The sequence below is a fragment of the Carboxylicivirga longa genome (assembly GCF_050589825.1).
In the GTDB taxonomy this organism is placed as follows: Bacteria; Bacteroidota; Bacteroidia; order Bacteroidales; family Marinilabiliaceae; genus Carboxylicivirga; species Carboxylicivirga longa.
The window spans coordinates 1-57671 of record NZ_JBNGOZ010000002.1; the positions used below are offsets into that span (position 1 = coordinate 1).

38 protein-coding genes (1 of these 38 running past the window's edge) are annotated in these 57671 nt (G+C 44.6%); 4 read left to right on the plus strand and 34 right to left on the minus strand.

Annotation, left to right across the window (positions count from 1 at the left end):
* Positions 1 to 39: 39 nt before the first annotated feature.
* From ACRD7A_RS01810 to ACRD7A_RS01930, 25 genes are all read right to left on the minus strand, one after another.
* Positions 40 to 3735 carry a response regulator gene (locus tag ACRD7A_RS01810; protein ID WP_430809631.1) on the minus strand — a complete coding sequence of 1232 codons (3696 nt, stop codon included), beginning with the start codon at positions 3733 to 3735 and terminating at the stop codon, positions 40 to 42.
* 116 nt (positions 3736 to 3851) lie between these two features.
* Positions 3852 to 6161: a glycoside hydrolase family 20 protein gene (locus ACRD7A_RS01815; protein WP_430809632.1), complete on the minus strand. Its 2310-nt coding sequence runs from the start codon at positions 6159 to 6161 to the stop codon at positions 3852 to 3854.
* 284 nt (positions 6162 to 6445) lie between these two features.
* Positions 6446 to 8368, minus strand: a complete 1923-nt coding sequence (locus ACRD7A_RS01820; protein WP_430809633.1) for a RagB/SusD family nutrient uptake outer membrane protein — start codon at positions 8366 to 8368, stop codon at positions 6446 to 6448.
* A gap of 24 nt (positions 8369 to 8392) precedes the next feature.
* Positions 8393 to 11587 carry a SusC/RagA family TonB-linked outer membrane protein gene (locus tag ACRD7A_RS01825; RefSeq protein WP_430809634.1) on the minus strand — a complete coding sequence of 1065 codons (3195 nt, stop codon included), beginning with the start codon at positions 11585 to 11587 and terminating at the stop codon, positions 8393 to 8395.
* A gap of 17 nt (positions 11588 to 11604) precedes the next feature.
* On the minus strand, positions 11605 to 12210 hold the full coding sequence (locus ACRD7A_RS01830) for a hypothetical protein (RefSeq protein ID WP_430809635.1): 606 nt from the start codon (positions 12208 to 12210) through the stop codon (positions 11605 to 11607).
* A gap of 10 nt (positions 12211 to 12220) precedes the next feature.
* A complete protein-coding gene (locus ACRD7A_RS01835) occupies positions 12221 to 14740 on the minus strand; it encodes a LamG-like jellyroll fold domain-containing protein (protein ID WP_430809636.1) in 2520 nt (839 codons plus the stop codon).
* A 267-nt stretch (positions 14741 to 15007) separates the two neighbouring features.
* Complete coding sequence (locus tag ACRD7A_RS01840; RefSeq protein WP_430809637.1) at positions 15008 to 16105, minus strand: T9SS type A sorting domain-containing protein; 1098 nt, start codon at positions 16103 to 16105, stop codon at positions 15008 to 15010.
* 538 nt (positions 16106 to 16643) lie between these two features.
* Positions 16644 to 17396, minus strand: coding sequence for a PRC-barrel domain-containing protein (locus tag ACRD7A_RS01845; protein WP_430809638.1), 753 nt, complete (start codon positions 17394 to 17396; stop codon positions 16644 to 16646).
* Between the two features lie 250 nt (positions 17397 to 17646).
* Positions 17647 to 20082: a glycoside hydrolase family 2 TIM barrel-domain containing protein gene (locus ACRD7A_RS01850; protein ID WP_430809639.1), complete on the minus strand. Its 2436-nt coding sequence runs from the start codon at positions 20080 to 20082 to the stop codon at positions 17647 to 17649.
* Between the two features lie 233 nt (positions 20083 to 20315).
* Positions 20316 to 20726, minus strand: a complete 411-nt coding sequence (locus ACRD7A_RS01855; RefSeq protein WP_430809640.1) for a GreA/GreB family elongation factor — start codon at positions 20724 to 20726, stop codon at positions 20316 to 20318.
* 444 nt (positions 20727 to 21170) lie between these two features.
* Entirely contained in the window at positions 21171 to 22391 is a 1221-nt protein-coding gene (locus ACRD7A_RS01860) for a redoxin domain-containing protein (protein ID WP_430809641.1), read from the minus strand.
* Entirely contained in the window at positions 22384 to 23757 is a 1374-nt protein-coding gene (locus ACRD7A_RS01865; RefSeq protein ID WP_430809642.1) for a RagB/SusD family nutrient uptake outer membrane protein, read from the minus strand. The genes ACRD7A_RS01860 and ACRD7A_RS01865 overlap by 8 nt, the downstream gene beginning before the upstream one ends.
* Positions 23758 to 23769: 12 nt before the next feature.
* Positions 23770 to 27288 (minus strand): TonB-dependent receptor, encoded by a 3519-nt coding sequence (locus ACRD7A_RS01870; RefSeq protein WP_430809643.1) that lies wholly within the window; start codon positions 27286 to 27288, stop codon positions 23770 to 23772.
* Positions 27289 to 27373: 85 nt separating this feature from the next.
* A complete protein-coding gene (locus ACRD7A_RS01875) occupies positions 27374 to 28570 on the minus strand; it encodes a FecR family protein (RefSeq protein ID WP_430809644.1) in 1197 nt (398 codons plus the stop codon).
* Between the two features lie 83 nt (positions 28571 to 28653).
* Positions 28654 to 29205: an RNA polymerase sigma-70 factor gene (locus ACRD7A_RS01880; RefSeq protein ID WP_430809645.1), complete on the minus strand. Its 552-nt coding sequence runs from the start codon at positions 29203 to 29205 to the stop codon at positions 28654 to 28656.
* A gap of 260 nt (positions 29206 to 29465) precedes the next feature.
* Positions 29466 to 31436: a glycoside hydrolase family 20 protein gene (locus ACRD7A_RS01885; protein ID WP_430809646.1), complete on the minus strand. Its 1971-nt coding sequence runs from the start codon at positions 31434 to 31436 to the stop codon at positions 29466 to 29468.
* Positions 31437 to 31494: 58 nt separating this feature from the next.
* Complete coding sequence (locus tag ACRD7A_RS01890; protein WP_430809647.1) at positions 31495 to 32667, minus strand: n-acyl-d-glucosamine 2-epimerase; 1173 nt, start codon at positions 32665 to 32667, stop codon at positions 31495 to 31497.
* A gap of 11 nt (positions 32668 to 32678) precedes the next feature.
* The gene (locus ACRD7A_RS01895) at positions 32679 to 35318 is read right to left on the minus strand and encodes a sodium:solute symporter family protein (protein WP_430809648.1); all 2640 of its coding nucleotides are present in this window, start codon (positions 35316 to 35318) and stop codon (positions 32679 to 32681) included.
* Between the two features lie 7 nt (positions 35319 to 35325).
* Positions 35326 to 36249: a dihydrodipicolinate synthase family protein gene (locus ACRD7A_RS01900; protein WP_430809649.1), complete on the minus strand. Its 924-nt coding sequence runs from the start codon at positions 36247 to 36249 to the stop codon at positions 35326 to 35328.
* A 49-nt stretch (positions 36250 to 36298) separates the two neighbouring features.
* The gene (locus ACRD7A_RS01905) at positions 36299 to 36973 is read right to left on the minus strand and encodes a GDSL-type esterase/lipase family protein (RefSeq protein ID WP_430809650.1); all 675 of its coding nucleotides are present in this window, start codon (positions 36971 to 36973) and stop codon (positions 36299 to 36301) included.
* The gene (locus tag ACRD7A_RS01910) at positions 36966 to 39065 is read right to left on the minus strand and encodes a GDSL-type esterase/lipase family protein (RefSeq protein ID WP_430817921.1); all 2100 of its coding nucleotides are present in this window, start codon (positions 39063 to 39065) and stop codon (positions 36966 to 36968) included. Before ACRD7A_RS01910 ends, ACRD7A_RS01905 begins: the two co-directional genes overlap by 8 nt.
* 41 nt (positions 39066 to 39106) lie before the next feature.
* Positions 39107 to 41122, minus strand: a complete 2016-nt coding sequence (locus ACRD7A_RS01915) for a family 20 glycosylhydrolase (RefSeq protein ID WP_430809652.1) — start codon at positions 41120 to 41122, stop codon at positions 39107 to 39109.
* A 6-nt stretch (positions 41123 to 41128) separates the two neighbouring features.
* The gene (locus ACRD7A_RS01920; protein ID WP_430809653.1) at positions 41129 to 42253 is read right to left on the minus strand and encodes a sialidase family protein; all 1125 of its coding nucleotides are present in this window, start codon (positions 42251 to 42253) and stop codon (positions 41129 to 41131) included.
* Between the two features lie 247 nt (positions 42254 to 42500).
* Positions 42501 to 43988 carry a RagB/SusD family nutrient uptake outer membrane protein gene (locus ACRD7A_RS01925; RefSeq protein ID WP_430809654.1) on the minus strand — a complete coding sequence of 496 codons (1488 nt, stop codon included), beginning with the start codon at positions 43986 to 43988 and terminating at the stop codon, positions 42501 to 42503.
* Positions 43989 to 44006: 18 nt separating this feature from the next.
* Positions 44007 to 47267, minus strand: a complete 3261-nt coding sequence (locus ACRD7A_RS01930; RefSeq protein WP_430809655.1) for a SusC/RagA family TonB-linked outer membrane protein — start codon at positions 47265 to 47267, stop codon at positions 44007 to 44009.
* Positions 47268 to 47530: 263 nt separating this feature from the next.
* Here ACRD7A_RS01930 and ACRD7A_RS01935 point away from each other — a divergent pair, with 263 nt between their 5' ends.
* A complete protein-coding gene (locus ACRD7A_RS01935; RefSeq protein ID WP_430809656.1) occupies positions 47531 to 48259 on the plus strand; it encodes a FadR/GntR family transcriptional regulator in 729 nt (242 codons plus the stop codon).
* A 228-nt stretch (positions 48260 to 48487) separates the two neighbouring features.
* Here ACRD7A_RS01935 and ACRD7A_RS01940 read toward each other — a convergent pair whose 3' ends face one another.
* The 9 genes from ACRD7A_RS01940 to ACRD7A_RS01980 all read right to left on the minus strand — a co-directional run bounded on the left by ACRD7A_RS01940 (position 48488) and on the right by ACRD7A_RS01980 (position 55695).
* Positions 48488 to 49105 carry a MarC family protein gene (locus tag ACRD7A_RS01940; RefSeq protein WP_430809657.1) on the minus strand — a complete coding sequence of 206 codons (618 nt, stop codon included), beginning with the start codon at positions 49103 to 49105 and terminating at the stop codon, positions 48488 to 48490.
* Positions 49105 to 50178, minus strand: coding sequence for an alanine racemase (locus tag ACRD7A_RS01945; protein ID WP_430809658.1), 1074 nt, complete (start codon positions 50176 to 50178; stop codon positions 49105 to 49107). Before ACRD7A_RS01945 ends, ACRD7A_RS01940 begins: the two co-directional genes overlap by 1 nt.
* 14 nt (positions 50179 to 50192) lie before the next feature.
* Positions 50193 to 50642: a GNAT family N-acetyltransferase gene (locus tag ACRD7A_RS01950; RefSeq protein ID WP_430809659.1), complete on the minus strand. Its 450-nt coding sequence runs from the start codon at positions 50640 to 50642 to the stop codon at positions 50193 to 50195.
* A gap of 30 nt (positions 50643 to 50672) precedes the next feature.
* Entirely contained in the window at positions 50673 to 52103 is a 1431-nt protein-coding gene (locus ACRD7A_RS01955; protein WP_430809660.1) for a sodium:solute symporter family protein, read from the minus strand.
* Between the two features lie 170 nt (positions 52104 to 52273).
* The gene (locus ACRD7A_RS01960; RefSeq protein ID WP_430809661.1) at positions 52274 to 52501 is read right to left on the minus strand and encodes a hypothetical protein; all 228 of its coding nucleotides are present in this window, start codon (positions 52499 to 52501) and stop codon (positions 52274 to 52276) included.
* 5 nt (positions 52502 to 52506) lie between these two features.
* Positions 52507 to 52674 (minus strand): hypothetical protein, encoded by a 168-nt coding sequence (locus ACRD7A_RS01965; protein WP_430809662.1) that lies wholly within the window; start codon positions 52672 to 52674, stop codon positions 52507 to 52509.
* Between the two features lie 11 nt (positions 52675 to 52685).
* Positions 52686 to 53546 (minus strand): putative beta-lysine N-acetyltransferase, encoded by an 861-nt coding sequence (gene ablB, locus ACRD7A_RS01970; RefSeq protein WP_430809663.1) that lies wholly within the window; start codon positions 53544 to 53546, stop codon positions 52686 to 52688.
* Positions 53512 to 54825 (minus strand): lysine 2,3-aminomutase, encoded by a 1314-nt coding sequence (gene kamA, locus ACRD7A_RS01975; RefSeq protein ID WP_430809664.1) that lies wholly within the window; start codon positions 54823 to 54825, stop codon positions 53512 to 53514. The genes ablB and kamA overlap by 35 nt, the downstream gene beginning before the upstream one ends.
* A 381-nt stretch (positions 54826 to 55206) precedes the next feature.
* Positions 55207 to 55695, minus strand: coding sequence for a MarR family winged helix-turn-helix transcriptional regulator (locus ACRD7A_RS01980; protein ID WP_430817922.1), 489 nt, complete (start codon positions 55693 to 55695; stop codon positions 55207 to 55209).
* A 277-nt stretch (positions 55696 to 55972) separates the two neighbouring features.
* Here ACRD7A_RS01980 and ACRD7A_RS01985 point away from each other — a divergent pair, with 277 nt between their 5' ends.
* The 3 genes from ACRD7A_RS01985 to ACRD7A_RS01995 all read left to right on the plus strand — a co-directional run.
* On the plus strand, positions 55973 to 56431 hold the full coding sequence (locus ACRD7A_RS01985) for a protein-disulfide reductase DsbD domain-containing protein (protein WP_430809666.1): 459 nt from the start codon (positions 55973 to 55975) through the stop codon (positions 56429 to 56431).
* Between the two features lie 406 nt (positions 56432 to 56837).
* Complete coding sequence (locus tag ACRD7A_RS01990) at positions 56838 to 57398, plus strand: RNA polymerase sigma factor (RefSeq protein ID WP_430809667.1); 561 nt, start codon at positions 56838 to 56840, stop codon at positions 57396 to 57398.
* Positions 57399 to 57487: 89 nt separating this feature from the next.
* Positions 57488 to 57671, plus strand: the start of a protein-coding gene (locus ACRD7A_RS01995) for a FecR family protein (RefSeq protein ID WP_430809668.1). Its footprint extends 1028 nt past the window's final position; only the first 184 of its 1212 coding nucleotides appear in the window; it begins with the start codon at positions 57488 to 57490; its stop codon lies beyond the right edge, outside the window.

Below are 57671 nucleotides of genomic sequence, written 5' to 3' on the forward strand. Positions count from 1 at the left end.
AAGGAAAGGTTTTTGAAAATAGACCTATGTTATCAACAACTAATCGGTTTTACAACGCATTATTAAACTATAGCCAATATTATTAATAAATTCCTCGTCAGCATTACTGATCACCAGCTTCTGATCCATGGGTTTATGTGGCTGTTGAGTCTGATACTTTTCCTTTAAAAGCTGACGACGTTTCAGCAAGTTGTAAACCACATCCATGAGCATATCATTACTAAAGGGCTTGGTAAGATAACGGTCTGCACCCATTTTATAGCCCTTATTAACAGCCCCTTCCTCATCGCGGGCAGTAAGCAATACAACCGGAATATGACTTATGGAGGTGGTGGTTTTCACACGACGGCATAGTTCAATTCCATCCATCACAGGCATCATCACATCTGATACAATCATATCGGGCTGACGCTCCTCTGTGATTCTCAAGGCTTCCTGTCCATTACCAGCCAGATATATCTTTTTAAAATAAGGGGCAAAAATACTCTTTAAGTAACGTGTCATCTCAGCATTATCATCCACTACCAGAAGCGTCAGTGGTGACAATACGGCTTTAATATTTTCTGATGCCTTGCTATTTGCCACCAACACATCAGTGCTGTTGGTTTGCATTATTGTACCCTCCGGGCTGTTACAATAAGTCAAAGGTAGCGTAAAGTAAAAACGTGCCCCCCCTTCGGGTCGATTATTAGCACCCATGACACCGCCCTGCATCTCTATCAAAGCGCGGGCATAGGACAGGCCAATGCCATAGCCTTCGTTGTGAGCATCACCTTGCCGATAACGCTCAAATACTCGGGTATCATCACCCGGCTGAAGTCCCATACCTTCGTCGCCAATCGCGATCTCAACCACTTCCTCATCAAGCTTACGGGTTGACCACGACAGAGTGGCTGATGCGCCGGCATACTTAAAAGCGTTAACCATAAGATTGTGTACTACCTTTTTACAGGCTGTCTCATCCATCATCACATTCTCAACGCGATCATCCAGCTGCCATGCTATCTGCATATTCCGCTTTTCCAGCTCAAAAACGAATTCATTTACAACCGTCTTTAGCCAGGAATTAAGCGAAACAGCCTTCTTGGACAGCTTTTCATCGCCCTGCTCCATCTTACCCAGGCTAAGCGCCTGACCTGTTAAAGCCTTCAGGTGTTGCACCTGACGATTTATGAGTGTGAGCAAATTAAGGGCTGAGGCAGATAGGTTGTCTGATTTCAGCAGCTGTTCAACAGGACCGGCAATAAGGGTTAGTGGAGTGCGCAGCTCATGAGAGATATTCACCAGAAAATTGAGCTTTTGATGATTAACGGCACGATCCTTCTGCACCAGGGCCAGCTGTACTTTTCTTTTTCGGCGCTGTTCAGAAAAAAACAGCATTGCTGCCGACACAAGCGCCATTATTAGTACTACAGCCCAAATAAACCAGGCTCGCTGCCAAAAAGGAGGCATAACTGTAAATAGCAGCAGCTCCTGAGGCGCAGACCAATCACCATTGGAAAGTTGGGTTTGCACACTCACCGGATAAGTTCCCGGAGGAAGAAAGGAAAGATCGAACTCAGTATCGTATGACTCGACATAAGGCCTCGCTTTGTTGCCCACCTTGTATCGGAAACGCTTATCGCTGAAGAAGTCGTGACTCTTAATTAATAGCGAAAAACGAAAACTTGTATAGTGCCAGGGCACATCTATCTTTTTTGTAGCCATCAGGTCGGCATAGCGCTTGGCAGATAAGGCTTGTCCATTTTGTTCAACTTGTGTAAGATGCAGCTCCACCGGACTTTCGGATTTTTGATAATAGCCCTTACGAATATGCACCAAGCCATTAACCCCGCCAAGATACACATCCCCATTCCGCGTGGTAAGCACCGATTTAACCAGGTATTCATTCTGAAAAACTCCTTCGGAGGCACCATAACGCATGCTTGTATGAAGGGTGGTATTATAAAGTATCAGGTCGCCATTTAGCCCCATCCACAACTGATCATTAACCGGACCTGACAGGCTGTTGATGGGCCGATCGGTGTCCGACAGTAGTACCTCACATTGCCTGGTATTCATATCATAAGCGCACAGGGTGCCGGAGCTGGCCACCCATACGGTATCCATATTATGACATACTGCCGCCTGTATATCGTCTGTACCGGCCCACTTATGAAGCAGGTCTATACGACGAGCCTCTGCATCGTAGTTATAAATTCCTTTTTTACTGAAGAAAATACTTGCATCCTGAAAAGTACCCGCAGGCTTCAGTTCGCCATCGCCTTGCAGTTGGGTGGTGCGAGGCAACAACTCAAACCTTCTCTTTTGAGTATCGAGACGATAAACTTCATTTTCGAGCAGAAGAATAGTACCATTGGAATCTTTCAAAAGGCTCACCCCAAGGTAACGCTGACCAGGCATCGACAAAGTGTCTGCAATACTCACCGAATAGTTACTGAGCTTGCCCGAATGAATATCAAAATGTTTCAATCCTTCTAAATAGCAATTAAGCAACAAGCTACCTTGATCAAGCGACACAATTGCATTTACTTTTTTGCCTTTTGTAGAGGCATAATGCTGAAAACGCCCGGTTTGTGAATCATAACGGTTTAAGCCTCCCCCATCGGTGCCCACCCACACCTGCCCGGCTTCATCTTCGTACAAGCTAAGTACAGCAGGACTGCTTAAGCCCAAAGGACTATTAAATGGTGCATTGGTATGAGCCGATATGGACACTTGCTTAATGGCAAACAAACCACTATTAACCGTCCCGAGCCACAAGCCACCGTAGGTATCACAATAAATATGCGATACAGTATTTAATCGCAAACGATGAAAAAAAGGAGCGATATTACCGATGTTACTGAAACGATTTGTTAGCAGATCGTAAACCTGCACACCATGTCCATCAGTGCCCATCCACAGCTGATTATCCACCTGTGTAATATCAAGGATAACATCATTTTGCAGTGCACTATTGGTCTTTGTAAAATGCCGAAGACATTGGCCTTGCTTATCAAAAACCTTAACCCCCTTCTTGTAACCACTGATCCAAAGATGATCACGGTTATCAATACAGGCAGCCATAATCTCGTCTTCTGCAATAAAAGGCACCCGACTTAACTGACCACTATTTAAATCACAAAAATAAGCACCCTTCCATCTCGAAATAATCAAGACAGTATTTCCCTGCCACGGAAAAATCTGATAAAAAAGTGGCAAGCCGGTATTTAATCCTTTAAAATCCAATAACTCAAAGCTTCGGCTTACCATATCATATAAAGCCAGGTGACGACCAGCTCCAAATATCAGCTTTGAATTGTGCACCAGCACGTTACTATAAACCGTGTCGCGCTGGGCACGGCCTGTCACAACCTGATGAAAAGTATCGTTATGCCGTGAATAGGTAGCCATTCCCTTGTCGGTTCCCACCCAAATATCACCCTTATCGTCTTCAGTTATAAAATAAATATAATTGCCCGGCAGGCCATCGGGGGCAGTCTCACGAGCATGATAACATTTCATGCGTGTTCCATCATAACGGTTTAATCCATTACGGGTACCTATCCACAGCATCCCCACTGCATCGCGTAATATTGTTCGAACAGAGTTTTGCGACAAACCCTGTTCGATGGCTATTTGTTCTGTATAAAATTGCTTGCTAAGCGGCTTGCCAAAGGCACTCTGAAAATTTCCCCAAAAAAAGAGCCCTATGCCAAATAATACTAACAATGTATGCTTCGAAAAATTCATAAAAACAAGACCTTAGAATCCCAACTTTCCTCTGCAAAACTACGCATTTTATTGAGAAAGCCCCTGCCAAATTAAATTGACAGGGGCTTTCTGAAACCTTACTAAGCGGATAGTTCTTAATTGATGATGACTTCATCTACCGCCATACGAGAGAACTGACCTGCCCTAACGTGGGAAGGTGGGCAAATACCCGGCTTGGTCAACTTCACTTTTACGAAACGAGCCTTGCACTGAGGCACATTCAGTTCAATCATCTTTTTTGCTACACCGGCTTCGAAACGAACAGCCGGAATAAGGCTTTTGCGCTGCACCGACTGAAAGCTTTTATTATCATCCGATACCAGCACTTCTATTTCTGCCGGCAGATGTGCGGCTGCTCCACTATTGTTCAGAAAGCTACATACCACGTTATCAAACTCCATAACCTTCAATAAATCAATGGTAAATTCACCATCCTGATTGTATAAATCCAGGTATTCTCCATCTGTATTTTTAGCAGTACCCATCAAACCATTACTCACAGTATAAGCCTGCGCATAACGCGCAATAACGGGCTTGCCTGTTGCCTTGTTAAAGCGACAATTCAGATTGAGAATAGCACCCATGCGTTGTCCATCCTTAAAGGCAGCTGCGCGCATTTTACCGGCTTGCTTGATCGTAACCGTTCCTTCGTATGGTTGGGATGTGTTCTTGGGTTCGCTACCATCCAGCGTATAATATATGCTTACATCAGGACGAATACAACTGAGGCTCACCTCAAGATGTCCCTCGACCGGCTGTACCTCATGAAAAAGGTTATTTACTGAGTTGGCATAATTGAGACCCTCCTTTTTATAAATAGTCATAAGGCGATCGTTGCGCCCAATAAAATCGGCCCAGTCTTTATTTTGTACTTCAGTCCAGGCATTTTCAGCAAAGGCACTCATGCGAGGGAAGATCATATATTCGGCCTCCTGGGGCGTAGTTACAAACTCTGTCCATAGACAAGCCTGTATGCCTTTTAGCAATTTCTCTTGCTCTGCTGACAGCAGTTCAGTGGCTTGGTATTTATAAACATCTTCAAGAGTATTGTTACCAAAATAGGTATAGGGCTCGAACCACTGAGGGCCCTGATAACGTATGAAATACAAAGCCTTGGCAGGTGTCATAATGATAGGGTTGCCTTGTTCGGCAGCTTTTACAGCGGCAAAGCCATTACCGCGCCACCCCATAACAGTGGTCCCCTCAGGCACTTCTGCATTGGTGAGCTCATCCCAGCCCATCACTTTTTTGCCCTTGCCATTAATATAAGCTGCCATGCGCTTAATAAAATAACCCTGCAGATCTTCCGAGCAAGTCAGGCCTTCTTCTTTGATGCGCGCCTGACACAAAGGGCACTGATTCCAATGCGTTTTATTGGCCTCATCGCCACCCAGGTGGATATACTCCGACGGGAATAGTTCACATACTTCATCAATCATATCCTCAAGGAAAGCATACACCGAATCGTTGCCGGCACAATAGATAACTTTAGAGAACTCACCACCCATGCCCGGCACAACCTTAATGGGTTTGGGCGTTGTTGGACATGCCAGATTTGGGTAAGCCGCCAAGGATGACAGGGTGTGTGCGGGCATCTCTATTTCCGGAATAATCTCAACACTACGCGCCTGTGCATAAGCAACCATCTCACGAATATCGTTCTGAGTGTAATACCCCCCCATTTGCTCGGGCTCACCATCTACGGGGTTAGGGCGCAATGAGAAGAAAGTGTTACGCTCGGCCCGCCAGGCTCCCTCATCGGTAAGTGCAGGATATTTTTTTATCTCTAAACGCCAGCCATTATCATCTACCAGGTGGAAATGCAAATAATTAACCTTGTGCATGGCTAGCTGGTCAATCAAGCGTAGTACAAATTCCTTCGGCAAAAAATGACGCGACACGTCCAGCATAAAGCCCCTGTAAGCAAAGCGCGGAGCATCCTGAATCCGTAGGCCGGGAACCGTCCATGCCTGATCTTTCTGCCAGCTGTCCTCAAAAATGGCCAGGGGCAGTAACTGTCGTAATGTTTGTACCGCATAAAAGAATCCATTGTAAGTAGCGGCTTCAATCACCACACCATCCTTATTGGTTTCGAGGGTATAAGCCTCCTTGCCTAATGCAGCATTGGTTTTCAGCGTTACAGCATTGCGCTTTTGTCTTGTACTCAGCTCAGCTTTATAACTATAGTTAGCAGCCACCCTAAACTGTTCAAGCAGAGCATTTAAAGCACTTATATTAGCAGGACTATCGACCAACCAGCGAGTATTTTCGTTAAACTCAAAACCTTGTCCTTTAGCAATGCAATGGTTCGGTTTGGGTATTACATCCACCGAGGCCTGCACAACAGAAAGCCCACAAATCAGCAGCACAAAAAGCGCACAAAGTCTTAATTTATTCATCATCATAAATAAGTATTTATTATAATATTTATTTTTACCAAAAAAATACCTCTTAGATTATTCATTTAGTTAATTAATTATAATTTTTATCAAAACAAATAATGAGCCTGCCCACTGCTTAGCAGGTCAGGCTCATCGGAGATGTATTAAGCTGATTTTTTTGCGAGTCGTCTATTGACATACTATCAGCAACGATTAAGTCATATTAACTTAAAACCGTTTGTGAAATAAACTCTTTTTGAGCTTACGCAAATTACTTAATAAAAACTATAAAGCACTATGTCTTAATATTAATCCAGATCCACAGCATAGTCTGCAATTCCTGCCACTTTACTGGGCCATCCGGGGTTTTGATAAATGGTGGAACTATTAACATCACCATTGGGCGAAGTCATAATGATCTCACTCACAGGTATAGGCTCCAGATAGTGCGCCTTGGGGAAAGTGTATCCACCATAAGACGGAGAGGAAGCATTGAGTCGCAAGGGCTGTACATAGTTACCCATGCCACTTTGCGATACTACGCCGGCCTGTATATCCTTAGGATCGTAGTATTGATACATGTCTTCCCACAGGTTAATACCTTCGATGTTATAGTTAACCATATGATCGAGGGCACGCCAGCGCTTCAGGTCATTATAACGAAACCCTTCGGCCACAAACTCACAACGACGCTCGCGGCGAATATTGTAAAGCGTAGGTGAAACGTAAGTACCTGCCGACTTGGTAGCCAGATCCGTTTCCTGCTCTAAAATGGTGGCGGCAATGGTTGCGTTGTAATCCTCATCAACACCAGCACGATTGCGCAAGGCTCTCCAATAAGTGTCGCAGTTACCACCCAATGCACCATGACGCTCGTAATACGCCTCAAGATAAATCAAGTAGGCTTCAGCTGCACGGAAAACAGGCACATCAGTAGTTCCGGCTCCAGCCTCATCCTGTCCATCTTCGGTACTCATCCACTTCTTAATCTCATAACCGGTAGCCGTACCCTGGTTACCCACAACATGGATATTCGGCAGGTAATCCACCACGGTATCATTTACGAGCTCTCCATTTTGTTCAATCTGACGCATTACAAAACCGGCATCCTTAACTGAAGATACTAATCGATTATCGCGGTTCTTTAGTACATCGTGCACCATCAAATCCCCCTGATACAAACCTTCCGAATCAGCATATAAAGGCATACCGTTGCTCAACAGGAAGTTTTCGACGAAGGCCTTTGTAAGTCCTGTACCTGCACCTGTCCGCGACAAGTAATGCGTGGCACTGTGCGATACAACTCCCTCCTCGTAGTAAAGGGCAAGGATCACTTCGGGAATGCTTTCAAGACCTTTTATACGGTTAAACATCTCCTGATAATCATCGTGCAGCGGACGCGCCTGCGCCACCGCATCAGCGGCTTCGTAAGCCTGCTCGAAGAACCAGTTGTATTCGGCCTCGATGCCACCGGCCAGAAACTGAAAATCGGGGTACATGGCATGTCCGGGCCATTTGGCATTACCCGGAGCCAGGGCAGTGCCCTGATGATACTTTAACCAGGTAGCTTCATACAAGGCCACTCGCCCTTTCATCAGACGTGCTGCATCCTTGCACAAACGTCCTGTTTCAGGCGCTTCATCCAGCATCAGCTCAATGGCTTTGTCCAGGTCAGACAGTATGAAACGAGCAACCTCATTGCGGGGTGCTCTTTTACTAGCCTGCACAAGTCCCTCAAAGTCGTTGGAGAGCATCTCCGTAAGAATGGGAACATCACCAATGGTTGAAAGCAAACGAAAGTAATCATAGGCTCTAAAGAAATACGCTTCTCCCACATAGTGATCCAACAGTATTTCGGTTCCCATGATTTTACCGGCAGCACGCTTTTCGGCAATCTTGGCCAAAAAGTAGTTAATATCACGGATAACCTCAAACTTCCATTCGCTCTGTTTTACTAAAGGCGTCTGCTTATCACCCTTATAAAAATTAATATTAGGCGTATGTGACGACTGGTTATCGCTATTGTTATCGGCATTATACAAGCCCCCATACCAGTTACTCATACCCGGCAGTTGCTTATAAAAGGTGGTAGTGAACATCGCCAAATCTTCCACCCTATTAAAGTAAGCCTCATCGGATCCAAAATCCAGGGGATCGCGCTCCAGAAAGTCTTCGCAGCTCCAAAAAGCCGGTATCAGTACTAAACTTAAAATATATAATATTTTCTTCATTGTCGTTCTTTTTACTACTGCACATTAAAATGTTACCGATAAACCTACTGAATAGGTCGAATACATCGGATAAGCTTTACCAGGTCCGTACTCTGTACCCCCCACAGCCTCGGGATCAACAATCATAAGATTGGTCCAGGTCAGCAGGTTTTCTCCGGAAAAATAAAGCCGCGCTTTACTAATGTATTTCGACAAGATATGCTTGTTGGGCAGGTTAAAGCCAATCTGTACGTTTTTAAGGCGTAGATAGGAGGCATCCTGCATGTAGTAATCATTAACATGACGGTTCTCGCCCGATGTTTTCAGACGGGCATAGTATGGGTCGAGGTTAGCTCCCAGCGGATCGCCTGCCGGACGAAAGTAGTCAAGGTGATCTTTGTACAGTGAACGCTGCCATGGTGCGGCGATACCAAAAAAGGTAGCACTACCATCAAAGAAATAATCGCGCTTACCCACACCCTGCAGAAAGAGTGAGAAATCGATAAACTTATAGGCACCGCCCAATCGCAATCCGTAGGTATAACGGGGGGTGGCATTACCAATCACCTCGCGGTCACCCGGATCATAAATGGTGTTACCACCCTGGTTTACACTGCCTGATCCATCCAGATCTTTGTACATAAAATCACCGGCTCCCCAGTAAGCCCCGAGGCTCGATTGTGAGTATTTATCCTGCCACTGCTGCATCTCCAAATCACTCTTAGCAATACCTTCTACACGATAACCCCAGATATCACCCAGCTTCTTGCCTACAAAATATCCATCGATAGCGCCATCGGGGCTATCATACTTTGTGATCGTGCTTTGGTAGTCACTTAACGAAACGGTTACATCGTAGCTAAAATCTGAACCAATACGGTCGCGATAGCTAAGTTCCAATTCCCAGCCTTCTGTTTCCAGCTCGGAGTTATTGGTCCGGGGTGGCTTGGCTCCGTAAATATTGGGTAAAGCCTTAGCCGGCCCTATCATATCTTTGGTAACACGCTTATACCAATCGAGCGATCCTCGGAAACGGTTCCCCCAAAATCCAAAATCAAGACCTACTCCGGTATTTTCAATTTTCTCCCAGGTGAGTGAGCGGGTGAAGGGGGCAGGAGCCGGAAGCTTGTTAGCATTTTCACCTCCTAAAATAACACCGCTTGCACCTGGACTCATCACCTGATAGTACGGATAGAAACTGGATGTATTCTGGTTACCCAACTGACCATAAGAGGCCCGCAACTTCAACATTTCAAATCCCTGTTCAGCCAATGAAGTCCAAAATCCTTCCTGAGCAATGTTCCAACCCAATGAGAATGATGGGAAATACCCCCAGCGCTGCTCGCTCGGGAAACGTGAAGCTGCATCGGTTCGGAAGTTTACCTCCGCCATGTATTTATCGCGGAACACATAATTGAAACGCGAAAAAATACCCAGGTTAGACCACTCCCCTTTCTTTTCCGACATCAGCGGATTTGTTCCGGCCGGAGAAGGTAAAAAGGGTTTGTCATCAATTAATACATCATCGGAGGAAACACGGGTAAACTCCTTGTAATAGTATTCTGTTTGCACACCCACTAACACTTTGAAGTAATGATCACCTGCCGTTCGCTCGTAATCACTACGGAAGTTAGTGCTCAAATAATTAACATGTCCATTACCTTTTTCGTAGTATGAAGTACCAGCCGGTGGTTGACGCAGGAAGGTACCATTGGGTCGTACATCGGATTTATCGATCACCCCTTCCAGCACCTGAAAATACTCGGGCATACCATCAGGCAGTGTCATGGCCAGCTTTTTAAACTGTCGTGTCTCACGCGGGTTCTCCAGACGGCTACCCAGTTCTCCATAAAACTTCCAGTTTTTGATAGGCTCAAATGTTAATTTGGCTTGATTATAAACGATGCGGTCATTACGCGTCTGACGTCCCCCATTGGTAAGGGCCGGTATAAGCGACTCGGGCGAATACTCACCGTTGGGCAAATAAACCGGGATGGTTGGAAAGCGGCGTCCCAGGTTATGGAAAAACAGCGCATTTAATGCGCTAGGCTTATCATTCTCGGTAGTTACCAGGCGGGTGTTCCAGTTAAAAGTAAGGTTGTCCAATAAATCCACTTTAATCTTACCATTTACCGACAAACGGCTAAAAGCATCATCAGCATAAGTAAATACACCATTCTCCTTCAGGTAATTAGCTGAAAAGAAATAGGACACACCTTCTTTTCCACCGCTGAAGTTCAGGTTATGCTCATAAGAAGTCACCACATCTTTTAGGTGTACATCGTACCAATTGGTATTGCCAAAGGCCTGCTGCCCTGAGTACCAACGATTTTGCGTGGGGTGAGCTTCCGTACCATATGGCAGCTCACCGCGCTGATAGGCCAGAATTTTGGCCAACTGTGCCTGGCTGAACTGCGGACTCTGACCGGAGTTCATATAAGCATCATTAATCATCAGTGCAAAGGTGTGCGAGTCCACAGGATCGGGAATGTTAATGGGATCGGCAAAACGAAAGTTGCTCGTGTAATTAACACGGGTATCCTTATTTCCGGATTTGGTAGTAATAAGGATAACACCAAAAGGAGCACGCGAACCATAAATAGAGGATGAAGCGGCATCCTTCAGCACTGAAATATTCGCAATATCGTTAGGATTCACTGATGACAGGTCTCCTTCCATGCCGTCAATGAGAACCAGCGGACTAGAGTTAGAACCTTCATCAATGGTACCCAAACCACGAATATTAATCTTCATCTCCTGACCGGGTGCTCCCCCTAAGTCATTGCTGATATTCAAACCGGCAATGGCGCCTTGCAATCCATCGGCAACATTAGAAATGGGGCGCGAATCTAGTACTTCAGCATCGATGGTATTCACGGCGCCTGTGGCGTTGGCCCGCTTCTGCGTACCAAAACCTACAATAACCACTTCCTCCAAGTCAAGGTTACTGCTCATTGCGATGTTGAATACGCGCTTGCTGCCCACCTTAAACTCCTGGCTTTTAAAGCCCACAAAAGAAATACTAATCACACTTTCCTCACCGGGTACCTTAAGGTTAAAATTACCATCTATGTCGGTAATAACTCCAATGGTGGTACCCTTAACCACTATGGAAGCACCGGGTAAACCCATTTTGGTGTCATCCACCACTTTTCCTGAGATGCTAATATCCTGCGCCATGGCCGAAAAACCCATTAGCCAGAACAGTAACATCAACATTGTAATTGTTCTTTGTTTCATCACTCTCTTTACTTAGCTTATTCTTCTGTCATTGATTTTTGCTCAAACTGCAGCTTGTACATCACCATGCTGTCGCGAGTGGTAATGTATTGCGTTTCAATCCTCCGCCTCACGGGAATAAGGAAGTCCTCAGGAAAATACTGTTCGAGACCATACATACGGGACCCTACCTTATAGTCAATAATAGCATCGCCAATACCTGCCACCTGGTCATTCTTAATCCAATCGTGCCCTTTGGGGAAAGGAATAACCGGAGCATTCCAACGTGCATTGGATTTTACACGGATATAAAGCCGGTTTTTGTAACTGGGTAATAGCAAAACCGGTACTTCATACAATTTCGCTGTTTTACCTTCGTAATAAACCGTATCCACATTAACCTCACCCACTGAACCATCCGGATTATAAACCGTATCGCGTTGCAGGTAATGATAGATGTAGGTAGTGTCCTTTGGCTGAGGATTCACAAAATCAAAATCGTAGCCACTCACAGAATCGGTGATACTGACAATCTGAAAATCAGAGGCCAGGTTGGGATCACCAAAATCATAATTCTCGTCTTCACAGGCCATCATGCTCAAGGTGAGCACAAGGGCGATGAGCCATGCCCAATTACACTTCATGTTCTAATTTTTATTGGATGATAAACTTAGATGTATAGCTAGTGTTAGTATCTGATTCAATTTGAATAAAATAAAGTCCGGTATTCAAGGCCTGAACAGGCACTTGCACTTGGGCTTCTGCAATTTCTCTTACCACTGCTCCCCGGGTGTTAAATACTTTGCCACTGCGCAGGCGCTCTCCTGCCGGCATTTCAATATTTAAAACCGACTTCACGGGGTTAGGAAAGACACGCATCTGACCAGCAGTATTCTCAATATCTTCCATCCCAGTAGGTGTAGTGTCTACCGAAGTAATCAGGGGATCCACATTACTGTTCAAGGAAAAGCTGGCAGCTTTCGCTAAGCTGTAGGGGTGAGATGTTTTCACATCGTTACCCATGTCCCAGTACATGATACCACCCAGATCGTTATCGTGAATAAATTCACAACGGTCGATCACCTGATTGTAGCCGGTGATATAACGACGGTAACCACTGCCGTCAATCACACTATTCATATCCGGTGTATAGCCATTATCCAACAAACCATTTCGCACTCCCGTTGGCGCCACGCCCTTATTCTCAACATCGGTTACAGCATCATAACCCCTAGAGGTAGTGGTGGCATAAGACAATACGATTTTTTCTTTGGGATAGCGACCACCAGCGGTAAAACGATTGAGCGCATCCACATATGTACTATATAAAAATACATGCTTGCCCGGGCCGTAGATCTGGAAAGGAAAATAATCGACTTTATCTACATACTGCTGAGGCAAGGTATAAGCAACATAGTGTGGGGTAACCGTGAGTACTTTATCTGCCGGAAATTTAGCACGAATAGCTTCGATGACCTTACCATAGTTATCCCAGCATGTACCGTCATAACACCATTCAAAATCCAGGTCAATACCATCAAATTCGGGCGCGATGCGAGCTACCTCATCGGCAAACTTGCTGCGAAAGGCCGGATCAGCAAAACGATCTTCCCAACCGCTAAAGCCTTTGAAACCACCTCTTATCATATATCCGCGATGCCCCTCGTAATGACTGCGCATAATGGAGATAAAATGCTTATAGGAATAAGAATCATAGCCGACATTCTCAGGACGGTTATAGTCCCAATACGAGTCCATTACAAAAAGCGTCTGGGCCTCTACCTTACGTGTATCGCTAGGCATAGGCGTTTCCGTCATGGCCGCCTTCATATTATCTGAAGAACGGTAGGCATTCCACAGCACAGTCTCATCTAACTTGGCATTGAGATTGACTCCAATTAACGCTGGCGTGGATTCTAAACCACTTACCTGATAATCATGAACGCTTACTTCCATGTTAATTGCAGGATATGTTTCCCCATTAAAAGAGGCATGAAACACATTGTAATTATTAGTAGAATAAGCAGCAACTCCCAGATGCACCCACTTTTTAACTTCCATATTGTTAGGGCGTAGATAATCAACACCATTGATACGCACCACAATAGTTTTACGGGCTTCATCGCCTAAACGAATCGAAAATCCTTCCGTATCTGACTTCTCTTTTTGGAAAATAAAGGCTCCTTCAGTCCATTCTTCGAGGTATATCCAGCTTGAGAAAGCATATTTATCCTTTGGATTAAAGGCCTTGGCACCCACATTCATTTGCGCTCCCAAACCATTTAAGGCCAGTACACCCTGACGTCCCTGATATTCTGACAGGTAATTACCATTACTTACGCTCCCCTTATTATCGGCAAAGGGGATGTTCACTTCTCCGGCCGAATTAACTTCCAGACTCAGGATAATCAGATCATTGGACAGTAGGTATTTGTCAGCATCAATCTCGCGGTCGGCCCAGCGGGCAAAATCGGTATAGGCCACCGAACGACGATACTTGAAAGCCTGGTTATCAGCAACCAGGCTACGATCAGCGCTACCGGTGAAAGTACCGTGGTGCTTCATCTGGTAATCCACCACATTGGGGCACTGATCCTGATCAAACTTATAGTAGGCCACCAAATTGGCGTAGTTGGGATGATGCTTGTTCACCGTATTACGCCACATTAAAAAGAAGGGATCTGATATGGCTGTGTTCCAGAATCGCAACTCATCCAGACGACCTTCATAATTGTTGCCACCCAGGCTAAGTGATCCGAGGCTGACAGGTAAATCTAAGTTAATGGTTTCTGTTGTTTGCACAATACCATTCACATATACACTTGCCTGCCCCTTAGCATAAACTAAACTAAGGTGACACCATTTACCAGCCATTAGCGCAGGCGAGGATATTGTTAAGGTTCGTTCCCCAACTTTAAAAAGAAGCTTATTTTCTGTTCCCAGCTCTGTACGCAGCGCCTGAGTGCCGGTACTCAAAATAGTTGCGCCGGGTGACCAAACACCGGGGTTCATCCAAAACTGCAGCGTATAGCTATCACTATTGGACAAGGCAGTTAGTTCATTGAGCGTCACACCGCTTCCCGTCGGCATGCTTAGTGCATAGTTATCTACTTGTGCCTGCATTACGCCTACATAGCTTAGCAAGGCGAAACACACTATCATTAATTTCTTCATGGACTCTCTCTTTATCTTCCTTTGGCTGTTCTGTTCGCCGTAGATTGGTGCATATAGCATCCAGCTACTTTCGGGGTAGATGTATAAAAGGACTATTCTATCAAATCTTGTTCTGCCAGTGTACGACTAAGTGTAAGGCTGTTTTATCATCCCTATCCCCCTGTCTTTGGCAGCATTCTTCCCCTTTTGCCAAAGCAAAAAGGGAAGAAGCATTACCTTGATCTTATTTTTTATAATATCAATTTGACTAGTATGTTGATATTACGGTTACTTAACAGCTACCTTAGCAGTTCTTGTACCTACACGTACAATGTATAAACCTTTTGTAAGCGGGATACGCACTTGCGCTTGTCCGGCACGGCGTGAAGAAATCAACTGACCACTCAGCGCATACACCTCTACCTGCTCATTGGCATCGGCGTTGGTAATCACCAATTCACCATTACTTCCATAACATTTAAGTTCATCTGCTGATGGCAGGTCGTTAATAGCAGTAGCAACAGGATCAGAAACTAAAGTTAATTCTTGATTTTCGATGGGCTCACCACTTGGATTGGCTGTAAATGTCAATTCCTTAATTAATAATGTCGTATTCTTGGCATTACCTCCAAAACGAAAAGTAAAACGCAGAGGGGCACCATCAACCTCTTTGGCAACAAAATCATACTCACAGGCAATCCATTTGGTATCGTCGTAAGTAAGCTCAGGTAAAAATGTTACTGGGTCAACTATTTGACTAGCACAATCTCCACTTTTGAATTCTTGGGTAGCGGTTAAAACGCCATCTACTGTTTTATGGTTTCCTGAATATGTATATCCCAATACATCAAATAATTTATTGGTTGTTGTCAACTCATTTTGGTGAATATGAAACACTACTCTCATACGAACTGTTGCCTGTTTCTCAGCCTCTTCAACTGACAGACCACTAGATGTAAGGTCAACAATACTAGGAGTTAAATCCTTATCGGTATAGAATGCCAGATTCCACCAACCAAGCCAAAAGCCATCATCTCCGGCTACTCCGTGAGGAAATGTAGAACCGCTACCTTTCATGCACAGAACCTTACCTACATCACCGCCCATATCAAGAATTTGAAAGTAAGAGTTTAAAATTCCTCCCTGGCCTGTTGTTAAAGAATTAAGATTTCCATTACAAGCCGTAATAAAACCATCATTCCAATTACTCATAACATCTGGATCGCCGTTTGGTGGGTTGGCTCCTGGATTGGCTTTATCCAAACTAAAAGGCCCAACAGGTAAGTTATTAAATTTATAACGGGCGGGGGTAATATCGGTTTGTGCCCATGCGCTCACAGAGAGGAGCAGAGAAAAAATACAAGTTAGTGTAAAGAACTTCTTCATAATACTGATGATTTATTTGTTAGTAATTACAGCGCCGAAGCACTTGCTATTGATGTGGTCAAATATAGAAGGTGGGCACATCAAGCCTTTTTAAAATCATCTGTATTTTTTTCAGAATTGTATATTCTTTAACTTTTAATCACATTTAACTCGCACGACTTCTACTAATTAGACAATATTAGAAAAACCCCGGACGATTTTAGAAAAGATATATGCTGAGCATTTAGCCCATCAACAATTCCCATCCACCGCCTTAGGCGTCGTACTTCCCCTTGCTCTCAAGCGCAAAGGGAAGAATGATTACAAATCGTAAGGTCAGTGAAAAAAATAGAAAATATGTGGTTTCCCTCACATTCAACCGACTCAAGGGTTGTAATTATATACATTTATAGCCATGGGTTGGCTCCCATGGCTATAGCTATTCAAACCCCTCCGGGGTTAGTTTTTGCTTAGAGTCGAAATTTGTATCTGATCCCTCTTTTACTTTAAAATCATGTTAGATACCAAGATTTAGGGAGACAGCATGCTGGCAGTTGAATTACTTCAGCTTCACAAGATCTTCATAAAAAGAATGGGTGCGTTGCTCCACCGAATGATCAATCAAAGCACTGGGATCATATTCGGGTGCATGCTTAATGGCGTCTTTGTCCATATTAATGCTCAATTCCTCATCCACGTAGCTCACATGCTGCAAGTACGAAAGTGGTATCAACACCTTTTTGCTCCAAGGCAACCAATTGCTTGTATCCACCACAGCGTAGGCTACCTGCCAATCCTCCTCGCGAACAATCAAGTCCTCAACATGACCGAGAGCGCCATCCTTGGCACGTATCTGATATCCGAGCACTTCATTAAAGCTACGCAGCAGGGTCTTAATCTCCTCCTCTTCTATTTCTCGGTTTTGGGCCTTCAGTACAGTTGGGATAAGGCTGGCCATCCCCACGTGTCCGGTAGCCATAAAGGGTTCATCCCAATAGTTGAGTACCCCGTAGTTTTTGTTGATTATTTCCTGAAATCTGAGTGATACCGGAGCATGTTGCTCCAATGTAGGACCATTGGCAATAAGGGCTTTCTCAACATCTAACTGAAGTGTCCCTTCCTTGCGGGGTACCCCCACCATAATGCTACGGGGAATCAGTACTTTTTTATCCTTGTTGAGTGTTTCCAGGTCAACCTGAACATAGCGTATTCGCCATTGCTCTTCGTCGAACAAAAGGTCAACAATTTCGGCTTTCTCACCATCTTTTGTTCTAATGTTGTAGTTGGTCAAGTTTTTTAAGCTAAAATTCATTTTTTTAGATTTAAAACTATTCACGCCTACTCTGTTCAAGATTTTCAGCTTGCTCTTGCGCATTCATCAATGCAGCTTGAGGTGATACCGCTAATAATAGTAAGTTCAAAAAAGGCATTTATCTTCTCCTAACAAAAGGGCATCATTAATACCTAAATACAAAAAATATCGCAATAATCCAAATAAAAAGCGGTTTGTAAGCCTCGCATAATGAAGCTAACAAACCGCTTTTATATTTCTAATAACCTGACTATCGCCCTACAGCACTCAGATTAATGCTTGCGTCTTTCAGCTTATCACCACCCACAGTCAATTGAATATCGCCGCCTTTTTTATCAGCCTGTACCAGCACTACCAACTGCCCACTAAAGGCTTGCATGCTGGGCTCATGAAACAACTCCAGCGACGTGGCATCACCGTTACAAGCCGCTCGGAAACTACCCGCACCTTGCACCTCAAAATTCAACTGATGATCGGCATGAGGACACAATCGCCCATCCTTATCTACCACCGATACGGTAACAAAGCTGATATCCTTGCCATCGGCTATTAGTTCAGTTCGATCTGCCTCCAGCTTTAGCGTATAGGCTTCGCCGGCAGTATGCACTTCTTTCTCCATGGCCACCTTGCCGCTGGCATCATAAGCCACCACTTTTATGGAACCAGGCTCATACTTTACATCATTCCACATAAGGCGGTAGCGTTGCAATTTCGACTCCTTACTCTTAGTTCGCTTACCCTGACTCTTGCCATTAACAAAAAGCTCGGCACTGTCGTAACTCGTGTAAACAAACACCGGCGTTGTTTCGCCTTCCCGGCCCTTCCATGTCCAGTGTGGTAACACGTGTAGTGTCTCCTCTTCGGTATTCCAGCGGCTACGGTACAAGTAATATCTGTCCTTAGGCAGTCCTGCCAGGTCGCAGATGCCAAAATAAGAACTGCGCGATGGCCAATAATTATCGTAAGGCGTGGGCTCGCCCAGATAGTCAAAACCCGTCCACACAAATTCACCAATCACCCAGGGCTTATCATCCTGCATTACAAAGTCGTCTTCGGGTATGTTGGACCAGTTACAATACTCCAGGTCGTAAGATGAGCACTGTAGATCATCATGCTGAATATCGGGTCCTCCTTCAACGGGAAATTTATAAACTCCCCGTGAGCTAACTGTAGAAGCTGTTTCAGACCCCAGCAGGTAGCCCTGTGGAAAGCGCTCATAAGCCTCTTCGTAAAGATGCACACGGTAATTGAGTCCGGGCATATCCACCACGGCACCAAAGCCACTATTCATAACCGCTTTCACCTGATCCATCCCTACCGTTACCGGTCTTGTGGGGTCTTCGCGATGAAACACATCCTGTAAGAACTTGAGTCGCTTAACGCCATCGCTACCCCACTGATCGGGTACTTCATTACCAGCACTCCACATAACCACACAAGGGTGATTGCGCGTGGCACGCACCAGGTTAACTACGTCCTTCTCGGCCCACTCATCAAAGTATTTATTGTAGCCATTGGCTACCTTTGGCTTCTTCCACTCATCAAAACTCTCGGCCAAAAACAGAAAACCCATCTCATCACAAAGCTCGAGCTGCTCGATGGAAGGCATATTATGTGCCGAGCGTACTGCATTACATCCTAAATCTTTAAGAATGGTCAACTGACGCTTGAGTGCAGCTTTGTTAATGGCCACACCCAGAGGACCTAAATCGTGATGCAAACAAACTCCCTTAAACTTAATGGTCTCACCATTAAGTTGGAAACCCTGCTCGGGTGTATAGCTTACATCGCGGATACCAAAACGAACAGTCTCTGTATCCTTGAGGGTGTTGCCCTGAAAAAGATTAAGCTGAGCGGTATAGAGATAAGGCGAATCGGGACTCCATAAAACAGGATTGGGCACGGCCACATGCTGCTCTATCTTGTCACCAAACTGCTGATCGGAACTTCCTTTTGCCACTATCTTGCCTTGCTGATCGCGTATGCTAAGCTCAACGCGAACATCACTCCCCTGCACACGAGACTGAATATTCACCCGCGCCTGCTCTTCGCTAATGAAAGGCGTAGTAATAAAGTGTCCCCAGTGCTGAAAACTCACTTTATCATTCACCACTACTTTTACATTGCGATAAAGTCCGGCGCCAGGATACCAACGGGATGAGAAGGGATGATTCTCAAGCCGCACTGCTATCTGGTTATCCGCATTATCCGAAACAAGATCTGTAATGTCGAAGTAAAAATAGCTATAGCCATATGGACGCTCGCCTACCTTTTGTCCATTAACATATACCTGAGCATTGCTCATGGCCCCGTCGAAGCATAATAAAACCTGCTTATTATCGCGTAAGTCTGATAAATCAATTTTTGTGCGATACCATGCTGCACCAATAAAAGGCAGGGCTCCTGTTCGCCCCGTTTTTTCAGTGGCCTTTTGCTCATTATTTTGAACGATGCGCACCATCTGCTTATCAATCTCTTTGTCAAAGGGACCATATATAGCCCAGTCATGAGGCACAGTAACGGTCTCCCAGGCACTATCATCGTAGTTGCTTTGTGCTGCACCCGCTTCTTCTCCCTTTTTAAACTGCCAATGCTCCAGATTGTGTACGTTGCGATGCGCGCGCTCAGAATGACCACACGATGCCATGATGATGACCATCAGTAAACTAAATAAAGTACTTTTCATTATTATATTATATGTGAATATTTTCAGATAAATGAATTGAGGAATGATTAGGCTTGAGAGAACAAAAAAAAACATTACCCGGCAATAAACCAAAAGCCCGAAGCGTTCAAAGTTACTTTTTCTTCGTCAAAATATGATGAAGTACAACAACTATGAATAATTCGGGCAATGATGGTACAACGCTATCGCATAATTGAACGATAGCCTATGCGATCTGTCATTTCATGTAAATACTACAAATGGTAATCGCCAGCCTGCTCAGGTTGATAGAGAATGTCTTCGATAAGCAAAGAGATGGTGCCCTTAGGTACCTCCCATTCGATGGTATCACCTTTTTGGTATCCCAATAAGGCAGTGGCGATGGGTGCAAAAATAGAAAGTTTGTTCTTCTTGATATCAGCCTGCTCGGGGTAAACAATTTGAATATCAACACCACGATTAGTATCGAGGTATCGCACCCTTACAACAGAGTTCATCGTAACTACCTGAGGGGGTACCTGCTCTGGAGCATAGCTCTTCCCTTTTTCAATCTCACTCAACAAATTAAAGATTTCTTTGGTCTGATACATCTTGCGATTATGGCCATCGGCCACAAGGCGACGGATTCGCGCTGAATCGTTCTGATTAATTATAAGATGCTTCATAGTTAGTTATTGTTTATAAAAAAAGGCCGGTATAAACCGGCCTTCTATTGTAGTTTGTATATTATTTTTTTAGAAATAGAAATAGCCGCCCTCATGCATCATGCATCGGGTACTCCGTAGAAACTTTAATATTTTATCCATTACTGTTCTCATGACTATTATAACTATGCTGACAAACATACAAATTAAAATGTTTCCTTGTATTCGATTCGTCAAAATTAACACATTTATCCACAACTAACTTAGCAACAAGGTTATCCACCAAACACAGAACTCAGCCAACGGAAGCAATGCCCTTGGTATTCGGTTAAGTATAGAGCGGAAATGCGCTTATATAAAGCGAAGTTGGCACCTTGCAAGGCGCATTTTCTTTAAAAAAAAAAAATGGGGATAGCCCGAATATAATCGAACTATCCCCCAATAACACGTTATAGTGTTCTCCTGTTAATGCACTTCCTCTTCCAGGAAAGCATCCAAATAGGCTCCCCGCATATTTGTTTTGTAAATACGATTTTCCTTATCCAGTACAATACAAGTAGGCACGCCCAAAACGTTATAAACCGCCTTTACCTCGCCATTCATGCCCTTGGGGTCGCGCAACTGCTTCCATACCATACCCTCTTCTTCCATGGCTTTCTGCCAGTCTTTATCTTTACTATCAACTGATATACTGATGATATTAAATCCTTTGTCTTTGCATTCCTCATGTACACGCTTTAAATGCGGTATTTCCCCCCTACACGGGCCGCACCAGCTCGCCCAGAATTCCAGCATATTAAATTTACCAGGTTCAATTAATGAGGATAATTTCACGAGCTCGCCCTCACGATTCAGCAACTCAATATCTTTAAACTCCTCACCCAAGGCTACTCTTTTAGCAGCTTCGGCCTGTTCCTTCAAACGGGTGAATAATGGGGTTCCCTGCCAGTCCTTCTCCATCCAGCTGACCATCTCATCAATTTCTTCAACAGTAAAATCAACATACATACCGGTAAAGAAATAAGATACATAATCGAGCGCTACAATGGATTGAGTATTCTCGCGGATAAACTTAAGCTTCACATCACGCAATTGCTTATTCAGTGCATTTTCCTGGCGCGCAATTTCAATACCCACAGCGGTATTTTCAATACCCTTATCAAAATAAGGGCTTAAGTACTCAGCCATGTAGCGCTGGTTTAGCTTCCTTAACTTTTCATTAAAGGGCTTCGCAATCGCACTATACTCTTCTTTCAAAGCCTGTGCCTGTGAGCCTTTAATGATCGCAGGCTCGGTTTTGCGCTTCGGATTGTAATAAAATCCGGCCATGGTATTGATATTTGCCTCAAAGCTAATATCTGAATTCTCCAGATAGAAGCTTGCTTTGTTCTTATACTTTGGATTGGAGGCCTCTCCTTCGGGTGTGCGATCGACAATTAGGGTGTATAAACCCGGATAATCTACTTCACCACTTAAAGTAAACTGTCCGTTGCTAACCACAGCACTGTCCACAATGGATTGTGATACATAGTCATTTTTCTGAAGATAGATACGGGCATTTTCCACATCGCCGTGTAACGTGCCATTTACCTTGTAACCCTTATTTAACTGACAAGCGGGCAAAACTGCGACAAGCACAGCCAAACTAAGGGCCATGCTCATCTTATTGAAAAATCGTTTATTCATATCCTTTATTTTGCTTTAAGAGATTATTACCTGCCATGGCCGAACGCGGAATGGGTAAGGTCAATAGCTTATCGGAAGCCACATAATCGGGTGCGATCACATAATCATCAATTACATGATAACGTACCAGATCATACCACTCCTCATTATTTTCAGTATTCAATTCCATCCACTTGTGTTTCAGGATCTGCTCAAGCACCAGAGCATTAGGAATGGCTTCAATTTCTTCCTGGGCGTAACCGGCACGCTCACAAATGGCAGCCAATGCCAAACGCGCCTCGTCAAAATGTGATTGACGGGCTTCTGCCTCAGCCAATATATAATACATTTCGGCCAATCGAATAAAGAAATGGGTATTGGCCATTTCTCCTGAGGCATAATCATTCTGCACATATTTACTGGCAGCATTGATGTAGGCATCGGTATAGCGAGCATCGTACACCATATCCCCTTCTACCATTTCATCAGCAATGCGTTTACTGGTATCACCTACTTTCAAATTTGTTATGTTCATGCTGGTAGGCTCATTGGGATAGCTGGCATATAACGAAAACAGCACTTCCGATGACTTGGCAGCATTACGAAATACATCAAAATAAACTTCCTCGAGCATATAACCAGCCCCGGGAGCCTCTGCAATAACTTCGCCGGCCAATTGAGCTGCCTGAGGATAGGCACCCTGGTATAACTTAACTCTTGCCAGTAAAGCCTTGCCGGTTGTTTGGCTTACATAGTAGTGTCCTTTGGGAAACACCGGAGCATCGCTTATTACTGCATTCAGGTCATTTACAATCAACTCATATACAGCTCCTACACTTTCGCGCTGCTTGGGTGTATTGCTACGCACAGGCTCAGTGTACGTAACAACACCATATTCGGAGGTAGCATCCCAAAATTCACCAAACTGGCGTAATAGATGAAAGTGCGCCATGGCACGGTGGAACTTAAGCTCCGCAATCATCTCAGTCTGTCGTGCAGCCTCAAGGCCTTCCACAAACTCACCCTCCAGCTGGGCAAGCACCGAATTGGCAATATTGATCACACGGTAGAGGGCGGTATAATTTTTCTCCACCCCAATGTTCTCTACTTTTATATCATTCTCAGCAAAACCCTGATAGCCACCGATGTATCTAAAGTTTTCAGCATGACTACGCATAGACATTAAACTGGTAAACCAGCCAATATCGATAGAGCGCCATGAGGAATACACCCCATTTACAGCGGCTTCGGCTGAATTCTTATCGGACACCAAGGTCTCATCCGTCAATACATTCTCGGGCTGAATATCATCTATATTACCCATTAACTCACAGGAAGTGATTGAAACGAGCAATATTCCAAATAGTATATATTTAATTTTCTTCATCTGATTTCGTGTTTAAAGTTGCACCTTAATACCAATTGAGAAGGTTTTGCTCAGTGGATAGGGATCGTCATTAACAGACATACCGGTTACACCACCTCCAATGAGTTCCGGATCCAGACCCGGCCAATCAGTAATGGTGAACAGGTTGGTTGCCGTCGCAAATACCGAGGCACTTTTCACCTTCATATTCTTCAGCATGTTATTAGGTAGCTGATACGATAGCGTAATATTTTTCATGCGCAGATAAGAGGCATCAAAAACATACTTATCAGAATAAGAGTAATTATAATAACCCATAGATGAATTAATCAACTGTGCATACTCAGCATCGGTATTCTCGGGCGTCCAGGTATTGCGGAACATCTCGCGGTTGATACCCAGTCCCAGGTTACCTCCGGCATCGGTCATCAGGTTCGACCATATGGCCTCCACTCCTTTGGAGAACTGCATAATAAATGACAAAGACAGATTTTTATGGCTCAGCGTATTGCTCCAGCCTCCGAAGAAATCAGGCTCCGGATTGGTTATCACCACCTCATCTTCATTGTTGATACGGCCATCACCATTAATGTCCTCCATCAAGTAGTCACCCACTGCCGTGCTTGATTCCTGGTAGTAGTTATAACCTTTTTCCCAGGCTGCCATATTCAGGTCATCAATTACCGACTGATCCTGTATAATCTCTTTTACCTTAAAGCCCTTTCGGGTTCCTGCCGGATGCCCTTCGATAAAAGAATCCTGCATGTAGGGGCTGATGGTCGCACTGTTCAGCTTCTCAATATTATTACGGTTGAAGGCAATATTGAAGTTACTGTTCCACACAAAATTACTGTTTCGAATGATATCGCCACCCAACGAAAATTCCATTCCCTTGTTGCTTACATCGATAATGTTGGCGTAGTAATTCTTCATTCCCGACTCTAAAATATGAGGTGCCGGTGCCAAAGCGCCATCTGTGTAGCGGTAATACACATCGTAGTTACCATACAAACGATTATTAAAGAATGAGAAATCAAAACCCGCATTGTACTCGGTCGTCATCTCCCACTTAATCCCTTCGTTGGGCAACAAGTCTTTAATATCAACGCTCAACTCACCTCCATAGTAATCGGAGCTGTTACGAATAAAGTACTGCTTATAAGAGAAGTCGGCGACGTTAGTTGACCCGGTCTGTCCGGCACTCAAACGTACTTTCAAATCATCAATGGCGTCCACATCGCTGAGGAAAGACTCATTATTCATGCGCCAACCCAATGAAACGGCAGGAAAGTAACCCCAACGATTCTCCGGTCCGAATTTAGATGATTCATCGGCACGCATAGCAGCTTCCAACAGGTAACGATGATCGTAGCTATAGGTGATACGGCCGTAGATAGAATTAAGACCGGTATTTACCTCGTCATCGCCAAACATCGTGATGGAACGAGCAGAACCGGGATTGTGCATATAGTCATCGCTGGGAAAACCCTCATAAGAGATATAATCACTCTTACTGAATATGCGATCAGCACTATAACCGAGCATAGCCGTAAACTTATGATCCTTAATATCCTTCTTGTAATCCAATCGGAAGTTCAAGGCTGTACTGGTCATGTTACTGCTGCTATTATCCAGGCTCGATAAGGTAGGTATACCATACATGATGTCTTTACTTACCAGCGGTGAGAAAAACTGGTTTCTAAAAACATAGTTAGCCACATTAATATCAGTATGGAAGTCCAGATCGTTGGTTAAATTAATATCCAGATAAGCATTTCCCATAAACTGATTATTGATAAACTCCGACTCTTTTTGTCGCAGTGCCACGGGGTTAGCCATATCATTGGGCAATCCGTAGTAAAGCATAGAACCATCGATACGCTGAAAGTCGCCCGTTGCGTTATACACCGGCACATCCGGACGCATAAGCCAAGGCTTATAGAGACTTGCCATATAATCCTGCTCATCGGCACTGTTACGCTCCGATACTGAGTAATTCATCATGGCACCCATCTTCACTTTATCGCTAATATCGGTATCCACAGAAAGTCGGGCTCCATATCGATCCAACTGATCGTTGATAAACAATCCTTCCTGATTTATACCATTAAAAGAGAAAGAATAGTTGGTACGATCGGTACCACCGCGTAAAGCGAAATTATACTGATGAGAAGCGGCGTTTTTATTTTTCACTTCTTCCACCCAATTGGTGTTTTCGCTACCAAAGGCTTCCTCTTTCAAACCATTGTAGGTATATTGCCAGGTGTTCCAGTCCAGTTCAACCTGGCCCAATGTACCCAGGGTATATTCATCGGCAAAGCTTCGCCAATCGTTCATGGCCGTTACCGTGCTGCTCAATATCATATCCTGCAATTCACGGAACTCCTCGTTATTTAAGGGCTCATACTCTTTTACCGGGTTACCAATAGAAAAAGTATAGCCGGCATCAATATTAACGTTATCACCCTTATGACCATTTTTAGTATTGATGATAATCACACCATTGGCACCGCGCGATCCGTAAATGGCAGTAGCAGCCGCATCTTTCAGCACATCGATCGACTCAATATCGTTGGGTGCTAAGGCCAGCAGTGGGTTCATGGCATTGGATTGCACAAACATAGGAATACCGTCGATTACAAACAGCGGTATGTTATTGGCCTGTCCTGATGTCATATTGGGATAAGGAGTGGTAATACCACGAATGTTAATGTTAGGTGTAGCCCCGGGCTCACCACTATTTTGGGTCATCATCACCCCTTTCATGGTACCTCCCAGCATATTATCCACTGTACTGCTGGTGGTTGCCAAGCGTTCCATTTCCTCCTTATCCATGGATGCGATGGAACTGGTAAGGCTTTTCTTATCCTTACGACCAAAACCGATTACCACAACCTCATTTAAGTCAGTAGCCTCTTCATGTAGCGTCACATTAATCTCGCCACGTCCCTCAACAGCCTGCTCCAATATATCAAATCCAATAAAAGAATAGGTAAGTACAGATTGTGCAGAACTTGCTTCGATGGTGTATTGACCATCGGCACCTGTAATTACACCATTGGTTGGATTGGACTTCTCAAAGATGTTAACGCCGGGAATGGGCAAACCTTTATCGTCGCGTACGGTACCTTTTACTGTAAAACGCTGTTGCTGCTGCGCCAGCTGACGATCGCGCTGAGCCTTACCTGGGGCAGGACGCACAATAATCACATCCTTAATAATCTGAAAGTCCAGATCTTTACCGTCCAAAGCGGTCTTCATCACTTCATCAATAGAGCCGGACTCCAGTTGCAACTCCAAATCATTGGCAATGGCGATCTCCTCCAGGTTGTATAAAAATCGGTAATCACTCTGCTTTTTTATCTGCTCTATCATTTGCTCCAGCGATCCCCCCTTTAGATTAATCACCAGCTTCTGATTCTGAGAATGCGTGATGGCGGTTGCCTGAACAGTAAAGAAGATACTCAGAAATACATAGAGCTTCATAAACAGGTACATCTTTTTACGAAAACGTATTGGAATACGCCTTCCATCAATTCGATTTTTTTTCATACTTTTGATTGATTATAAGTTGATACAACAAACTAATAATTACCGAAACGGAAGATGTTGGTAGCATTTTCCGTTTCACTTATTCTTACTTTACATATACTACATTGTTTTTTATTTCAAATTGTACATTAGTAGTTAAACTTATCATGTTTAAGTGCGTATTAATTTCCTCATAACGCTCCAAATCACCCGTAAAACGTTTGCTCTTTGCAAGCTCGTTATGATATACCACATCCACATCATACCAGCGTTGCAGGGTTCTGAAAATTTCTTCCAGGGTCATTCTTTCAAAACGGAACTCACCATTCTTCCAAGCCACATAAACGGCAGGGTCAACAGTTTTCACTTCAATACCTTTCTGCTCTGCATTAATCACCCCTTGCATGCCGGGCTTCAGTATCACACTTTCTGAATCTTCAGCCTTTTCACTGGCAAAACTCACACTCCCCCTTACCAGGGTAGTTGTAACGGTCTTTTCGGTATTGTAAGCCGCCACATTAAAAGCGGTTCCTAAAACCGTTACAGCAGCTCCCTTCGTTTTTACAATAAAGGGCCGTGTAGTATCTTTACTGACCTCAAAATAAGCTTCGCCATCAAGTGTGACTTCACGGGTCGCTGATGAAAAGTAGGTTGGATACTCAAGGCTTGATTCAGCGTTGAGCCATACCTTAGTGCCATCGGCCAGCGTAAGGCTAAATTCACCCTTGCGCGGTATATAGATGGTATTGGTCAGTCCGGCAGCCGCTTTGTTGGAAGCCTCCGATCCATGGTTATAGGTAATGCTCTGCTCAGTAGTTTTAATAAGCGTGCCATCCTCTTCTTTCAAAGTCTGGTTACCTGCCTGGTCAAGCTCCACCTGCTGTCCGTCAGCAAGATATAAAACAGCCTTTTTACTCCCGGGTGTAATATTCTGCACTAATGTTTCTGCTTGATCCCCATCATAGGGTTTCGGATCACTAAACAACGTCCACAGGACAATACCAGGCAGAATAATAGCAGCAGCATAAGCCAGCCAGCGACCCATCATAGGTTTCAGCAGAAGCTGGGGCGACTTATTGCGGTGATAAACATTTGACAGGGCCGCCTGCACATCAATTTGCTCCCTCTGAAGAAGATATTCGCTAAGGTTCCCCTCCTTTTTTAACTGCTCATACAAAGCAGCATTCCCGGCATCCGCTTTTAACCAGGCTTCAAGACGCTGCCTTTCACCATCACCTAAAGCCTCATGTTTGAGAAGCTTAGCAATGCTATCGGCAATTTCAAAAGGTGTGATATCTTTCATATAAAATACGATTTCAATAACTAAGACGCCCACAACGAAAAAAGTGGGTAATATTAAATACAGATTTTTTGTGTCGGATAATTCTAAAGGCCAAAAAGCAGAAGCGAGAATAGATTCTTAAGTCTTTCCTTTAGAAATCGTTTGGCACGTTTGCGGTGTGTCTTAACCGTTTCAACAGAAATTCCAAGATCTTCGGCTATTTCCATCGATTTTAGGCCTTCAAGGGATAACTTATATACAGTGCGGCACTGCTTGGGTAACTGATTAAGCGCATCTGCCAGCTGACGATATACCTCTGCATTCACAATATCATTAAAGAAATGCTTGTCATCGCTGTTGAATTGAATCACACCGGCCTGATGTTTTTTAATTACCTTTTGATGACGTATGTCATTGAGACACTGATTTCTAACAGACTGATACAGATAGGAACGTACATCTTTATAATGGCTATGGCTGCCCTTTTTCTGCAAAAGCTGGTAAAACACCTCCTGAACAGCATCTTCAGCCTGCTGCTCATCGCCTAGATATTTCCGTGCATACAGACACAGAGACACATAGTATGCATTGAACAGTTGTTCAAAATCATCCCCCTTAATTCCCCTTTTTTCATTTCCTAAGTTCCCCACTTTCATGAAGCATCAAAAATAATCTATTTCCCCTGTATTATCCAAATATAAACACACAGAGATCAAATTAGCTCAAGCATTCGGTATTATTTATTGGGAACCCTGCTGCCAGGGCAGGATGAGAATGCTTTAACTCCTTCCCACTAAACATAACAAAAGAGGTGACTGATAACATAAAGTCACCAACCACCCCTTAATTCATCATCCCTTACTGCTTTTAGCCGTACTATGTTGCTTTTGCAGTAGTCATCATGAAGAACGTTTCTCTATTCAATTACAAACTCCTTAATGATGGCCCAACCCTTATGGTCTTGGGTGATAACAAGGCGAACAGCTTTCACCTGCTCATCATCCAACTCTACAACGGCCATACCTTCATTAAAGGTGGCTACTTGGGTGAAATTCTTACCATCGGATGAAAGCTCCAGGATACCATGTTCTACTATGTCTTTACCATCGCCGGTAATCACCTTAATATGATTGGCCTTCATGGTCTCGCCCAGCGTCAGGGTCATAGTTTCGCCTTTACGGGGCGGGCGGTTGGTCCAAAAATAAGAGTTAAGGCGTCCGTCAAACACATACTCTGGCACATAGGGACTGAAGATACCTAGGGTGGTTTCTACGCGGGCATTGCGCACAAACAGGGGCTCCTGCTCGCCCGGCTTAAACTCTACTGCATCAATTTCTTTCTCGTCGAAATAATTAATGCCCATCTCATCCATCAATGGGTAGAAGTTAGTGAGGCGCTGTAGAAAGTCATCCCAGTTTTTCTTTTGAGGATCCAGCCATACCACCTCGGCCAAAGCCAATATGCGGGGAAAGATTCGCTCCTCAATGGTCTCAGTGGTAGTTACCAGTTCGGTCCACAGACAAGCCTGGGCACCCATCACAAGAGATTGTTGTTGCGGAGTAGCTTCAGCAGGAACAGGCTCCCAGCTATATACTTTTTTGGTGCTGTTACCCGAGTATCCCCAGTCGAAATAGCATCCGTGCTGAGGACACATCACCACCGACAGACCGGCCTCCAAGGCCTCCATAGCTTGTGGTGTGCCATGATCGCGCCATACCATCACCACATCATCACCGGTGGCGGCACCTCGTTCATTAATCTCATCCCAGCCTATCATGCGTTTATCCCTCTTGCGAATGGCTTTAGAGGCTTCACGTGTGAAGTAATCCTGTAAGGCCTCTTCCGATTTCAAGCCTTTCTTTTTCATCATGGCCTGACAATGAGAACATTCTTTCCAGATATCCTTACCCACTTCATCACCGCCCAAATGAATATAGGGCGAAGGGAAAAGGGCAGCTACCTCTTTAACCACATCCCGCATAAACTGATAGGTCTCTTTCTTGCCGGCACACAGCATCACCTCATAGCCCCGCTCCTTTTGGTTGGCGGGCTGCTCCATGGGATACACTTCAAACTCACCGCCTTTACACGACAGCTCGGGATAAGCTGCCAGCACCGCTCGGCTATGTCCCGGTAAATCAATTTCAGGCACAATCATTACCTGACGATCGGCGGCATAGGCAATAAGTTCACGCATCTGTTCCTGCGTATAGTAATTACCCGAAAGGGCAGGAAAATCCTTATAATGCGTTCCCTTCTCTGTGAGGGCCGGGTATTTTTTTATTTCCAGGCGCCAGCCCTGATCATCGGTCAGGTGCAGATGCAAACGATTAAGCTTTATCAAGGCCATCTGATCAACCACCACTTTCAGTTCGTCTATCGTCCAGAAATGACGACTACAATCCAGCATAAAACCCCGCCAATGCATACGCGGCGCATCCTTAATATGGCAGGCGGCAATCTGATTGGCATTGGTGGATAATTGCCTAAGCGTTTGCACACCATAGAAGAGTCCGGCCGCGTCACCGGCAGATAAACTCACCAACTCGCTACTTACTGTAAGCTCATAAGCCTCCTTGCCGGCAGCCAATAAGGACGGATTGAGCTCCAGCACAAACACGTTAGCGGCAGGCACAGAAGCCTCAGCGGATAAAAATTGTTCTGCGGACAGGGAGAAAAAAGTACGCAAGTGATCGGCAGTACCACTCATACCGGCCGCATCACCCTTAAGTATCACTTTGGTTGATTTATTAATGGCAAAGTGCCCCTCGCTTTGTTGAAAGGTTTGTGGTAAGGGTATTAACTTACTCGCATTCTGCGCCCACCCAATATTATGGCACAGAAGACTCACGAGCATAAGAAAGCCGGTAATTAATCGAAATGTCATATTCTTCATTTTTAAAATTAATTACCGGCAAAACTATCTTTTCTATTTAATTTAACAACTACTCCTGTTGCTTTATCTGCTCCAGGGTTTGTAAGCAGTACATAAGGCCGCGCGGCACATGGAAACATCCTTTCCACTTACCTCCTTTTAACGGCAGTAACACTTCGCCTTGTCGGTTTAAGTACCCAAACCACTCACCATGTTCCGGATCGGAGAAATGCTCGAAGGCATAGGCATGCACCTTCTCGAACCACTGCAGGCAAGCATCGTTTTGGGTATGACGATAGCCTTTTAGCAGCGCCACCAGTGTTTCCAGGTGTACCCACCATAATTTCTGATCCCACTCAAGCTGCTGCGGCGGATACCCTTTCAAATCCATAAAATAAAACACGCCACCATGTTCCTTATCCCAGCCGTACTCCAGCGTTTTAAGGGTGATGTCAACGGCCTTTTCGATGAGCTCAGGACGGTGCAGCTTCTCTCCCAAATCCATCATAAACCACATGGCTTCAATAGCATGCCCCGGATTGAGCAAGCGACCTTCGAAACAATCTACGAACTGTCCGTCGGGCGAAACATTTTCAAGAATTAAACCCGTGTCCTCCTGATAAAATACTTCCATCACTTCGTGAATCACCTTATCCAGGGTCTCCTCAATCAAAGACGCTGGCAATAAGGACTCAATTTCCAGCGCCAGGTTGGATAGAATCATGGGCAAGGCAAAATTCTTCAGTGGTCTTGTACCGGGCACCAACTTGTTATACTGCCCCTTGGGATCATCCTGCCGCTCCAGTATCGCATAAAAAGTATCTTTAGCAATCTTGGCGTAACGCTCCTCTCCCGTGGCTTTGTACAACTGACCAAAGGCCATGGTGGCAAAGCAATCGGAAAATATATTGTAGGGCTGTACCAATGGCGTCCCCTGTCTGTTGAGCGAAAAATACCACTTACCATTCTCGTCAGCACCATGCTTCTCTAGGAAGCCGGCACCATGCAAGGCCATATCCAACCATTCCTGACGGGGCTCTACACTGTTATAGAGCTTAGCAAACTGCCACACCTGACGCGCCTGCAGCCAGATAAACTTATCGGTATCATAAACCTCACCATCGCGCGCAAGGCAAGTGAAGTAACCACCAAATTCAGCGTCTCTCGAGTAATTTTGCCAGAAAGGCAAAACCTTATCGAAAAGTTCTGTCTTATAAGTCGATATTAATTGATCTATCTTCATAATACTCACGATTAATCCATTATACTTTTAAAGGTTAAGCCTTTCACTTCGTCTTTCTGCGGCCATACAAAGCTAAGCAGGTAAGCCACAAACACACTGATGATAATGCCGGCTGCACCATACAGCAGGAAGGACATAGTAGCATGATCGCGTAACCACAGTAGGGCCACAAAGCCCACAATCACACCCAAAAATGCCGCTTTACCCGAGATGCGCTTAAAGAAGATACCCATCACAAACAAGGCTCCCAATCCACCCGTTAGCAAGCCCAGGAAGGTGTTAAACTGATCCCATAGAGAGGCAATATCCCAGGTGGCCAGCACCAGTGCCATAAGAATACCAAAGACACCGACCAATACACCCGACCAGCGGGCTATCAGCAAGCTACTCGACCGCTTTGCCTGCGGCACCAACACATCGAAAAAATCCGAAGTGATTACAGCCGATACCGAGTTGATGTTAGACGACAAAGTGGACATGGCAGCTGCAAAAACAGCAGCAATAAGCAAGCCTGCCAGACCAGCCGGTAACTCCGACACTATAAAGTGCGGAAATACAGCATCAAGATTCGGGATGGAGACCGATAAGTCTTCAGGATTGGAGGTGTAGAAGGCAAACAAACCCGTTCCTAAAAGGAAGAAAATAATAGAAACAGGGATACTCAAAATACCATTTAGCCAAATACTCTTGGAGGTAGCGTTCTCATCCTTAGTGGTCATATAGCGCTGTACCACCGACTGATCGCTTGTATAGGCAATGAGGCTGTTGGCAAAACCACCGAGTACAACCACCCATAGCACCGGCTTGGACCAGTCAAGACTGCCATCAAGCAGGAAAAACTTCTGATTATCCATGGAAATGTCAATAAAACCACCCAGACCACCGTCTACGCCAAAGAGCATAAATACCAAGGCCATCAGCGCTCCACCCAGCAGGATAAAGCCCTGTATCACATCACCCCACACCACGGCTTCAATACCACCACTCGTACAATAAATAATAGTAACTATGCCCATGATGATAATAGACCAGTAAACGCTGAAGCCGGTAACCGCATGCAAGGCCAGTGATGGTAAAAATAACACTACAGCAATACGTGTTACCATAAATATTATAAAGAAGGCCGAGGCCATCCATCGCACGGCACGATTAAAGCGCAGCTCCAGATATTCGTAGGCCGTACCAATCTTGAGACGACGGAAGAAAGGCAGATAGTATTTTATTACCACAGGTGCCACCAAAATGATGGTTAGGTTAAACACCAGCATGCGCCAATCAGTGGCATAGGCCTTGGCCGGTATGGCAATAAAGGTGATAGCACTTAGCGTAGTGGCAAAGATACTGATGCCGGCTGCCCACCAGGGAATACGTCCGCCGGCCTTAAAAAAGTCCTCCTCGTCATTTTCACGCCTCATAAAATAGAAGCCCAGTGCCAACATGCCCACAAAATATAAAACCAACACCAGGTAGTTGACCCAGCCAAAGCCGGTCTCTCCCGTGAAGTCCAGGGCGAGCACCTGATCAGTGCGGATACCGGGCTTTATCTCGCCGGCAGGCACCACCACCTGTCCCTGCCAGGTCACGGCAGCGCTTACCGCCGGTGCAGCCGTAGCCAAGGTGCCGGCCTCAAACCAACGGTCAGTAATAGTATTGTACACCAGCACCGATCGACTAAAACCGGGGTGATGCTTCCACAGGCTGTCGCGCTGTGCACGCGCCTGCTCATACTCGGCTCCCCGGGAAGCCTGCATCCTATTGATGGCACCCTCTACCTTGTTATAGGTTTGGCCATTATCGCCGCCCACTACAATAATGTGCGAGGCACCTGATTTCAAACCGGCGGCAGCAGCCAGGTTAATAGTACCCTTTCCTTCGATCTGCCAGTTGCTTTTCTGCAGCCAGCTATGAGACGAGGGAGTGTACTGCCACACTTCCGCACTAAAGGCTGTCGTAGGCTGTTCAACACCGCGATGGCGACCGCCAATGAGATAAAGACACTGTTCAATCCCATTGGACTGACTCACCACCAAGGCATCGTTAATCACAAAAGGTACATCTCCTGCTGATGTCCAGCCTTCCTCAGGACGGTTAATATGGTAAGTCCACATCTTTGTGTTATCACCCTTTGGACTACGACCTCCCACCAGATAAACTGTTTCGCCGATCAGCGTCATTCCGTGGCCACTGATGGCCATGGGCAAGGCCGGTAAATTAGTCAGCTCAAAGGCACCGGGCGCAGTACTGGCAATCATAAAGACACGATTGGAATAACCCTCAGGCGACTGTCCGCCGGCACAAAGCACTCCATTGGGTGTAGACACAGCGGCACCATTGGCCAAAGGCTGTGGCAGACGAATGCTGCTTACCTCTTCCCAGGTATTATCGGCGGGTGTTCCCGATAAACACATCACCCCATCGGAGTAGTGCTTAAGCCCCCCTTCCCAGGGCTTACCATCGGGAAAGGCGGAACCACCGGCCATAATTATACGATCATTATGCACGCCCACGAAAGCACCGGCCCAACCATGATGAGGCGTGCTATCGTTAATAGCCGGCAAGGAACTGAGTGTTGCCATGTTAAGCTGTGCCTGCACCATGGGTGCAGGCAACAGGCTGAGCAACACCAGCAATATTATGCTTAGAATCCTCATATTCATCTTATTTTGAAAATAATTCGGCCATATCAAGTGCTGCAACATCGGCGGCAAAAGCCTGATAGGCATCCTCAGTCATGGGGATAATGGGACTGCGGAACTGACCACAATCAATGCCCACATAACGCATAAAAGCCTTACCTGTACCAATACCACCATACTTACCCAGTAGGCGAATCATATCTATGGACTGCTGCTGCAAAGCACGCGCTGCCTCCATATCGCCCTGCTCATAGCTTTTAATCAATTGCGAATATAGTGGTGTTGCGTAGTTGTAGGTACTTCCGACACCTCCTTTGGCACCCAAAGCCAGAGCTGCCAGCAGGTTCTCATCACGTCCCCAAAGCATATCATATTGCCCATCGGCAAAGTGCAGACACGACAAGAAATCCATAAAATCTTCATGGGTATATTTAACCCCGGCAAAGTTAGGCATCTTACCATGCAGCTCCTTCAATAAATCAATCATGGCCACATTAACGCCGGTAAGCACAGGAATGTGATAAAAATAGACCGGCATATCGGGCACTGCTGCCCCCACGCGCATCACAAACTCAGCCAGCTGAGCCGCCGTAGCCGGCTTGAAGTAGAACGGTGCCATCACCGCAATGGCATCCATACCCAATTCCTTAGAGTGAAGGGCCAGATGGATGCACTCCTCATAAGAAGTACCTCCTACCAGGTTAATCAACTTAAGCGCTTGTGCATCACCTTTGGCTGCTTCCACCCATGCCGCTGCATTCTCTTCACGCTCTTCGCGGGCCAAAGACACGCCTTCGCCAGTGCTGCCATTCAGGAAGGCACCTACCACACCATTGTTTTTCAAAAACTGATAATACGTTTTTATCTGCTCCTTATTAACACTTCCATCCTCACTCATGGGCGTAAAAGGCGCCGCTATCAATCCTTCTATCTTATTAATCTTCATCACTTAAGTATTTATTAATGTTTGTTTATTTGTTGGTTCTTTTAAAATCTTACCGGGTCAGAGGCTTAACAATACTACCCCATAACTTATAGCCGGCGCCTGTCAGATGAAGCCCATCATTGGTATAGGCCGGGTTCATAAAATTGTCGTCCGCATTTTTAAAGCGGCTAAATAAATCCACATAGCTATATTCATGGCGCTTGCATACGGTTTTAAGCTGCTTATTAATCCACAGTATATCATCCGTTTTGGAGCAATGTCCGCTAAATTTCTTAAAGTCCGGATTAACCGGCAATATACTCTGAATAAACACCTTTGTCTTGGGTGAGTCAGTCCTTATCTGTCGGGCAATTTTTGTGATATTAGCCACAATCGTGTCGTTGCTGATACCCCGCGCCAAATCATTAACTCCAATTAGGATAAACACTTTGGCCGGTTTTGATTCTGTAATTTCATCCAGTCGATATAGCACTCCTTCGGTGATATCGCCACTGATGCCCCGATTTTTAATCTTCTTATTCTGTAAAAGCTCGCTCCACTCACTGCCATCGGTAATGCTATTGCCTAGGAAGATAATTTCTCCGCGCGTATTAGGCAATTGCTCAAACAGTGTTTTACGCTGATGATAATAGGTGCTAAAACGTGCATCTTGCGCCAGCGTTGAGAAGGCCAAGAATTGAAAAAGAACACATACAACTAAGCTCCAACGCTGTGTATTACTCATGGTCATTGTCTGATTTATTACTAATGTTATATGGGTATTTAATACAGAAAGTAGAGAGTGGAATACCGCCCTCGTTCACAATATTACCCTCAGTATAGGGATGCCAGCCATAGCGTACTGCCTTCACCGGATATCCGGTTTCGATTAGGATGGTATTGCCTTTGAGCTGTGCCTTGGCCTTGCGAAACAATGCATCAGCACCGGCCACCTCCAGCTCGCGGATGACTCCTCCATCTGATGTGCTGAGCTTATGGCTGTGACTCACCTTTATTTTTAGTTGATCGTCCTGCTGCTCAACAGACGCAATTGCAATGCTTCCCCGCGCAGTCTCACGCTGGCCATAGGCTTCGTAGAGTGCCAGCTGCACCAAACGATCAGCAATCACCTTCTTATTTTTCGGATGCACATCCTTGCGCTCGCCCACATCGCTGCTCACTACCATCTCTACCCCCTCCAAAGAGGCCGCCATGCGTCGTTGGCTATCGCGAAAATACTGCCATCCGGGTCGTTCAATGGACGAAAGCTGCACCATATAAAAAGGCAGATCTGCTTGCTGCCACAGCTTGCGCCAGCTGTTCACTAGCGCAGGAAAAAGCTGTTCATGTAACTCAACATTATGCGAATTGGACTCACCCTGATACCACAGAACACCCTTGAGCGGGAAGCCTGCAATTTCATCCACCGCCGCCTCGTAAATATAGGCCGGATGATAAGGATGACGCTGCATAGCTTGTGTTGCACCTTGCGTATTTTCTCCGGCGCGTTGTCGCACCCATCCCATAATATGATCGTTCTTGGGCCAGTTGTACAGCATATTGAGCAGCACCGGATCAAACTCCAATGTTTTACGGTCTATAAAAGCCTCAGTAGGGGCACCCCCCACCGCTACTTGAATAAGTCCCACCGGCACATCCAGGGCTGCCTCTATGCCCTGACCAAAATACCAGCCGATGGCCGAGAAAGCTCCAACGGTCTCCTTATCGGCTTCCTGCCACCGAGCATCCAAATATTCCAGCTTATTCACACGTGCCAGGGTGGTATCATCCCAAGCCTTACTATCGGTTGGTGCCAGTACCTTATAATGAAGCAAGCGAATATTACGGGGTAATTTCCCCGTCAAGGCCTTGCTGCCGTTTAACGACTGCTGCACCTGAAAATCCATGTTCGACTGACCGGCACATAACCACACTTCACCAATCATCACCTCACGGCAACGCAACTCCTCATCGCCACTTTTGACCTTAAGCGTGTAGGGGCCACCATGATGCATGGCCGGCAGGGTCAATTGCCAGCGACCGTGCTGATCCACCACCGTATTGGCCTGCTGACCATTAAGCCTTGCACTTACGATGGCACCGGGTGTACCTTTCCCCCACAAAGGAATGGCTTGATGACGCTGTAACACCATCTTATGGGCAAAAACGGACGCCAGCTGCAAACCACCAAAGTCATTACTTAGGTATTGCGCGGCGCACTGCGCCATGATGGCGGCGCCTTCAACCACAGGATGCAATGCATCCGGAAACAGATCAGGGCGCTGATACAGTGGACTGTGCCAATCGATGAGTGTGGCATTGCAGTTGGCAGCTACTTGCTTGATGCTCTCCTGTATCTGCCAAAACCAATCACGTGTGCCCGACTCAAAACGCCAGTGCGTATGAAAAATCGGGGTCATATTGCCAATATACACCTTGGGTACTTCACCCGTGCGGCTCTTAAAACTATTGATCAGTGCCATGTAATCCTCAATAAACTCATCGCGATGAAGGGGCCAGTTGCGCGGGTCGGTATCATTTAGTCCCAGTGAGACGATGAGAATATCGGGCTTGAAATTCAATGCTGCCTCATACTCAGCTTGCTCCACATAGGGACGATGGCCTTTGGTCAATAATGTTGCACCGCTCTTGCCAAAATTGCCCACCTCGTATTCCTCACCCAGTAACTTTTGCAGACGAGCCGGGTAACTATTGTGCTCACGATCATCAATACCGGCACCAAAAGTTACGCTATTGCCTACGCAGGCCACTCGTGTCTTTTGCGCCTTTAACGGCAGTGTGACACACATAAAAGTAAGCACGAGCAGTGCTTTCATTAGGCTAATAATCTTAGCCTCTTGTATTTTGCTTACCTTGATCATTTTCGTTTTTTATCCGGCGAATAAATAATATCGTCCAAGGCCTTGCTGCCGTCAGGTGCAACCAATACGGCGTTAAACATCCATTTCACCAGGCGTACCTCATCAGAGCTAAACTGTGCCACCGGCATCTTCAACAGCAGTTTATTCCAACCTTTCTTTAGCTGCACGGGAATGGGCGGACGTCCCTCCCAGTTTTCATTTTGTAGGGAAATCTCATTGGATTTCTTCCCGTGTGTATTCTCCCATACCGGCGGTGCAATTCCCACATCATTTAGCCAGATACGACTCTCTTTATAATCCCATTTGCCTTGGGGCGGTGGCAGATCCTTCTCCGAGCGTCCGTAGTTCTGAAAACGCACATAGATACCGGCCTCCCTCGCTACGGGCGAATACACCCAGGTGTAGGCATAGGCCGTATGATTGGGCTGCGGGTCGGTGTAGAAGCCGGGAATCAGCGTACCCCACACATGGCGCAGATAGATACCGGCACCAATGGCAGGACGAGTAGCATATTCCTTGCCTTCATATTGATAGGTGGGCTGCAATGCCTCTTCGGGCGGAAAACGCCTGAGCAAATCACCCTTATTGGGAAAAGCATCGGTAATGCGCCAATTCACATTACTTTGCTTCACGTAGGCAAATGGCTCATCAGCAAATACTTTTTCTTTATAATAGAGCAGGCGATCCTCAAAATCTGCAAAGTTAGCCTGTGCAACAGGATCATCAGGGTCAATCAGTGAGCCTTGCTCATCAAAATATTTTTCACGCCTGCCCTGCCAGCAGGTCTCGGCCAGGGTTAGCATAGTTGGATACAGGCCATTCTCACTGACAATCTGTGCTGTACTTTCAACATAACGGTCGTTCCATGCGGCAATGATGGCACCCGCCACATCGTCATTACCTTGGCTCACCCCCGCCACATTGCTGTTATATAAGGCCACAAGGTCGGCAAAAGTATCAAAATGATTAATATAGTGCAGGCGCGAATCGATGGCCGGAATACCGGGATGTAGCCTACCGCGGTAACTCCACATCTGAATCATGTCTATCTCGCCCTTCTTATAGTTCCAGCCCGGATTCCAGCTGATTACCTTTTTTCCTTTACTGCGAACATAGGTCACCATTTCAGGCACAAAGTCCGGATTGGTAAATTCCACCTCATCGGTACCAATATGCAGGTAAGGTACTTCGGCAAAGACGGTACATACCTCATCCATGAGCTGTTTGAGGAGGTCCATGCCCTGGGGCGACTGCATATCATGTCCGAGGGCACGGGTAAAGGCAGCACTGTGGCCGGGCATATCAATTTCGGGAATGAGTAGGACGTGCCTTTGACGACAATAGTCTATCAGCTCACGGGCTTCCTCAAGCGTATAATATTTACCCGGAAGGCGTTCAAAATTATCGTATCCGGTTAGTTGGGGAAAAACGCGACTCTCAAGTCGCCACGCAATATCTTCGGTTAGGTGCCAGTGAAATACGTTAATCTTAAAACGAGCCAACAGGTCAATCTGTTTCTTTAACTCATCAAGGGGAATAAAACCCCGTCCCACATCATGCATAAAGCCTCGAATGCGAAAGGCCGGCCAGTCAACAATGCTGCAATAGGGCAGTGCATGGTTCTTATCCGTATCCGAGCTAAGCTGACGCAAGGTTTGCAGCGCTCTGTAAACGCCGGTTAATGTGAGGGCATCAATAGCTATACCCTCGTTATCAACCTTCAAGCGATAGGCTTCGTCCTCATTGAGCGTCACCTTATCCAAGGCCTCAACTATGCGCACATTCAACTTAGCAGCATCGGCATCGTCAAGAATAAAGCCCATCTGAATGAGGTCATTACTCAATCCCTCTTTCAGACTTTCCGGGCACTCAAGCGCCAAAGCATTAAATTGAAGTGTGCCCCTTTGCCACTCTACTACTTGCGGTTTGGGCAACAAGGGTGGCGTATGGTTATGTGCCCGACCTGCCAACGTAGTTAACAGGCCAAGCAATAGTGGTAACAGATACCTCATAACCACTTATTTTGTTTCTTTACGATAACTATCGGCACCATCGGTTAACCACGATAGTGAGAAGCTGACAAAAGGATTGGCTTTATGTCCATCCTTCTCGAAGAAGACAGCGATATCGCCATTTTCCAAAATGCTTAAAGATGAATAGGCCGAACTCCCCTCGTAAATGGTTTTGCCTTTGGTCCAAGTCTTGCCCTCATCGTAACTAACACGAACCGTTAGGTTCACACGATCTTTGGCATGATTGGCATTGGCAAATAAAAGACGGTTTTTATCATCACCATTATTCACTGAAGTATAACGGATGATGGAAGCGTTACAAGCCGGATCCACAAGACTTGAATCGGGGTAGCTCTCCCAGGTCTGTCCCTCGTCGGCTGAAACATGCACATAACGGTGACCCAGGCGCTGCACACGACTGTTAATCATCCAATTACCATTGGCAAGCTGCACAATCTTAGATTCATCGAAAGGCTTAATGGCATTGTCGATCACAAACCAACTCTTACCATGGTCTTTAGAACCAAATACGTGCCCACCCTTCTGCAGGTTTACAATGGTGTGCAGCAAAGTACCGTCTTCTGCCTGTATGCCACGTCCTGAAGTGATAAATTTAAAGTCCTTCTCCCATCCGGGCAAAGCAATCTGCGAAGTGATATCCTCGGGCTGACTCCAGGTTTGTCCGTTATCGCTACTCTTCACCACATGGAAGTAATACACATCTTTCTCCTTATCCAAGTCCATAAAATTGTAAAAAAGAAAAATATCACCTGTCACCTCATCCACAATCATGGAGGGGTCAGATGCTGATTGCCCCAATGGAAAGTCCACCACGGTTTCAATTTCGGACCAGGTAGCACCGTTATCGCTGCTGCGACGAACGATGATGTTAATGTCATTGCTCCATTTCAGGTCACCGCATGAGGGCACCCTTTCATCGATGGCTGCAATAAGGTCGCCGTTGGGAGCTGTTACAAGCGCGGGAATGCGGTAACAGGCCACACTCTCGTTCATCGTAGTATTAAACAGGTCGATGTTTTGAATAATGCTGTCGTCTTTCGTTTCCTTTGCCTTTTGAGCGCAAGCCTGCAAAGCCACAATGACTAAGGCCGTAAGAAGTAGTTTGTGCATGATAATGATTTTTGAGATATAATTATTACTTAAATTGATTCAACACGATTCTTTTCGATATGGGCTGGTGCTGATAGTAGGCATAATGCCAAGGCTAGACGACCAAATAGTCTGCTGTTTATTGACCGCGCTCAAAGATAATAATAAGAATAAGAAACATCCACCAGCTTTAAACTTAAAAACTGCCCCCCTTTCCGCTCATAACCAAAAAGCGTTTGGGAGGCAGTTGAAATGCTAATTTATGTTATTAATTATAACCTTCGGTTTGTTCTAACTGATCATCATTGGCCAACATATCTGCCGAAATAGAATAATAGATTTTATAAGCCTCGGAAGCATCCAGGGCATCAATTTCATCAAAAACAATTCCATCACCGGCACGAACCAAATCCCACCATCTTTTTCCTTCGCCCACAAATTCCTTATAGCGTTCGTTCAAAATTTCAAGTCGATTTTGACTCTCACTACCATTTACAAATTCATGACCTGCAAAATTTTCACCATAGGCGCGTTCCCTTACCCTGTTGATTTCTGCACTTGGGTCTTCACCCAGGTTATTTTTAGCCTCGGCCAACATCAATAACACATCGGCGTAACGGTAAAGTGGTACGTTATTATAATTCTTACGTGAACCATCATTTCCAATACTTCCCAGAAACTTATTAAACAAGGCTCCACTATAAGTGAGTTCGCCGGGAACAAAAGGAACATGCACTTCACCATCGGTATATAAACGGGTAAAGTAACCACTCCGCTGGTCTTCTGCATCATCAAGTAACAAATTGGTTTTATCGGATGGTCCATAACGGCTGGCACCGTTAACTACGATATCCGCCACCGATTCGCCATTCTCATCGAATAATGATGCAAAGTCGACTGCACGGCCGGTAAAAACAGAGTAGAAATTAGAGGCCTGGTCTTCCTGATAATCAAAGGCAAAAATAAACTCATTATTAAACTCATTTTCTTCACCCCATAACTCAGAATAACTAACCAAATCATGACCGGTAATTTGCTCCAGAGCTGCCTTTGCTGTAGTAAAATCGGCATTTCCGCCACCAAGGACTTTACCCGACCACAGGTAAACATCTCCTTTTAAGGCCAATGTAGCAGCTTTAGACCAATAGATATTTTTATTGTTCCACTTACTGTTATCATTACCAAAATACTCCAGCGACATCTCGATATCCTCCTTAACCTGAGCCATTACATCACTCTTAGGAGAACGCGGCTTCTTTAGTTTTGTCAAATCAATTTCAAGTACTGGTTCCAAATTGATTGGCACATCACCCCAGGCTTTAAGCATGGTATAATAAATCTGTGCACGCAGTCCATATATCTGCCCCAGCATGTGATTTTGATCGTCCTCGTTTTCAAATTCCACATCCGGCGCATTCTTAAGGAAATCGTTAATATAGTGCAAGTTGCTATAGAAACCTGCCCAACCACTAAAAAACACAATGGTTGAACTCATGTTGTTTTCAATCAGGTTCTGATTGGAAGGTGATTCAATGGTATTACCACCCCAAACATCGGAACGAACCTCCCCCATCGACCAAAGGGTGGAGGCTTTTCCACGGTACCTGTCATAGATACCGATATGCGCTGCACGAGCAGCCTCTTCGGTATCCCAGAATCCGTTATAGGTCAACTCACTATCGGGTTGCAAATCAATTTCACAAGCACCGAAAGTCATTGTAACCAATAATAATAATATGTATTTAATATTTTTCATTTTCATCACATTAAAGGATTAGAAAGTAACATTAACACCCAAAGTAAATGTTCGTGGCAATGGGAAACGACCGATGTCAATTCCTGTGTACATACCTTCCCAAGATTTATTTGTAGCCTCTTCAGGGGAACTACCTGAAAAACCATTCCAGTAAGCCAGGTTCGTACCGGTTAGATATATTCGGATATTTTGGAAAGCATCATTTGCAATTTTCCCATCCAGATTATAACTCAAAGTAACCTCACGAAGTGCCATGTAGTCACCTTTTTCAACCATACGCGAACTTCCGTCGGTAATAGACCCTTGGTCACCACCACCGGCCATGTGGTTACGCTGGCGATCGACTAAGGTGAAAATTGGAATATCCGATGTTGGATTTTCAGGAGTCCATGTATCTCTGATCTCAATCGGTCCATTTTGGTTACCTTGTGTTTGGGCAATACCTTTAACACGGCGACCATTAATCAGATGGTGACCTACTGCAAAGTCTGTTTTAATAAAAAGGTTAAAGTTTTTGTAACTAAAATCAGAGGTGACACCCCCTACAAAATCAGGAGTTGTACGTCCAATCACCTTGCGATCCAGTTGGTTAATCACACCATCGCCATTCAAATCTTTCCAACGGGCATCTCCCAGGAAGCGTTGATCTTTTTTAGTAGCGAACTCAACAATAAGGTCGGCATCGGCATCAATTTCAGCCTGAGTCTTATAAACTCCATCAAATACATAGGCAGTAATTAAATCCAGACCCACTCGTTCGCCTTCTTGTAAACCACCAACATATTTGGTACCACCGGTAGCCGGATCATAAATCTCCTGCCCGCCCTGGCGGTTGTTCTCCACACCATTATCAGGTAATTCTGTAGCGAAATTTCGAACGGAATAATAGGTTAAGCCAAGGTTCCAGTTGAAATCTTTGTTTTTAACAACATCTGCATTCACCTGCAATTCAAGACCCTTATTACGCAGGGCTCCGTTATTAACGGTTATACCAGAGAATCCGGTCCATAACGGTAAGCTAAGCCATCCTAATTTATCCTTTACATCGCGGATAAAATAATCAGCCATTACGCTTACACGACCATCCAGCAAGCCCATATCCAAACCAAAGTTTAAGGTAGTTGAACGCTCCCATTTTAGATCAAGCAAAGGCAGTCCGCTGTTCACATAGCCTGATTGAGTATCGTAGGTGCCGGTTCCTGAGTAGACTCCAAACACCTGGAAGTTACCCAACACCTCAATATTACCATTCACACCGTAGCTCACCCTTGGCTTCAGACTACTGATATATTTACTCACACCCGATTCTTTAAAGAAAGTCTCGTTATGCATGTTCCACCCAAGAGATACACCCGGGAAGAAATCGTATTTTTCATTACCCAAGCGGGATGCTCCATCACGACGGAATGTTAATCCCAGCAGGTATTTATAGTCATAATCGTAGTTCACCTGACCAAATACCGATGAGATAGCGTAACCAGTGCGGCTAGAAGAAGGTACACCTGCCGCCTCAGCACCTACATTCATGGTTGGAATTAGGTCGGTTGGTGACAAACGCGTTGCAGCATTGAATCCGAAATATTTTTCTCTAAAATATTCCAGACCCAGCAAGGCATTAACATTGTGCTTATCGGCAATACGGTTCACATACTTAGCCATGGCAGTCACCTGGTTGCGCATGGTACGCTGATGACTGGCGGATGCTTCCCTTGCCGTATTTAAGCTTCCTGAATTCAAGTAGGCCTTATTAAAAGCTTCGTTTGAATTATTAACTGAAAAGTGACTACCACGTAAGGTAAACGTGAAGTTATTCAGGAAAGTATAATCGAACTGTACCGACGAAGTCATACGCTGTTCCAGGTTGGAGCGCAAAAACTTATCGCGGTAATACAGCGGATTACCAAAACCCACGTAGGTACCCGGCTGATACTCGTCGGACAGACTACCATCAGGATTGTTATTATAAATACGTGATGTAGGTGCCAAACCGGCTGTACGCTGGAAGAGGTTATAAACGCTGTCGAACGGCAAGTTACGGCTCGAGTGAGCGTAGATAATACTAGAAGACACCTTAAAGTTATCCTTTATTTTATAAGATCCGTTAAAAGTACCTGAGTAACGCTCAAAAGCAGAGCCAAACACGAGACCTTTATCATCCAAATAACCCAGCCCCAGGTAATAAGTACCCTTGTCGTTACCACCATCGAAGGATAAGCTGTAGTCCTGAGCATGACTATTCTGGTAGAACAGCTCGTTCATTTTATTATCCATAAAAATCAGCTGTGTACCCGGATTGACAGGATCTTCCATGGTTTGCCATCCATCATAATTCAATAAATACCGATTATCATCAGATAATACCATAGTGGTATAAATAGAATTAGTGGTATTGTTACCTGTAGCAGCCGCGTGTGCACCTGTCAAAAACTGATTTAACCAGGCATAACCCATCACATCCTGAGCTTGTTTCACTCCCAAACGATTGTACTTAACATAGTCGGCAGCACCCAGATACTCCATAGGATCTTCGCGACGCTCGTTGGTTGTGAATTTTGAACGGAAGGTAATGTTGCTTTTTCCGGCTTTACCCTTTTTGGTGGTTACAATAATAACACCATTGGCAGCACGTGCCCCGTAAATAGCGGTAGAAGCCGCATCTTTCAATACTTCCATCGACTCTATATCGTCAGAGTTCAATGCATAGAACGATCCAGGAACACCATCGATCAACACCAAAGGCGTACCCGAGCCATCAAAATCGGTACCTCCGCGCAACACCAAATTAGGTGTTGATCCGGGCTGACCGGAAGATTGCGTCACCTTCAAACCGGCAATGGTTCCCTGTAAGGCGGTGGCTGCGTTGGAACGCGGCGCGCTCTCCAACACTTTGGTATCCAACTTGGCAATCGAAGTAGTCATCTCCGACCTGGATTGTGTTGAATAACCCGTTACCACGACTTCATCCAGCCGCTTGAGTTCCTCTTCCAGGGTTACATTAATAGTTTGCTGGTCACCAACTACGATTTCCTGCGTTAAAAAACCAATAAATGAGAACACCAGCGTTTCGCTTTCCTGCGCCTGAATTTGATACGATCCATCGATACCGGTTATTGTACCATTGGTTGTGTTTTTTACATAGACCGAAACACCGGGCAATGACTCCCCACCGGCATCTTTCACTACACCTGTAATCAGGTTTTGCGCCATCAAGCCACTCCCGATTAACCAGGGAAGTAGCAACAACAGGCCAATCCTTTTTCTTAATTGTTTCCTTTTCATAAATTTTTTAATTTAGTGCATTATGTCCTACATAATTCACGTCAAAAATATGGCTTTGGTTTTTTTAATCCAAATAAATAGTTAAAATTTGTATCAACACAACAAAATATATTAACACTAAGCAAGGAAGAAAATACAAGCCTGAATCTTATTGCCATAGACTATGGCAGCCCGGTATATACGGGGTACAGATGTCGAATGACATCCATTTTTTTTATCCAAATAAATAGTTAAAATTTGTATGCACACAACAAACTAAATTAATGCTAAGCAAGAATAAAACAACAGACCTAAACCTACAGGCAGTGGACTCCAGCAGTCTGGTGGACAAAGTTGAGCAAACCCTGATAGACCTATTAATATCAGAAAAGTTAAATCCGGGTGATCAGATACCCAAAGAACTGGAACTTACTCAGATGCTGGGCGTTTCACGCACCGTAATTCGGGAAGCCCTGAACCGACTGCGCACCCTGGGCATCATAGAGTCTACTAAGCGTAAAGGCTCAACTATCAAAAGCCCAAACCTACTATTCATGCTCAAAAAGAGTCTGATACCCAATATCCTGGACAAGTCCACCCTTCGCGATGTATTTGAGTTGCGCCTGGTAATAGAAATTGGCATGAGCGACCTGATATTTAAACGTGCCACCCCCGAGGATATCGCCGAATTGGAGAGAATTGTGCAGCAGGAGCCTGTTTCACCCCGAGATGTACTCTTTGACGTGGAGCACGAGGTGGCCTTTCACGGTAAGCTATACGAGATATCAGGCAATCAAACACTCATGGATTTCCAAACCATATTACTCCCTGCTTTCCGCTATGTGTACGATTCAGGTCTGATCGAGGGCAAGGATCATGATGCCAAGTGGGTATCGCATCACGAGCTGGTACAAATTCTCAAAGAAGGATCACCCAGCAAATTCCGAAATGCCATGCGTAAACACCTTAACCGGCATTTTAAGGGATATTTTAAAAAGACTGAGGAGGAGTGAGTGGGGAGAAATGAGTGGGGAGAGATGAGAGGTGAGTAAAGAGATGTGAGAAAAGAGAAGAGAGAGGAGAGGTATTGGGATTGGTATTACTTCATAATGGATATCCTCACCCGGATATTATAAATCAGCGGCTTATCAATTACAATAGGTAAAAACCCATGTAATCGATAAGCCGCTTTTAGAACTATGCATAAAGTGGAGCGTAAAGGCGGTCTCCACAATTATTCCTTATAAAATGTCAAGCCAGAAATCAAGTCCTGACATAATGAGTTCGATGGATACCGTACCCAGCAACATAGCAATCACCCGGCCGGCAATATCAATATATTGCTCAATGAGCTCTTCCTTCTTGGTTTGTATACGATCGTGCACCACCTTCAGCAACATGATAATGGAGATGCAAAGCAGAATAGCACAGGCAATGGCCAGCAAGGCCATGGGCTTATCCAACTGCTCGCCAATGATCACGCTATAACTGATGGTACCGGGCCCAATGAAAATAGGCATGGCAATGGCACCCGCCACATACTTGGACTCCCCCCTCAGCGATTCAATGGAGGCATTTCCCTTAAACACAAACTGAATGCCTGTTAAGAGAAAGATGACACCCCCAAAAATTTGAAACGAGGCCATCTGTGCATTAAACACATTACTAAAAATACTATCGCCCAATATGGCAAATGCTGAAAAAGCCACAAAACTCATTAGACCCGCCCGTATAAGTATACGCGTAAAAACATACATCGACTTGCTTTTTACGATGTCGATAAGGTAAACAATTAGCAGAAAGGGGTTGAGTAGTACTAGCAATAATAGTATCGAATTCAGAAAATTAGTTATATCCATTAATACTTAACACGTTTTTCGATGTACTTGGAGTTAATAATACGCAGTACACCCATGTAATCCATTTTAAATTCAATCAGATCGCCCACCTTGTATTTACGTGGGTTATCTTTTAAATCCACCACCAGCATATCGGAACTGGCACCCACAAAGGAAACACCTTCATCCACGGGCGTGATGTGCTGTTCATCCACATCTAAAAGACCCAGGTCAATAATGGCACGCGTTGATGTCTGTCCAATCTGCTGCTGATCAAACTCTACTTCGTGCCCCTCCACATTGGTACCCATCTCCCCTTGCGGTACAAGCGGTTTTTCGGCCAACTCAATAATTTCAGAGTAAAGCCTGAACACATCGGGCTTCATATTTTTGTAGTTGGTATTATTGTACACATCGGTACCTAAAAAGAGCGTCTCGCCCACCCTAAAGTGATTAATTCCCTTGGGTAAAAGATTTTGGAAAATGAGCGGAATGGTGACTGAGGAGCCACCTGACACCAAATCAATTTGTTTATTGAAACGAGCCTCGATGAGCTGCTCATACAAACACAGCTGAATGAGCTTATCATGATTGGGCAGCACGCCGTAAAGACAAGATAGATTAGTGCCAATACCCACCACCTCAATATTCTGAAGCTCAAACACCTGACTGTAAAAGCCCATAAACTCATCTCCCATAACCCCTTCGCGCAACTCGCCCAGTTCAATCATAATGATGACTTTATGTACCTTACCTTGCTTCACGGCCTCCTCCGACAATAGGCGGATGGTGTTAATTTCTGTATTGAGACTGGCATCAGCGTATTTAACAACGCTGGGAATGGCACGCTTGGCCGGCGGCTTAATGTAGGTGGTTTCCACGTCTGCACTTAGCTGCTTGATGGTTTTTAAATTCGTAATGCGCGAATCGCAGAAATTAGTGATGCCCATATCCAGCAGCACCTTCAGGTAATCTTTATTGCCGCAAAGGAGCTTTGATACCACCGACCATTGGATGTTATTTCCCTTAAAAATCTTATTGAGGTAGTTAAAGTTACTCTTTAGCTTACCTGCATGCAATGTTATAAATGCCATATTATAAAGGATTATTACGTACGATTCTTATTATACCGCATTTCGGCATATTTCGATTGAAAACCAATGCGCTCATAAAGCTTTTTGGCCGGATTATCGTACTCCACATGCAACTTCACATCCCCCGGACAATGCGCAAAGGCTGCTTCAATTATCTGCTGGCCAAAGCCCCGTCCGCGATATTGCTTATCAACAGCCACGTAAACCAAAATGTGATCGGGTATATATCCGCTCATGCCCGTATGATTAATCACCAGGGCTCCCACCAATTGATCTTTGTAAAAAGCACCCAGAGCAAAGCCACCCTCACTCTTCTGGTTCGAGAAAGCATAATCGAGACACTTATTAATATCCGCTTTGGGGTCTCCATACTCACCCAGATGGGTAAATAAAAAATCTACATATTCATCGCGGCTAATTATTTTAAAATCTGCCTCTTTCTCATATTTACGTATCGCTAACATATTTTTGTTGTTTAGGTTGAATTGTGTATTTTATTTGATGAAAAAAGTCTCATGCCTTTGCAGTCTTGATATCCAATGCTCTACTGCATACACCAGGGCTGAAACACTGATACCTACAATATTGGCATCAAGACCGCCAATTATCTTAATTTTAAAGATAATAAGAGATAGCGTAGTAACACCACCAAACACCATGGCCAGCAAAGCGGCACTGGCATTAGGCTTTTTTACAAAAAGTGCCACCAACACCGGCACAATCATGCCCGAAACCATAAATGAATAGGAGTGTAACATTAACTCCAGCACACTGCTCACCTTAAGGGCCAGAAAAAGTGCAAGTACACCAATGACCAGGGTAATTAACTGCGAGTAGCGCAGGTTATATTTTGACTGATGCAGCTTAAACACATCGGTTAACACATTGCCCGAGGCAGCCATAAGGCAGCTGTCGGCAGTGGATATAATGGCCGAAAAATAAGCCGACAACACGATGCCCATCAGCCCAACCGGCAGTATGGTGCGCAGCAAAACAGGCAATCCCATTTCCGCATCCATTGTTGCGAAGGTATAACCCGTTAACACGCCATTCTCCAGTGCCACGCGGGCAAACATACCCAGGGTAACACCCAGAAAAGCCATCAGTGGATACTCAAACAAACCGGCGATGAACCACCCCCGTTGTGCCGTTTTTGTGTCTTTGGCCGCATAGATGCGTTGATATAAGGTCATACCGATAAACCAGATGGGAACAATGGTAAACATCCAGTTGACCAGCTGCTGCCAGGTAATGGCTGTAAGGCTCAGAAAGGAAGGCTCAAGACTATTACGGATAGTATCCATTCCTCCCAACTTATAATAAGCGTAAGGCAAGGCCACCAGCAACAGCCCACCCATCAAAATGAGCCACTGTACCGTATCGGTATAAATAACGGCCTTTAGCCCGCCCAGCACTGTATAAATAACCGCAATAGTGCCCATCACCAACAGCGCCATCTCCAGGGAGAGCGTTGGAAAGGTAGAAGCCGCGAGCTTGGCACCGGCCAGTATCTGCGAAGATGTAAAACCAATATAACCAATGGCCGAAATAATACCCGCAAACAAGGCCACCTTTTTATTATAAACACTCCCCAGAAACTGGGGAAAGGTAAGAAAATTTTTAGCTCTCCCCATTTTCGATACTTTGGGGATCAGCAAAACGGCGCTTAGCCAGGCGCCAACAAGCCCGGTGAAGAGCAGCCAGCTACCCGACAGCCCCATCATAAAACCCAGACCTCCTAGGCCGATGGAAAATCCACCGCCCACATCGGTAGCCACCACCGACAAACCGATGTGTGCAGCTTTTAGCTTACGCCCTCCTACATAATAGTCGTCAGGCGTTTTATTGCGGGTCATAAAAAAGAAACCTACGCCTAACATGGCGATCAGGTAGATCACAAAAATCAGTATATCAACGAGGTGCATAGTACCCTATGTGTTTTTACTTTGTTGATGACGATGAACAGACCTCGGGAGCAAGCGCTGGCAGGAGGTTCTGAAAAATTCATTAAGCTTAAGTATTTACGGAACCGTATTTATAAGCATCTTTCGATTTTAGATAAAGAACCGTTCCCGAAAACTTATTGCATGCTCTACTAGTGCACACCAACAGCTAATTCCAATTTTGTACTACGCCCCACATAGCGCAGATATCCTTTGTTAAGCAGGGAGTAAATAAGCTCCTTTCCTTTGCTGTACGAAAGCCTTGTTTGACGAATTATTTCGCCATAAACACATGTACCCTTACTTTTCATTAATAATAAAATCTCTTTTTCTTTGTCGTTATTTAGCGTTTCTAGTCTGATAGATCTTTCTTCTTTCATACTGACTATTTCTCTTTCTTTTTTAGTTCGACATAATAATTACAATTACTCCAGCCCTTTAATCCCCGATGGCAGAATACGTTTTTATAAACAAGTAAGGATGGTTGTCCGCAAGGCTGTTTTCCCTGATAGATATCGCATTGCTTAGCATAGGGGCATATTAATTTTGACATATTACATTGTTTTAACGCAAGTGTTTATATAGTATATTCATACTTTCGATACTGCCCGCTATATTAGTATTCTTAATAAGTGTACCGGCATATTGATAGTTGGCGCGTAGAAAGGTTTTATTCATGGGTAAGGAATTAAGTCGGGCAATGGTGTATAAAGAATAAATGCCCTGTCGCCTCATTTCGCTTTCCATGGCTTGCAATAAAAAGGTTGCCAAGCGATTACCCTGATGCGCTTTTAGGGTGGCAAAATCAGTCATCTCAGCATTCCCGCCTTTGCGATCCACTTCAGCCGATGACACAGCGACCAACTTACCGTTACGCTCGGCTCCAAAATAATGCACATCATCCTGCATGCACTCGATCAAATACTCCGGATCGTGGATAGGAAATGGATAAGTATCGAAGATGGCATCATAAATATTGGCAATATCATCCACATCATCCACCGTTAAGCGCCTTATATTGTAGGGTGTTTCAAGTTGCTGCCGCTTTGCTTCGGTATGATAAAGCAAGCGTCCGAGATCATGCAGCTTATTCGTTTCGATATGCAAAAGGCGATCCGCACTCAGAAACTTTGAGATAAAAAAAACATCCTCTCCTTCTTTGTAGAAATTGGGAATACTAGCCTCCAGAATAAAACCGTTAGCATAGAACAGCGGTGCAGCCCATTTGGGCACTTTACAAAACACCTTAGTATATCCCTGGTTGCGAGCCAGTGCAGTGAGTAACTGCGGCATACGCTCAGCATCGCGCTTATCGAGTTTCATCAAATATACGCGATCGTTATGTTTTCCATGCTGTATTAAAGAACCGTTTCCAACACTTTCTACTACATCACTTACTATCGTCTCTTCTTTGTAAACGTTCATTGTTTTCAGGTATTAAAGAAATTACATCTGAGGTATCAGATAACAAATTTTCAATTCCAATGGCTTTCGATTCATCCCTCTCATCCATATTGAGTTCAAGATCACAATCGTTGCATTGATGGTCGCATAATTTATGGTCGTAGTTATCGGGCTCTTTATAGGTAGTAATAACCCCCTCGTAATTACGCAGCACTACCTTATTAGTACTCCACGAGAGAAGATAATTGGGCATCACCGGTATTTTTCCACCTCCTCCGGGGGCATCAATTACATAAGTAGGGCGGGCAAAACCACTGGTATGTCCCACCAGACTCTCCATAATCTCAATTCCTTTCCCAATAGGTGTGCGGAAATGCGATAATCCTTCCGACAGGTCGCATTGATACAAATAATAAGGGCGTACCCTGTTCTGTACAAGCTTATGCAACAGTGATCGCATGATACGCGGGCAGTCGTTAACACCGGCCAACAAAACCGACTGATTACCTAAGGGAAAACCGCCATCGGCCAGCATTGCCAAAGCTTGTTTAGAGGAAGAGGTAATCTCATTGGGATGGTTAAAATGGGTATTGATCCACAAGGGCTGATACTTTTTCAGTATACTCACCAGCCTATCGGTGATACGATAGGGCAATACCACGGGCATTCTTGTTCCTATACGAATGATTTCCACATGAGGGATAATGCTCAGTTCCGACAATAACCAGTCGAGCTTTTCGTCGGACAACATTAAGGGATCACCCCCCGAAAGCAGGACATCGCGCACCTGTGTGTTTTGACGTATATAATCAAGACCTTTCAGCATCTGCTCCTTAGCAGGAACGTAATCCGTATCACCTACCTTGCGCTTACGCGTGCAGTGACGACAATACATGGCACACATATTACTTACATGAAAAAGAACCCTGTCGGGGTAGCGGTGGGTAATACCTTCTACAGGACTATCTTTGTCTTCCGACAGTGGATCGGCCATCTCTGACTTGTGCACGGTAAGCTCTTCTACTCCACCAAAGGCCTGCTTAAAAACGGGGTCGTTACGGAAGTTATTCTGATCAATTAAAGAGAGGTAATAGGGCGTAATGGAGAGGGGAAACTTCTGGAAAGTTTCACCTAAAGCACTCCGTTCCTGAGGACTAAACTGAATGCCGGTGAGCTGCTCGAAGCGACTTAAATCGCGGATGCTGTTTCTAAGCTGCCATTTCCAGTCTTTCCACCGGGAGGCATTGCTGGGTTTTTCAATTCTATTTTCAATTTCTTGTTGAACATCGTTATATATCATCTATCCTTTAAATTGTTTCTACACGAACAAAATTATAAAAAATAAATAAAAAACCTAATAACAAGGTGCTAAAACCCTCATATAGGCGCACTTTGCGCAACAATATGAATTACACTAATAAGTTGATATAATGTAGAATAAATAGGCCACCAAAGAGCCAATGGAAAATATCACGCAATTATTAAACCGGTCCGGCTTAAAATCAATTTGCTTGGGCAAGCCATAGCGTGATGCTAAAAGACAGAAGAACGCCGAAAAGCACCTTTTGTGTTATGAGGAGGGTTGAGCTCGGTGTCAAAATGCAGGCCACAAATAGGCTTGACGCCTTACATCATGACACTCGGTAAATTTCTAACTTAGTTAGCTTAGCTCACATACGACTTATAAATACCCATGAGGCTCACTATCGGCGCCTAGCATAATAATGGGCGAAGCATCTACCTGATCAATATCCAATAGGGCCACCAATGACTCAAGACCACTCTCCAGCTTCAGAAGCTCATCTTCACCCAATTTTTCCAAACGACGCGATAATTGATCGTGTAACAACGGAGGGATGGTTTTTAGCAACTCATCGCCCGAGGAGGTAAGCACAATATTAGCCACCCGCTTATCGCCGGCCTTGGGAAGTCGAGCCAGGTAACCTTTCTTTTCCAGACGATTAATAATACCACTCACAGTACTCGAATTGAGGTTGACATAGCGCCTTATCTGCGCCTGTGTAGCCTGATAATTAGGCGACTCGCGCAGATAACTCAAACACAACACTTGGGGTATACTAACTCCGTATTCCTTTTGTATTTTCTTCGATTCGATATCAATCGAGCGGACAATCTTCCGGATTTTAATTAATATCTCTTGCGTATCCATTTTAAACGATGATTTATTTTTCGCTTCAAAGTTAGCCTTAAAATCACTATCTTCACAATTCACAAAGAAAGATTCGTTAACCCAACGATTCATCAGGGACCAGACAGCCCCAGCAACCACCAGGAGCCTGCTTACATAATGCAATGAAGAGGATAAGGCATTTTAATTTAAAACTTCTCATCTGTCACCCTGGAATTGTTTTCTTGCGTTATATGTACAAAACACCAAGTGAAAAAACTAAACAACAATATCAATGCATTTATAAATTAGAAATAAGATGATTAAAAGAGCAACGTTTATTTTAATTCTGTTGGCGAGCATCATAATTTGTCACGCACAGCAAACAATAGAAGAACCGGTTAAGTGGAACTTTAAATTTGAAAAAATCAATAATTGGGAGATTAAAGTTATAGCCACCGCTGAAATAGATGAAGGCTGGAAATTGTATGGAGTTGATATTCCGGAAGATGGCCCCTTCCCCACAAGGCTCGTCATTGAAGAGAGTTCTGCGAATAAAGCTTTAAAGAAAACTATTGAAGTAACACCTTCATCGTTAAAATTTGACGATGTTTTCGAAATGGAGATACCTTTCTATAAAGAGAAGGCTATTTTCGCCATAAATGTTAGAGTTATCGATAGCAGCAAACCAATAAAGGGTTATGTTGAATTTATGTGCTGCAATGACGAGAAGTGCCTGCCACCATCAAACATTGACTTTGAATTTATGATAAAATAACCCCGCCAATCGAAAAATCAATAAATTAATAGTAAAGACAATTTTATTTTAATGATTTTTTAAAAGAAGAATGCCTGCCCAAAGCAGGCATTTTTATTTATGCATACCTCACACTGCAAATACAAAGACACTCTCCTATTTTTTACAGCATTATCGAAAAATTAAAAATAAATCACTCCGTGCTCGAGGTAAAATTATCATACCCTATTGAGCTAAAAAACAGCAATAAATAGACCTTATGAATTAAGACTAAACAACTAACAGTATAGGTCTGATCCATAAAAGGAATTTTTCATTATCTAAAAATAACGCTTTATTTGTGACTTTTATCAAAGCTGGTTTGTTATTAAAATATAGATTCATAAAATTTCCAATAGGAAAAAAATAATTTTCATAGATCAAGGCAATGAAAATAGCCAATGTGCTAATAGAATATAATAGCGAGACGTTTAAAAAGATATTTAGCGATCTTTTTCCGTCTATGTGTGCATTGGCTGGTCGCATTTTAAAAGATGATGATAAAGGCAAGGACATTGCTCAGGAGTCCTTTGTTAAGCTATGGAAAAATTCAGAGGAGGAATTCAGTGATGAGAATGCTTTGCGGGCATACCTTTACGTTCTTGTAAAAAACGCCTGCATCAGCCAAATACGAAAGGACAAAAGAAAGCTAAGTGCATCTATTGATGATCAATACCACCTGCCCCTTGAAGATCATTTTATTGATGAGATATTAAGAGAAGAGACCTACCGCCTGCTTAAGGTAGCAATTGACCAACTGTCTCCGCAAGCCCGTAAAGTTGTCAGGCTGGCTTTAAAAGGCTATAGCAACCAGGAGATTGCTAACGAGCTTAATGTAACATTGAATACCATTAAAACAGTAAAGAAGCGAGCCTATAAATTTTTACGCGAAAAGCTTGGCCATCAGTTTGTTTTAATCTTACTGACTCAGCTTGTAAAGTTCTTTTAATTTTTTTTCACCACTCCTGTCACCCACCCATCCTACTTTTTGCGTCGTACTACCAATACAGCATTGCATTTTGTTGTAACTTATGAGTTATGAGAAAAATAGAAGACCAATATAAGCATTCGAAACTACTCGCTGGAAAAGCGTTAGATTCACTAAACACACAGGAGCAGCTGAAGCTAAAAGAGTGGGAAAATAAAGGTAAAAATAAGGAAGTGGAGACTTCCATCCTTAACCTCGAAGCTTTTGACAGCTGGAGCGATAAGAGAGAACGTA

Coding starts and splice junctions, on each gene's coding strand:
- ACRD7A_RS01810 (WP_430809631.1), bottom strand. CDS start 3,735: ATGAATTTTTCGAAGCATACATTGTTAGTATTATTTGGCATAGGGCTC.
- ACRD7A_RS01815 (WP_430809632.1), bottom strand. CDS start 6,161: ATGATGATGAATAAATTAAGACTTTGTGCGCTTTTTGTGCTGCTGATT.
- ACRD7A_RS01820 (WP_430809633.1), bottom strand. CDS start 8,368: ATGAAGAAAATATTATATATTTTAAGTTTAGTACTGATACCGGCTTTT.
- ACRD7A_RS01825 (WP_430809634.1), bottom strand. CDS start 11,587: ATGAAACAAAGAACAATTACAATGTTGATGTTACTGTTCTGGCTAATG.
- ACRD7A_RS01830 (WP_430809635.1), bottom strand. CDS start 12,210: ATGAAGTGTAATTGGGCATGGCTCATCGCCCTTGTGCTCACCTTGAGC.
- ACRD7A_RS01835 (WP_430809636.1), bottom strand. CDS start 14,740: ATGAAGAAATTAATGATAGTGTGTTTCGCCTTGCTAAGCTATGTAGGC.
- ACRD7A_RS01840 (WP_430809637.1), bottom strand. CDS start 16,105: ATGAAGAAGTTCTTTACACTAACTTGTATTTTTTCTCTGCTCCTCTCT.
- ACRD7A_RS01845 (WP_430809638.1), bottom strand. CDS start 17,396: ATGAATTTTAGCTTAAAAAACTTGACCAACTACAACATTAGAACAAAA.
- ACRD7A_RS01850 (WP_430809639.1), bottom strand. CDS start 20,082: ATGAAAAGTACTTTATTTAGTTTACTGATGGTCATCATCATGGCATCG.
- ACRD7A_RS01855 (WP_430809640.1), bottom strand. CDS start 20,726: ATGAAGCATCTTATAATTAATCAGAACGATTCAGCGCGAATCCGTCGC.
- ACRD7A_RS01860 (WP_430809641.1), bottom strand. CDS start 22,391: ATGAATAAACGATTTTTCAATAAGATGAGCATGGCCCTTAGTTTGGCT.
- ACRD7A_RS01865 (WP_430809642.1), bottom strand. CDS start 23,757: ATGAAGAAAATTAAATATATACTATTTGGAATATTGCTCGTTTCAATC.
- ACRD7A_RS01870 (WP_430809643.1), bottom strand. CDS start 27,288: ATGAAAAAAAATCGAATTGATGGAAGGCGTATTCCAATACGTTTTCGT.
- ACRD7A_RS01875 (WP_430809644.1), bottom strand. CDS start 28,570: ATGAAAGATATCACACCTTTTGAAATTGCCGATAGCATTGCTAAGCTT.
- ACRD7A_RS01880 (WP_430809645.1), bottom strand. CDS start 29,205: ATGAAAGTGGGGAACTTAGGAAATGAAAAAAGGGGAATTAAGGGGGAT.
- ACRD7A_RS01885 (WP_430809646.1), bottom strand. CDS start 31,436: ATGACATTTCGATTAATTACCGGCTTTCTTATGCTCGTGAGTCTTCTG.
- ACRD7A_RS01890 (WP_430809647.1), bottom strand. CDS start 32,667: ATGAAGATAGATCAATTAATATCGACTTATAAGACAGAACTTTTCGAT.
- ACRD7A_RS01895 (WP_430809648.1), bottom strand. CDS start 35,318: ATGAGGATTCTAAGCATAATATTGCTGGTGTTGCTCAGCCTGTTGCCT.
- ACRD7A_RS01900 (WP_430809649.1), bottom strand. CDS start 36,249: ATGAAGATTAATAAGATAGAAGGATTGATAGCGGCGCCTTTTACGCCC.
- ACRD7A_RS01905 (WP_430809650.1), bottom strand. CDS start 36,973: ATGAGTAATACACAGCGTTGGAGCTTAGTTGTATGTGTTCTTTTTCAA.
- ACRD7A_RS01910 (WP_430817921.1), bottom strand. CDS start 39,065: ATGAAAGCACTGCTCGTGCTTACTTTTATGTGTGTCACACTGCCGTTA.
- ACRD7A_RS01915 (WP_430809652.1), bottom strand. CDS start 41,122: ATGAGGTATCTGTTACCACTATTGCTTGGCCTGTTAACTACGTTGGCA.
- ACRD7A_RS01920 (WP_430809653.1), bottom strand. CDS start 42,253: ATGCACAAACTACTTCTTACGGCCTTAGTCATTGTGGCTTTGCAGGCT.
- ACRD7A_RS01925 (WP_430809654.1), bottom strand. CDS start 43,988: ATGAAAAATATTAAATACATATTATTATTATTGGTTACAATGACTTTC.
- ACRD7A_RS01930 (WP_430809655.1), bottom strand. CDS start 47,267: ATGAAAAGGAAACAATTAAGAAAAAGGATTGGCCTGTTGTTGCTACTT.
- ACRD7A_RS01935 (WP_430809656.1), top strand. CDS start 47,531: ATGCTAAGCAAGAATAAAACAACAGACCTAAACCTACAGGCAGTGGAC.
- ACRD7A_RS01940 (WP_430809657.1), bottom strand. CDS start 49,105: ATGGATATAACTAATTTTCTGAATTCGATACTATTATTGCTAGTACTA.
- ACRD7A_RS01945 (WP_430809658.1), bottom strand. CDS start 50,178: ATGGCATTTATAACATTGCATGCAGGTAAGCTAAAGAGTAACTTTAAC.
- ACRD7A_RS01950 (WP_430809659.1), bottom strand. CDS start 50,642: ATGTTAGCGATACGTAAATATGAGAAAGAGGCAGATTTTAAAATAATT.
- ACRD7A_RS01955 (WP_430809660.1), bottom strand. CDS start 52,103: ATGCACCTCGTTGATATACTGATTTTTGTGATCTACCTGATCGCCATG.
- ACRD7A_RS01960 (WP_430809661.1), bottom strand. CDS start 52,501: ATGAAAGAAGAAAGATCTATCAGACTAGAAACGCTAAATAACGACAAA.
- ACRD7A_RS01965 (WP_430809662.1), bottom strand. CDS start 52,674: ATGTCAAAATTAATATGCCCCTATGCTAAGCAATGCGATATCTATCAG.
- ablB (WP_430809663.1), bottom strand. CDS start 53,546: ATGAACGTTTACAAAGAAGAGACGATAGTAAGTGATGTAGTAGAAAGT.
- kamA (WP_430809664.1), bottom strand. CDS start 54,825: ATGATATATAACGATGTTCAACAAGAAATTGAAAATAGAATTGAAAAA.
- ACRD7A_RS01980 (WP_430817922.1), bottom strand. CDS start 55,695: ATGGATACGCAAGAGATATTAATTAAAATCCGGAAGATTGTCCGCTCG.
- ACRD7A_RS01985 (WP_430809666.1), top strand. CDS start 55,973: ATGATTAAAAGAGCAACGTTTATTTTAATTCTGTTGGCGAGCATCATA.
- ACRD7A_RS01990 (WP_430809667.1), top strand. CDS start 56,838: ATGAAAATAGCCAATGTGCTAATAGAATATAATAGCGAGACGTTTAAA.